Source organism: Streptomyces sp. HUAS MG56 (genome assembly GCF_058673395.1).
Genome location: NZ_CM178722.1, coordinates 8,318,802 through 8,375,730, shown reverse-complemented (window position 1 = coordinate 8,375,730; position 56,929 = coordinate 8,318,802). Strand labels below are relative to the sequence as shown.

At 69.2% G+C, this 56,929-nt stretch carries 50 protein-coding genes and 8 pseudogenes (1 of these 58 running past the window's edge); 18 read left to right on the top strand and 40 right to left on the bottom strand.

Annotated features, from left to right (window positions below; translation table 11 throughout):
- Nucleotides 1-376, bottom strand: a pseudogene (locus AC4OXY_RS38815) (transposase) (its annotated part extends 110 nt beyond the left edge of the window); the annotation flags it as partial.
- Between the two features lie 266 nt (nt 377-642).
- Here AC4OXY_RS38815 and AC4OXY_RS38810 point away from each other — a divergent pair.
- The 3 genes and pseudogenes from AC4OXY_RS38810 (at nt 643) to AC4OXY_RS38800 (ending at nt 3,498) form a co-directional block, all read left to right on the top strand.
- Nucleotides 643-1,650, top strand: coding sequence for a glycosyltransferase family 2 protein (locus AC4OXY_RS38810; protein ID WP_491992026.1), 1,008 nt, complete (start codon nt 643-645; stop codon nt 1,648-1,650).
- A gap of 8 nt (nt 1,651-1,658) precedes the next feature.
- A pseudogene (locus tag AC4OXY_RS38805) lies at nt 1,659-2,345 on the top strand (glycosyltransferase family 4 protein); the annotation flags it as partial.
- Between the two features lie 109 nt (nt 2,346-2,454).
- Nucleotides 2,455-3,498 (top strand): serine hydrolase domain-containing protein, encoded by a 1,044-nt coding sequence (locus AC4OXY_RS38800; RefSeq protein ID WP_491992025.1) that lies wholly within the window; start codon nt 2,455-2,457, stop codon nt 3,496-3,498.
- Nucleotides 3,499-3,757: 259 nt separating this feature from the next.
- Here AC4OXY_RS38800 and AC4OXY_RS38795 read toward each other — a convergent pair whose 3' ends face one another.
- From AC4OXY_RS38795 to AC4OXY_RS38775, 5 genes are all read right to left on the bottom strand, one after another.
- Entirely contained in the window at nt 3,758-4,033 is a 276-nt protein-coding gene (locus tag AC4OXY_RS38795) for a hypothetical protein (protein ID WP_491992024.1), read from the bottom strand.
- Between the two features lie 588 nt (nt 4,034-4,621).
- Nucleotides 4,622-5,839, bottom strand: a complete 1,218-nt coding sequence (locus AC4OXY_RS38790; protein WP_491992023.1) for an arylsulfotransferase family protein — start codon at nt 5,837-5,839, stop codon at nt 4,622-4,624.
- A 786-nt stretch (nt 5,840-6,625) separates the two neighbouring features.
- Nucleotides 6,626-7,228 (bottom strand): DUF742 domain-containing protein, encoded by a 603-nt coding sequence (locus AC4OXY_RS38785; protein WP_491992022.1) that lies wholly within the window; start codon nt 7,226-7,228, stop codon nt 6,626-6,628.
- Between the two features lie 16 nt (nt 7,229-7,244).
- On the bottom strand, nt 7,245-7,679 hold the full coding sequence (locus tag AC4OXY_RS38780; protein ID WP_356035192.1) for a roadblock/LC7 domain-containing protein: 435 nt from the start codon (nt 7,677-7,679) through the stop codon (nt 7,245-7,247).
- Entirely contained in the window at nt 7,676-10,273 is a 2,598-nt protein-coding gene (locus AC4OXY_RS38775) for a sensor histidine kinase (RefSeq protein ID WP_491992021.1), read from the bottom strand. Before AC4OXY_RS38775 ends, AC4OXY_RS38780 begins: the two co-directional genes overlap by 4 nt.
- A gap of 747 nt (nt 10,274-11,020) precedes the next feature.
- Here AC4OXY_RS38775 and AC4OXY_RS38770 point away from each other — a divergent pair.
- On the top strand, nt 11,021-11,413 hold the full coding sequence (locus AC4OXY_RS38770) for a DUF485 domain-containing protein (RefSeq protein WP_362822745.1): 393 nt from the start codon (nt 11,021-11,023) through the stop codon (nt 11,411-11,413).
- Nucleotides 11,410-13,005, top strand: coding sequence for a monocarboxylic acid transporter (locus tag AC4OXY_RS38765; protein ID WP_491992020.1), 1,596 nt, complete (start codon nt 11,410-11,412; stop codon nt 13,003-13,005). Before AC4OXY_RS38770 ends, AC4OXY_RS38765 begins: the two co-directional genes overlap by 4 nt.
- Here AC4OXY_RS38765 and AC4OXY_RS38760 read toward each other — a convergent pair.
- The 3 genes and pseudogenes from AC4OXY_RS38760 to AC4OXY_RS38750 all read right to left on the bottom strand — a co-directional run bounded on the left by AC4OXY_RS38760 (nt 12,926) and on the right by AC4OXY_RS38750 (nt 14,197).
- The gene (locus AC4OXY_RS38760) at nt 12,926-13,411 is read right to left on the bottom strand and encodes an SDR family oxidoreductase (protein ID WP_491992019.1); all 486 of its coding nucleotides are present in this window, start codon (nt 13,409-13,411) and stop codon (nt 12,926-12,928) included. The genes AC4OXY_RS38765 and AC4OXY_RS38760 overlap by 80 nt on opposite strands.
- A gap of 8 nt (nt 13,412-13,419) precedes the next feature.
- Nucleotides 13,420-13,722 (bottom strand): annotated as a pseudogene (locus tag AC4OXY_RS38755) (transposase); the annotation flags it as partial.
- Between the two features lie 94 nt (nt 13,723-13,816).
- Nucleotides 13,817-14,197 carry an ester cyclase gene (locus AC4OXY_RS38750; protein WP_491992018.1) on the bottom strand — a complete coding sequence of 127 codons (381 nt, stop codon included), beginning with the start codon at nt 14,195-14,197 and terminating at the stop codon, nt 13,817-13,819.
- Between the two features lie 1,144 nt (nt 14,198-15,341).
- On the opposite strand from AC4OXY_RS38750, the gene AC4OXY_RS38745 reads away from it, so the two are divergent.
- Nucleotides 15,342-16,946 carry a hypothetical protein gene (locus AC4OXY_RS38745; RefSeq protein WP_402069241.1) on the top strand — a complete coding sequence of 535 codons (1,605 nt, stop codon included), beginning with the start codon at nt 15,342-15,344 and terminating at the stop codon, nt 16,944-16,946.
- 757 nt (nt 16,947-17,703) lie between these two features.
- Here AC4OXY_RS38745 and AC4OXY_RS38740 read toward each other — a convergent pair.
- Nucleotides 17,704-19,080, bottom strand: a complete 1,377-nt coding sequence (locus tag AC4OXY_RS38740) for a cryptochrome/photolyase family protein (RefSeq protein WP_491994708.1) — start codon at nt 19,078-19,080, stop codon at nt 17,704-17,706.
- Between the two features lie 73 nt (nt 19,081-19,153).
- Nucleotides 19,154-19,968 (bottom strand): annotated as a pseudogene (locus AC4OXY_RS38735) (DUF2867 domain-containing protein); the annotation flags it as partial.
- 51 nt (nt 19,969-20,019) lie between these two features.
- Here AC4OXY_RS38735 and AC4OXY_RS38730 point away from each other — a divergent pair.
- The 4 genes and pseudogenes from AC4OXY_RS38730 to AC4OXY_RS38715 form a co-directional block, all read left to right on the top strand.
- Entirely contained in the window at nt 20,020-20,331 is a 312-nt protein-coding gene (locus tag AC4OXY_RS38730) for a hypothetical protein (protein WP_356035212.1), read from the top strand.
- Nucleotides 20,332-20,382: 51 nt separating this feature from the next.
- The gene (locus AC4OXY_RS38725; RefSeq protein ID WP_491992017.1) at nt 20,383-21,609 is read left to right on the top strand and encodes a hypothetical protein; all 1,227 of its coding nucleotides are present in this window, start codon (nt 20,383-20,385) and stop codon (nt 21,607-21,609) included.
- Nucleotides 21,610-21,823: 214 nt separating this feature from the next.
- Entirely contained in the window at nt 21,824-22,234 is a 411-nt protein-coding gene (locus AC4OXY_RS38720; RefSeq protein ID WP_491992016.1) for a GNAT family N-acetyltransferase, read from the top strand.
- A 94-nt stretch (nt 22,235-22,328) separates the two neighbouring features.
- Nucleotides 22,329-22,576 (top strand): annotated as a pseudogene (locus AC4OXY_RS38715) (helix-turn-helix domain-containing protein); the annotation flags it as partial.
- Here AC4OXY_RS38715 and AC4OXY_RS38710 read toward each other — a convergent pair.
- The 22 genes and pseudogenes from AC4OXY_RS38710 to AC4OXY_RS38605 all read right to left on the bottom strand — a co-directional run.
- A pseudogene (locus tag AC4OXY_RS38710) lies at nt 22,543-22,623 on the bottom strand (NUDIX domain-containing protein); the annotation flags it as partial. The pseudogenes AC4OXY_RS38715 and AC4OXY_RS38710 overlap by 34 nt on opposite strands.
- A gap of 69 nt (nt 22,624-22,692) precedes the next feature.
- Nucleotides 22,693-22,902, bottom strand: a pseudogene (locus tag AC4OXY_RS38705) (pyridine nucleotide-disulfide oxidoreductase); the annotation flags it as partial.
- A gap of 140 nt (nt 22,903-23,042) precedes the next feature.
- Nucleotides 23,043-23,672 carry a hypothetical protein gene (locus tag AC4OXY_RS38700; RefSeq protein WP_491992015.1) on the bottom strand — a complete coding sequence of 210 codons (630 nt, stop codon included), beginning with the start codon at nt 23,670-23,672 and terminating at the stop codon, nt 23,043-23,045.
- Between the two features lie 37 nt (nt 23,673-23,709).
- Nucleotides 23,710-25,143 carry an alkaline phosphatase family protein gene (locus AC4OXY_RS38695; RefSeq protein ID WP_491992014.1) on the bottom strand — a complete coding sequence of 478 codons (1,434 nt, stop codon included), beginning with the start codon at nt 25,141-25,143 and terminating at the stop codon, nt 23,710-23,712.
- Nucleotides 25,144-25,356: 213 nt separating this feature from the next.
- The gene (locus AC4OXY_RS38690; protein WP_491994707.1) at nt 25,357-26,631 is read right to left on the bottom strand and encodes an APC family permease; all 1,275 of its coding nucleotides are present in this window, start codon (nt 26,629-26,631) and stop codon (nt 25,357-25,359) included.
- Between the two features lie 474 nt (nt 26,632-27,105).
- A pseudogene (locus AC4OXY_RS38685) lies at nt 27,106-27,504 on the bottom strand (polysaccharide deacetylase family protein); the annotation flags it as partial.
- 175 nt (nt 27,505-27,679) lie between these two features.
- A complete protein-coding gene (locus AC4OXY_RS38680) occupies nt 27,680-28,138 on the bottom strand; it encodes a Fur family transcriptional regulator (protein ID WP_491992013.1) in 459 nt (152 codons plus the stop codon).
- 14 nt (nt 28,139-28,152) lie between these two features.
- Nucleotides 28,153-29,022: a metal ABC transporter permease gene (locus AC4OXY_RS38675; protein ID WP_491992012.1), complete on the bottom strand. Its 870-nt coding sequence runs from the start codon at nt 29,020-29,022 to the stop codon at nt 28,153-28,155.
- Nucleotides 29,019-29,930 (bottom strand): metal ABC transporter permease, encoded by a 912-nt coding sequence (locus AC4OXY_RS38670; protein WP_491992011.1) that lies wholly within the window; start codon nt 29,928-29,930, stop codon nt 29,019-29,021. The genes AC4OXY_RS38675 and AC4OXY_RS38670 overlap by 4 nt, the downstream gene beginning before the upstream one ends.
- Entirely contained in the window at nt 29,917-30,858 is a 942-nt protein-coding gene (locus AC4OXY_RS38665) for a metal ABC transporter ATP-binding protein (protein ID WP_491992010.1), read from the bottom strand. The genes AC4OXY_RS38670 and AC4OXY_RS38665 overlap by 14 nt, the downstream gene beginning before the upstream one ends.
- Nucleotides 30,859-30,867: 9 nt before the next feature.
- Nucleotides 30,868-31,845 carry a metal ABC transporter solute-binding protein, Zn/Mn family gene (locus tag AC4OXY_RS38660; RefSeq protein ID WP_491992009.1) on the bottom strand — a complete coding sequence of 326 codons (978 nt, stop codon included), beginning with the start codon at nt 31,843-31,845 and terminating at the stop codon, nt 30,868-30,870.
- Between the two features lie 211 nt (nt 31,846-32,056).
- Complete coding sequence (locus AC4OXY_RS38655; RefSeq protein ID WP_491992008.1) at nt 32,057-32,449, bottom strand: SCO5389 family protein; 393 nt, start codon at nt 32,447-32,449, stop codon at nt 32,057-32,059.
- Nucleotides 32,450-32,495: 46 nt separating this feature from the next.
- Nucleotides 32,496-33,464 (bottom strand): ATP-binding protein, encoded by a 969-nt coding sequence (locus tag AC4OXY_RS38650; protein WP_491992007.1) that lies wholly within the window; start codon nt 33,462-33,464, stop codon nt 32,496-32,498.
- A 550-nt stretch (nt 33,465-34,014) separates the two neighbouring features.
- On the bottom strand, nt 34,015-34,398 hold the full coding sequence (locus AC4OXY_RS38645) for an ArsR/SmtB family transcription factor (RefSeq protein WP_491992006.1): 384 nt from the start codon (nt 34,396-34,398) through the stop codon (nt 34,015-34,017).
- Nucleotides 34,385-34,786, bottom strand: a complete 402-nt coding sequence (locus AC4OXY_RS38640) for a (2Fe-2S) ferredoxin domain-containing protein (protein WP_491992005.1) — start codon at nt 34,784-34,786, stop codon at nt 34,385-34,387. Before AC4OXY_RS38640 ends, AC4OXY_RS38645 begins: the two co-directional genes overlap by 14 nt.
- Complete coding sequence (locus AC4OXY_RS38635; protein WP_491992004.1) at nt 34,783-35,808, bottom strand: WD40 repeat domain-containing protein; 1,026 nt, start codon at nt 35,806-35,808, stop codon at nt 34,783-34,785. Before AC4OXY_RS38635 ends, AC4OXY_RS38640 begins: the two co-directional genes overlap by 4 nt.
- Complete coding sequence (locus AC4OXY_RS38630; RefSeq protein WP_491992003.1) at nt 35,805-36,827, bottom strand: CobW family GTP-binding protein; 1,023 nt, start codon at nt 36,825-36,827, stop codon at nt 35,805-35,807. The genes AC4OXY_RS38635 and AC4OXY_RS38630 overlap by 4 nt, the downstream gene beginning before the upstream one ends.
- Before the next feature lie 9 nt (nt 36,828-36,836).
- Complete coding sequence (locus AC4OXY_RS38625) at nt 36,837-37,046, bottom strand: hypothetical protein (RefSeq protein ID WP_491992002.1); 210 nt, start codon at nt 37,044-37,046, stop codon at nt 36,837-36,839.
- Between the two features lie 8 nt (nt 37,047-37,054).
- Nucleotides 37,055-37,522, bottom strand: coding sequence for a Fur family transcriptional regulator (locus tag AC4OXY_RS38620; RefSeq protein WP_491992001.1), 468 nt, complete (start codon nt 37,520-37,522; stop codon nt 37,055-37,057).
- A gap of 639 nt (nt 37,523-38,161) precedes the next feature.
- On the bottom strand, nt 38,162-38,623 hold the full coding sequence (locus tag AC4OXY_RS38615; RefSeq protein WP_491992000.1) for a hypothetical protein: 462 nt from the start codon (nt 38,621-38,623) through the stop codon (nt 38,162-38,164).
- Nucleotides 38,624-38,699: 76 nt separating this feature from the next.
- Complete coding sequence (locus AC4OXY_RS38610; protein ID WP_491991999.1) at nt 38,700-40,064, bottom strand: S53 family peptidase; 1,365 nt, start codon at nt 40,062-40,064, stop codon at nt 38,700-38,702.
- Between the two features lie 415 nt (nt 40,065-40,479).
- Nucleotides 40,480-40,632, bottom strand: coding sequence for a hypothetical protein (locus AC4OXY_RS38605; protein ID WP_491991998.1), 153 nt, complete (start codon nt 40,630-40,632; stop codon nt 40,480-40,482).
- 118 nt (nt 40,633-40,750) lie between these two features.
- Here AC4OXY_RS38605 and AC4OXY_RS38600 point away from each other — a divergent pair, with 118 nt between their 5' ends.
- The 3 genes from AC4OXY_RS38600 (at nt 40,751) to AC4OXY_RS38590 (ending at nt 43,506) form a co-directional block, all read left to right on the top strand.
- On the top strand, nt 40,751-41,605 hold the full coding sequence (locus AC4OXY_RS38600; protein WP_491991997.1) for a trypsin-like serine peptidase: 855 nt from the start codon (nt 40,751-40,753) through the stop codon (nt 41,603-41,605).
- 410 nt (nt 41,606-42,015) lie between these two features.
- Nucleotides 42,016-42,993: a hypothetical protein gene (locus AC4OXY_RS38595; protein ID WP_491991996.1), complete on the top strand. Its 978-nt coding sequence runs from the start codon at nt 42,016-42,018 to the stop codon at nt 42,991-42,993.
- 81 nt (nt 42,994-43,074) lie between these two features.
- A complete protein-coding gene (locus AC4OXY_RS38590) occupies nt 43,075-43,506 on the top strand; it encodes a hypothetical protein (protein WP_491991995.1) in 432 nt (143 codons plus the stop codon).
- A 36-nt stretch (nt 43,507-43,542) separates the two neighbouring features.
- Here AC4OXY_RS38590 and AC4OXY_RS38585 read toward each other — a convergent pair whose 3' ends face one another.
- Nucleotides 43,543-43,965: a winged helix-turn-helix transcriptional regulator gene (locus tag AC4OXY_RS38585; protein WP_328981116.1), complete on the bottom strand. Its 423-nt coding sequence runs from the start codon at nt 43,963-43,965 to the stop codon at nt 43,543-43,545.
- 87 nt (nt 43,966-44,052) lie between these two features.
- On the opposite strand from AC4OXY_RS38585, the gene AC4OXY_RS38580 reads away from it, so the two are divergent.
- The 3 genes from AC4OXY_RS38580 to AC4OXY_RS38570 all read left to right on the top strand — a co-directional run bounded on the left by AC4OXY_RS38580 (nt 44,053) and on the right by AC4OXY_RS38570 (nt 46,431).
- Nucleotides 44,053-44,868, top strand: coding sequence for an NAD(P)H-binding protein (locus AC4OXY_RS38580; RefSeq protein WP_491991994.1), 816 nt, complete (start codon nt 44,053-44,055; stop codon nt 44,866-44,868).
- Nucleotides 44,869-45,199: 331 nt separating this feature from the next.
- Entirely contained in the window at nt 45,200-45,715 is a 516-nt protein-coding gene (locus AC4OXY_RS38575; protein WP_491991993.1) for a hypothetical protein, read from the top strand.
- 461 nt (nt 45,716-46,176) lie between these two features.
- Nucleotides 46,177-46,431 carry a hypothetical protein gene (locus AC4OXY_RS38570; RefSeq protein WP_491991992.1) on the top strand — a complete coding sequence of 85 codons (255 nt, stop codon included), beginning with the start codon at nt 46,177-46,179 and terminating at the stop codon, nt 46,429-46,431.
- A gap of 562 nt (nt 46,432-46,993) precedes the next feature.
- On the opposite strand, the gene AC4OXY_RS38565 is transcribed toward AC4OXY_RS38570, so the two are convergent.
- The gene (locus AC4OXY_RS38565) at nt 46,994-48,088 is read right to left on the bottom strand and encodes an FUSC family protein (RefSeq protein ID WP_491991991.1); all 1,095 of its coding nucleotides are present in this window, start codon (nt 48,086-48,088) and stop codon (nt 46,994-46,996) included.
- Nucleotides 48,089-48,479: 391 nt separating this feature from the next.
- Here AC4OXY_RS38565 and AC4OXY_RS38560 point away from each other — a divergent pair, with 391 nt between their 5' ends.
- Nucleotides 48,480-49,001: an SDR family NAD(P)-dependent oxidoreductase gene (locus tag AC4OXY_RS38560; RefSeq protein WP_491991990.1), complete on the top strand. Its 522-nt coding sequence runs from the start codon at nt 48,480-48,482 to the stop codon at nt 48,999-49,001.
- Nucleotides 49,002-49,228: 227 nt separating this feature from the next.
- The gene (locus AC4OXY_RS38555; protein WP_356035231.1) at nt 49,229-50,098 is read left to right on the top strand and encodes a helix-turn-helix domain-containing protein; all 870 of its coding nucleotides are present in this window, start codon (nt 49,229-49,231) and stop codon (nt 50,096-50,098) included.
- A gap of 38 nt (nt 50,099-50,136) precedes the next feature.
- Here the strand turns inward: AC4OXY_RS38555 and AC4OXY_RS38550 are convergent, their stop codons facing one another.
- From AC4OXY_RS38550 to AC4OXY_RS38530, 5 genes are read right to left on the bottom strand one after another with little or no spacing between them, the layout of a single operon-like run.
- Nucleotides 50,137-51,327, bottom strand: coding sequence for a thiolase family protein (locus AC4OXY_RS38550; protein WP_356035233.1), 1,191 nt, complete (start codon nt 51,325-51,327; stop codon nt 50,137-50,139).
- On the bottom strand, nt 51,327-51,974 hold the full coding sequence (locus AC4OXY_RS38545) for a CoA transferase subunit B (RefSeq protein WP_491991989.1): 648 nt from the start codon (nt 51,972-51,974) through the stop codon (nt 51,327-51,329). The genes AC4OXY_RS38550 and AC4OXY_RS38545 overlap by 1 nt, the downstream gene beginning before the upstream one ends.
- On the bottom strand, nt 51,971-52,729 hold the full coding sequence (locus AC4OXY_RS38540) for a CoA transferase subunit A (protein WP_491991988.1): 759 nt from the start codon (nt 52,727-52,729) through the stop codon (nt 51,971-51,973). Before AC4OXY_RS38540 ends, AC4OXY_RS38545 begins: the two co-directional genes overlap by 4 nt.
- An 11-nt stretch (nt 52,730-52,740) precedes the next feature.
- Nucleotides 52,741-54,513 carry an FAD-dependent oxidoreductase gene (locus AC4OXY_RS38535; RefSeq protein WP_491991987.1) on the bottom strand — a complete coding sequence of 591 codons (1,773 nt, stop codon included), beginning with the start codon at nt 54,511-54,513 and terminating at the stop codon, nt 52,741-52,743.
- Between the two features lie 17 nt (nt 54,514-54,530).
- On the bottom strand, nt 54,531-56,447 hold the full coding sequence (locus AC4OXY_RS38530) for a maleylacetate reductase and hydroxyquinol 1,2-dioxygenase domain-containing protein (protein ID WP_491991986.1): 1,917 nt from the start codon (nt 56,445-56,447) through the stop codon (nt 54,531-54,533).
- Nucleotides 56,448-56,929: the final 482 nt, after the last annotated feature.

Here is a 56,929-nt window from a genome sequence, read left to right as displayed (position 1 = left end):
TCATGAGGTGGTCAGGGTCGGTGAAGGCGGTGTTGACCTGGCTGCTGCGCCGCAGCAGTGACCAGATGCCCTCGACGGGGTTGAGGTCCGGTGCATAGGACGGCAGGAAGTAGCAGGTGATCCAGTCGTGGGTGCCGATGAAGTGCCGTAGTCGGCGGTCCTTGTGGACGTTGAGGTTGTCCCATACCAGCACGATGGGGGCGCCGAGCTGCTGGTGTGCGGCGATGAGCAGGTCGCGGTAGTCGGTCCAGGTGAAACTGCGTCTGCCGCCGCGCTTGTGATCGAGATGCCGCTTGAGCCGGTAGATCAGCCGTGAGAGCTCGCCGTGCTTGTAGCAGGCCAGAGCGCGCGACGTCACCCCGGCACAGCGACGCACCATCCGACCGGAACCGGCCATGGCAGCACGCGCCATTACAGCAGCAGGAGATCGAGCACAAGCTTGGAAAGCTTGAAACGATGGGCCGCCACCTGTGACACGCAGGACGTGGGACGCGCTGAACACAGTGACCCCGTCGGGGTCACGCCGCCTGCTCTCCGGGGAGAGGTACGTGGGCGGCATCAAGACAGGGGCGGGCACGTTTACCCCCCGTGGCGGGTCCGCCCCCTGTTCATCTCGCAGCGTTTCGAGTGGAGTTCACGCCGATGATCAGTGTCATAGTCGCCGCGTACGACCTTCAGGGACAGCTGGGGGTCTGCCTGAATTCGATACTGAACCAATCCTTCCGGGACGTGGAGGTCATCGCGGTCCTGGACCAGTCTGCTGAATGCCCTGCGGGTTTGGTGGATGACTATGCTCGGCGGGATGGGCGGGTCTCGGTCGTGCGGCTGACGGGCGTCGCCGGCATCGGCCGGATACGCAACGCGGGGGCGGAGCACGCCGCCGGTGACTACCTGCTGTTCCTGGACAGCGATCACCTCATCGGGGGTGAAACGCTTCAGGCGATGGTCGATCAGCTGCAATCGGCAGATGAGCCGGATGTTCTTCTCTTCGGGCACACTCGCCTCCATCGCGGCCGCTCATGGGCCGGTGCCGCCGCCGACCTGCTCGCCCGGCAAGGACGTGAGCCCTTCGCCTCGATGGACCAGCCCGAGTTGTTCGGTGCTCCCGCCTACTCATGGGACCGCTTGATCCGCCGCGACCTGTGGATCCGGCAGGAACTGGCGTTCCCCGACGGCCTCCACGAGGAGGTCACAGTCGTCCACCGCGCCATGCTCGCCGCCGACCGGATCGCCGTCCTGAAATGGAACTGCGTCCAGATCCGCCGCCGGCACACTCAGCACCCCGCAGGCTCACCGGACGGCACCCACTTCGACGTCTTCGACCGGTACGAAGAGAGCTTCGACTTGCTCGAGGCGCGCGACGCCCTGGACATCGTGGCTCCCTTTCTCTTCACTCGTATGATCCGTCACTACCTCTTCCTCCTCAATCTCGAGGGATGTCTCTCCCGTTCCGAGCGCCCGCAGTTCTTCCAGCGCGCCAGCGAGCACTACCGGCGGTTCCTCCCCGATGGCTACGAGCACCCCGAAGGCCGGGAGGGTGTCAAGTTCCAACTCGTGGCGAGCGGGAGATACACTGCGCTGGAGGCCGCCAGTCTCCCTCAGCGCGCGCGGAGTTTCGTCTCCCAGGGCGCCGCCGCCCGCGGACGGTAGCCCCAGGCGAGACGGCGAGGGCCGCCGACGCCATCGTGGTCCCCACCGGCGCGATGGCCGACCGCCTTCTCAAGCTCGCCCCGCAGGCCGACCGCCGCAAGGTCGTCCACATCCCCTGGGGCATCCCCGACCATCTGCTCACCGATCCCCCGTCCCGACCCGCTCGCACCTCCGCCAGCCATCTGCGGCTGCTCTACGCAGGGAGGCTGACTGCCGAGAAGGGTGCCGAGCACCTGGTCACAAGTCTGTCCCCCATTCCAGGTGTCGAGCTGAGCATCGCCGCCCCCAGAGCGCAGTTCCACGCCTTGGCCCCGCTGCTCAAGCGGACCGGGGTGCGGGCCCGGTATCTCGGCTGGCTCCGCCGTCCACGGCTGTGGAAAGCCTTCGCCGAGCACGACGTCCTCGTCATACCCTCCACCTCTCTGGAAGCCATGGGCCTGGTCGCGCTGGAAGCCCAAGCCTGCGGCCTGCCCGTCCTGCACCAACCCGTGCCCGGCCTCAACGAAGTCCTCGCCGCGTCCGGAGTAGCCACCGACTTCACCCACTCCGCCGCGCTCGCCCGCGACCTCGACCGTCTACGGACAGCCCCCGGCCTGCTGCCCGCCCTGCGACAGGCGGGCTACGCGAACGCCGCCCGCTACCCACTCACAACTACCGCCCAGGCTCTGGCCGATGTCGGCCACCAACTCACCTAAGACGCAACGGCCACGCCCCGCAACCGACGTCCGACACGCCAATCCCCCACCGGTGCTGCCCGCGTCACTACGCTTATGCGGCAGGTTGCCCACAGCGAACAGGGAGACCATGACGTACGGCATCAACCACATCGAAGCCCTCCTGGACGAAGGTGTTCGCGACAAGGTCTACCCCGGCGCTGTATGGGCAGTCGGTGACGCCACCAGCACCCGCGCCCACGGTGCCACCGGGGTCCTCGACCCCAAAGAGCCGGACGTGCCGATGCGGCCCGACACTGTCTTCGACGCCGCCAGCCTCACCAAGATCCTCGCCGTGTGGTCCTCCATCGGCGCCCTCTGGGAGGAAGGCAAGCTCGACCTCGACGCTCCGCTCGGTACCTTCTGGCCCGAGGTCGACGGGCACCCGCTCGATGCAGTGACCGCCCGTCAACTGCTGGCCCACACCGCTGGTGTACCGCTCCGCGCCCAGCTCAAGAACCTCTACGGCACCGATCCCCAGGACGTCCGCGACGGGGTCCTTCACGAGGCCCTGCACCGCCCGCCCGGCGAGGCCGTCGAGTACACCGACCGGGCCGCCCTCATCCTCGGATACCTCGCTGAGCACCTTTCCGGCCAGCACCTCGACCATCTCGCCACAGAGCGGACCTGGCAGCCACTGGGCATGGACTCCACCCGATTCGGACCACTGCCCGCCGAGATCGCCGCACGGTGCGCACCGACCGAACTCGACCAGGACACCGACACTCACCTCAAGGGCACCGCCCACGACTTCTCCGCCCGGCTCCTGGGTGGAGTGTGTGGCATCGCCGGCGCCTTCACCACCCTCGACGACCTCGCCGTCTTCCTGCGCTACATGCTGGACACCTCGACCGGCCTGGGGCGAGCCGGATTCGGCCCGGCCTGGACAAGGCAGTCGCTGAGCGTCCAGACCGGCACCCTGGATCCTGTACGCGGCCTGTTCTGGCACCCCGCCCCTGGCACGCACCTCGCCGACGGCATCTGGGTCCACTACGGCTTCACCGGCACCGGCATGTGGATCTCGCCTCAGCAAGGACGGTGGGCAGTACTGCTGACCAACAAGCTCTACTACACCCGCGACCGCCAGCCCCTGACCGACGTCCGCAACGCCTTCCGCGCTCTTGCGTTCGCCTGAAGCAACCAGTGGCCGTCCTAGGTACGCCTCGATAAGCCCCAGCCGACATGGTGAAGGCTTCGGCCCCCGAGGGGGGCCACGGTTCGGCCGGAGGCCGCCTATGCGGTGGACCTCTTGGCTGCGGCTCGGGCCGTCTTCGCGTTTGCCGCTGCATGCAGCCGTGCGAGGTGGGCGCGTCGTGAGAGGGCGGTACGTAACGTGATGCCCGTTTCGGGCTTTCGGGTGGGGCTGTCGGGCTGGTCGTGGCCTGACCAGGCGGCTACGACTGCGGCTTGGCGAACAAGCCCTGCTCGGACTCGATCAGGATTCCGCGTTCGGCCAGCCGCTTGAGTCTGAGCCGGACGTTGTTGACGTTGTTGGGTGCGATCTCCAGGTCCATCGCCTCGCAGACCGCCCGCGCCCGCAGCGGGGCGTCGGCTGCGGCGAACACCGCCATGATCTGCTGGTAGGCCGGATGGTCCGGCAGCTTCACGGGCGGCGGTGTCGGCGAGGCCGACTCGGGCAGCGCCGGCAGCGTCTTGCCGGTGATGCGCACCTCTTCGGCAATTCGGCCGAACTCCTCCAGATGCGCGGTGAGTTCCGTGATGCGCGCTCACGTCGCTTCGGCCAGCGTGGCGATCTCACGTTCTTGTTCCTCCAGGCCGGCGAGAACCGCCCCGAGGGTGAGCTCGTCGTTGTTCATGCGCCGCGCCAGGTGGGGGTGTGATGAGGCTCCTTGAATCTGGCTCTGGCCGCAAGTCCGCGGAACTGCGGCCAGAGCCGTTTTTGAAGTTTCATCAGGTGAAGGTGGCGGTGAGCATCCTGGACATCCGGTCGCTTATGGCTCGTCGCCTTCGCGCGCACCGTCGTCGCGCAACAGCCAGCCGGCGCACGATGCCATCGGAGAACCGGTCGGTGAGCGCCCACGGGTTGGATGCGGCGGAGTGCTGGTTGATGTGCATCGTGGCGTCACCGTCGTGCCCTGCCGGGCGAGCATGTCGACGAGGCCGGACTCGCAGGCCGGCTGTACGGCCCGTGCGGGGCGGGTCAGCGGGACGACGATCTCCGGGCCTCACCGATCAAGGCGTGCGTGGCGACCCCGACCACGATCTACAGCCGACTGCTGCGCCCCCTCGAAACCGGCCTACTTCCAGGGGAAGCGGTACGCGCGATAGCTGTTCACGCCCGTGGGGAACTGGGCCTTGAACACGACCTTCCCCGAGGGGTTGAACTCGGAGATGTACGGAAGCGATCCCCATCCGACGAACGCCCCTCCCCGGCGGAGCGGCTGCGCGTTGCCCTGCGAGGACGCGCTGAGGTAGTCCGGCTGGTTCACAGACTTCACCAGCGTCGCCGTGCGCGCCTTCTCGTCCACGCGGACGGTGACGACACGGCTGAACGGAAGCTCCTCCACCGCCCCGGCCCCGGTGTTCGCGGCCCCCGCGGACTCGTTGTCGAACCAGCTGTACAGGCCGCCGCCGAGCGGTTCGGGATCGTGCTGCCACGAGAAGATCGTCCCGGCCGTGTTCAGGTAGTGGCCGGGCGCGGCCTGCTCCTTGAACGTGCCGGCCTTGCCGCCGAGCTGCCACAGCACGGTGCCGGCGTGCCGGTCGACCTTGTACGTGGTCCACGTGTTCCGGGCATCGATGAGCAGGTCACCATCGGTGTCGGGCTTCACCGCGTTGATGTGGAACCAGTCCCACGGCTTGTTCGGCGACGACGGCAGCGGCTGCTGGCTCTGCGCGTACGGCACGTGATCGGCCGCCTTCCACTGGAACAGGACCCGGCCCGTGCGGATGTCTATCTCCTGCACCACCCCGTCGATGACCGCCTGGTGCGCGGAGCCGCCGATGCCCGTCAGATCTGCGGTCTCCTGCTTGTACGCCAGGATGAGTGCCGTGCCACGACCCGTGATCAGGAACTCGTGCCCGTCGGCGGTGTACCCGTTCCCGGCACGGACCTCGGCGACCTTCTGATACCGGTTGTCGTAGATGTAGTTCACCCCGCTCGCCAGGGAGCCGAGCCCGGTGCCCTGCCACCAGGTCAGAACCGGCTTGCCCCGATAGGTCTGGGCACGGAAATCCGCCGCCTGGAGTCCGGCCGGCGTCTTGTGAGACCACACGACACGCTTACCGTCGCCGCTCAGGATCTCCACTCCGTTGGAGTAGGCGCTGTTCGCCGAGTTCGGCGAGACGAAGATGTCCCCGTGGCTCGCTGTGCCCCTGTCGGCAAGGACCGTCAGTGGCGGCAGCGGCTTGCTGTCCGGGGATGCGGATGCGGTGCCGGCCAGCGGCAGCAGGCCGGTGACGACAGTGGTGGCCGCAGCGATCAGGACCCGCGCGGGTATGGAGTGGTGACGCATCAGGTATCCGTTTCTGGCAGCCCGTATCCGAACCGGTCGGCTCGGTCGGGCGTGCCAAGAAGGCGCACACCCGACCGGGCATGCGCAGTGAGAGATGGCAACTACAGGAAGGTGCTACCGCGCACAGCCCGCGAGGCTGTCAGGCACGGAGGGAGGCCACTGGAGGCGGAACGGCTCTCAACAGGGGCGACACGCAGCAGAACACACCCGCATGTGGTCGATGTGACCGCGAGTCGTGAGGATCTTCCACCGCTGCATGCAGCAGAACGTAGCCGCGCACGGACCGGAGCGTCAATCGACGTCCACGCAGCGAACAGCATGACCAGCCTGGACTGTGACCCCACCTCCACCGGTGGTTCTCCCTGACTGGGAGCGAGGATTGCGGTGGCTCGGCATCGGCGTTCTACTCGGCATCTTTATATCTGTCCTGTCCGCGGCCTACTCGTAGCCGTCGGCACCGTCAAGATCCGGTCAGCGCCCCGACGCTCCAGAGTCGGGAGAAATCTGGGAGAAGATCTCCTTCCATAGGCCCACAGTCGCCCTGCAGTGCCCAGGAGGCTTCGGCGCCTCCGCCGGGTCAGCTCAGCCGCTACGGCTTCCGAGCCCAGCCCACGGGCGAGCGCCCCAGGGCACATCCAGGGCACATGAGTCTGGGAAACGGCGTTGACCCGTGAGAACTACCGAGAGGACTTTCCCCAGGTCAACGCACATTTCATCGCGAAACCGCAGGTCAGCGCCCCGCCACCCCCAATCGCTGCACAAGCGACACCACACGATGAGAAAGGGTTAGAGTCGGCGCAGTCCGATCAGCACCCTCTCCAGCAGCGCGTGGGCGGGGGCATCGCCGAGACCGGTCGTCGCCCCGTGAACGACGATCAGTCCGCGCTCCGCCATGTCACCGAGAAGCACCTTGGCCACGCCCAGCGGCACCGCCGCCAGTGCCGCCACCTCGGCCACCGACCTCGGCTCCCGGCACAGGTCGAGCACCGCACGATCCCACTGCGTGGCAGCACCCGGGACGCCGGTCGGGTCGGCGGCGCTGACCAGGGTCTCGACCTCGAACTGCCAGTGCGACTCGGTTCGGCCACCCGTCCATACGTAGGCGCGCACGAAAGCGGCTGGTGCTTCCTGCCCCGCGTTCCCCGGTTCCCAGGCGGCCGGCCGGTCTTCCAACCGGGGCGTCTGCCCGTACGACTCGGCGGCAGGCGGCAGCGAGGCTTCGCCGCTCTCGTCGTGTGTCCTGTCCTGCGGCGTGCCCCGCGAGCCAGAGGGCTTCCGCTTGCGTCGTCCGCTGCCGAGACTGAACGCGTTGAGCACATCGGCGAAGGTCTGTTCGTCCTCCGCTTCCTGATCTCTTCGAGGGCCGGACGGGCCTCCACCGGTGCTCATGTTCACCTCGTGCGGGCTATCGGGCGGCAGCCTGCTGGAACTGCTGCAACTCGGTGCGGAGTTCCGGAGTCAGCATCTCGCCGACCTGGTCGACGAGCACGGTCATCTCATAGGCGATCTGGCCGATTTCGCAGTCCGGAGCTGCCAGAGCCACCAGACACGAGCCGTCTTGAATCGACATCATCAGCACGTTGCCCAGCTCCATCTGGATCACCGTGCGCAACACGTTCCCCGTGTCGAGACAATGGGCAGCACCCTGGACCAGGCTGACGGCACCGGCCGCGATGGTGGCGAGCTGCTCGGCCCGATCGGCTGCCAGCTGATCGGAAGCGGTGAGCAGCAGCCCGTCGGCTGAGATCACCACGGCGTGCGCCACATTGGGAACTCGCCGCGTGAAGTTGGTGACCAGCCATCCGAACTGGTTCACCTCCGGGGAGTGGGTTGATGTCATGGGTTCTTCCTGCCCGTGGCCGATGGATTGTGCGTGTGATCGGGCTGCGCCCGACGGATACCGGACTGGTAGCTGCTGAGGAAGCTCTGGGCTCGGCCGGCGTTCGAACTCACAGCTGCCCCGTTGCCGGTGGCAGGGCGCTCGGCCTGGGCCGGAGCGGGTCGCGTACGCGGAACCCTTCTGGGCAATCCGGCCTGTGTGAGGTCGGCTGACTGCTCGGGCTCCTGGATACCGTGCCCGGCCGGGTGTCCCGCAGCAGCCGCGGGCGCCGGGCGGCCTGTCGGCTCCGGACCGCCGGGGGCCGTGGGCGAGGACGACGGGACCGGCACGGGCCCCTCGGCCGCGGCGCGCGGCACCGGTGTCTCCACGCTGCCGTCGGGGTCGGCACCGGGTGCGGCCGGTACCGACGCCGATGCGGCAAGGGTGAACCACGACGATCCGGTGGACTTGCGAGGCACGTCCTTGTCGGGGGGGACAGGCCTTGTGGTGACGGCGGCCTTGCGGACCGGCCGCTGCGGCAGGCGTGCTGCCGTGTCACGGGTGTCCGTACGGTGGCCGCGCGCCCGCGTCGGAAGCGCGGTGGCGGGCCGTCCGGCCGTGGTCGGCGGCCGGCCTGCTCGGGGCGGAGTCTGGGCCGTGACCAGCTTGGCCGGTACCAGCACGCGGGCGCGCAGTCCCCTGACGCCCGGCTGCGAGCTCAGGTGGACGGAGATATCGTGCCGACTGGCCAACCGACCGACCACGAACAGGCCCAGCTGCCGGGACGCGGCCGTACCCATGGCGGTGTCCGTCGTCACACGCCGGTTGGCCGCGGCCAGTTCGTTCTCGCCCATCCCGATGCCCTCGTCCTGGATCTCGACCAGTACCGAGCCGTCGGGCTGCCGGGTGCTGCCGATGACCACCTGGGTGTGCGGAGGGGAGAACGCGGTGGCGTTGTCGAGCAGTTCGGCGAGTAGCCGTCCCAGGTCACCGGCCGCGTACCCGATCAGGTCGACGGGCGGACTGGGCTGGACGAGCACGCGCTGATAGTGCTCGATCTCGGAGACAGCACCCCTCAGCACGGTGTCCATCGCCGCACTCTGGGAGGAGCGCACCAGAGTGCTGCCGCACAGGACCATCATGTTCTCGTTGTTGCGCCGCATACGCGTCGCCAGGTGATCGAGCGTGAAAAGACTGGCCAGTTGCTCCGGGTCCTCCTCGTGCCGTTCGAGCTGTTCCATCAGCAGCAGCAGACGGTCCACGAGGCTCTGGCTGCGCCGGGAGAGGTTGACGAGGGTGTCCCGGAGGTCGGTGCGCAACGCGGCCTGCTCCGCCGCCAGGCGCACGGCCTGGGAGTGCACCGTGTCGAACGCCCTGGCGAGCTGGCCGAACTCCTCGGTGGTGTGGACCGGCACGGCGTCGACCACGACGTTCGCCTGCCGCCCCTCGCGCATGCGCGCGACGGCGGCGGGCAGCCGGTGCTCGGCCACATCGAGTGCCGTGGAGCGCAGCACGGCCAGCGACCGCAACAGATGCCGGCCGATCCCGAGACCGATGGCCAGGGCGAGCAGCAGCACGGCGAAGAGGATGACGGACGCCAGGCCCGCCTGATTGCTCGTCTGGTCCTGAAGCCGGGCCGACGTGGTGCGCAAGGTGCGGAGGAAGCCGTCCGACACCTTGTCGACGAGCGCTCCGGTGCTCTCCGAGTCGCTGTTCCAGCTGTCGACCGACACGGGCAGTGAGCTGGTGGTGGTCTGCTGTGCGCCCGCGCCGCGGGGCGCGGCCAGCATGACGCTCACCACGTGCGCCCGTCGGCTGACGGCCGGTCCGGTCACCGTCCGCTGGTAGTCGCTCAGTTCCGTGGGGGTCGTCACGGTGCGGAAGTCGGCAAGCCTGTCCCGCAGGCGTACGTCGGCCTCGTGCAGCGCCATGCGGAGCCGCGGGTTCATCGGATGGCCTCGGCCGGCCGTCTGGAGCAGGATCGCGTGCTCGCGGTGGATCTGCTCCTCGGCCGCCTCCAGGTCGTACAACGCGGTCGCCGGTCGGGAGAGTTGAGGAGCAGTGAACCCGCTGAGGAGCGCTTGGTCCAGATCGAGCAGCCCTGTGATGATCGCGCCGTAGTCGTTGAGCGCGGTCCAGGAACCGATTCTGTCGGATGCCACCTGCGCGCGAACGGTGGGCAGGCCTGCAAGAAGGCCGACGGCGTCGCGATAACGATGCGCCGCGACGCCGGTAAGGGGCACGTCCTGCTTCCTGGTGCCGGCGACGGCGGCCTGTGCGCTGTCGACGCTTTGCTTCTGCTGCCGCAGACCGGCCGGGTCGCCGGCAGTGTCGCCACTCAGTCGTTCGACGGACATCGTGCGTTCCATCTGCAGGGCTTCCAGCAGAGTCCGCAGCTCACCCCGCATCTTGACCAGGCGTTGTATGCCCCCGTAGGAGTTGGCGCGAGTGACGTCGCCGTGGATCTGCACGACGCCCAGGCCGACAGCGAGCAGGGCGGGCACGACAAGCACCGCCGCCAGCTTCACCAGCAGCCGCCAGTTGCGCCACTGCACGAGCGGAGCCCACCACGACCGCCGGACAGGACGCTCGGCCGCACGCCTGACCGCGGTCACGATATGAGCTCCGTACTCGGCACAGCTTGCTGGGGTGGACCTATCACGATGCCGCTTTCTCCTGGGTTTTCACCTGAGCAGGATAGGGATGCCCGGCAGCACGGGGTGGTGCCGGAGGAGGGACCGACTGCCTGCGGTCACGCCGCGGTGGGCGAACGCAGGGGCGGGCATACGCCCTGACTGGTGGAGGAGCGCATCCCAAGGGCTAAGGAATGGGTCAACCAACGACTCCCGACCGGCCGGGCGACATCGCGGGCGCGCCGAAGAAAACCCATCGGCTGTTCCACCTCCCACTGTCGAGTGCGTAGCACCACACACCAAGTGGCCACCTGTCAAGTACATTGCATCTCGGGCGAGTTTAGGGCAGCCGGGTGAACGACAACAAACGGCCCCCGTACCGGCGCCGACGAGGCAATCCAGTAACTCACACGTCCTTCACATTCGGCGTTACCGTCTGCCGTAGCACACCCACTCATGGTTCGGTTCGGTAAATGCCGAGTGACGAAAGAATCAAGTCGACGTCGACTTGCGGCTGTTCGTGGCATCGAATGGTCAAGCCGTCCCCAGGGGAGCTTCAAAACGCCCCTGCAGTATCTGCACTCACCGTGCGAGTCGGGGGGTGTTGTTTGACGGGAGGCCACGCCTCACTACACTCCACCGCTCAGGGGGCCACGGCTCGCTCCTTCGCTTCGTCCGTCGCAGGAGCACCCGTGCGTCCTCCTGCCCGAAATCCCAGGAATGAGGAACGTGACCAGACCGGTGAGGTCGCCCGCCCTCAAGGTGTCCGAGCGGCCTGCCGTACGGGAGTTCGCCGGTCCTCGTCACGACGGCGAACCCGATTACCGTGCGATTCAGCAGAGCCAGGAGTTCGTCAGGCTGCGCAGGCGGCTCCGGTTGTTCGTCTTCCCGATGAGCGCGCTCTTCTTCTTCTGGTACGTGACGTTCGCTCTGCTTTCTGCCTACGCCCACGGATTCATGAGTCACAAGGTGACAGGAGAAATCAACACGGGCACCATCCTCGGTCTGGCGCAGTTCACGACCACGGTCGCGATCGTCCAAGCATACCGGCGCTTTGCCCGGAAAAGGCTTGACCCGGAGGTGGACAGGATCCATGAACTGGCAGGAGTCGAAAAGGAATGACACGGCAGATCGCGGCCGGTGAAACTGGTAGCCCCACGCTCAATCTGAGCGTGTTCCTGATATTCGTCGCCATCACTCTGTTCATCGTCTACAAGGCCACCAACCGAAACCAGACGGCGTCCGACTACTATGCCGCCGGCAGTGCGTTCACCGGCATGCAGAACGGCATCGCGATGTCCGGTGACTTCCTCTCCGCGGCTTCCTTCCTGGGAATTTCCGGGGCGATCGCCGTCAACGGATACGACGGATTCCTCTACTCCGTCGGATGGCTCGTCGCCTGGCTGGTCGCCCTCCTGCTCATCGGCGAGAGACTGCGCAACACCGGGCGGTTCACCGTCGGTGACGTGATGGCCTTCCGTATGAAACAGCGCCCGGTGCGGGCCGCGGCGGCCAACGCCACCCTGGTGATCACGTTCTTCTACATGCTCGCGCAGATGGCCGGCGCCGGCGGACTGGTCGCCCTGCTGCTGAACGTGCACACCAGGGGCGGACAGGCACTCCTCATCACCGGCGTGGGCGTCGTCATGCTCCTCTACGTGCTGGTCGGCGGGATGAAGGGGACGACCTGGGTCCAGATCATCAAGGCCGGGCTGCTCCTGGTCTGCGTGACCTTCATCAGCGTCTTCATCATCGGCAAGTTCGGATTCAGCTTCTCCGCGCTCCTTCAACAGGCCACCCAGCACAGTCCGTTGGGTGAGCGGCTGCTCGACCCGGGCAACGCGTACGGCCGGAGCGCGGCGAGCCAACTCGACTTCGTCTCGCTGGCGCTGTCGCTGGTCCTCGGCATCTCCAGCCTGCCGCACGTGCTGATGCGCTTCTACACCGTGCCCAACGCCAAGGAGGCGCGCAGGTCGGTGGTGTGGTGCTCCTGGTCCATGTTCACGTTCTACCTGGGAATCCTGGTCGTCGGTTACGGCGCCACCGCCCTGGTGGGCTCCGACGCGATCATTCGCGCCCCGGGTGGGCAGAACTCCGCAGCTCCCCTGCTCGCCTTCCATATCGGTGGAGTCGTGCTCCTGGGAATCGTCTCGGCAGTGGCCTTCGCGACGATCCTCGCGGTCGTGGCCGGTCTGACCCTGGCCGCTTCGGCTTCCTTCGCCCACGACGTCTACGCCAACGTGATACGCCGCGGGAAGGCCGACCCCCGGTCCGAGATACGAGTGGCCCGCATGACGGCGGTCGTGGTCGGTTTCCTGGCCATCGTCGGCGGCATCGTGGCCGACGGTCAGAACGTCGCCTTCCTCGTGTCCCTGGCGCTGGCGCTGGCAGCGTCCGCCAATCTGCCGACGATGCTGTACACGCTGTACTGGAAGCGCTTCAACACTTCAGGCACGCTGTGGAGCATCTACGGCGGACTGGTGTCCTGCCTCGTCCTCATCGCCTTCTCGCCGGCGGTCTCGGGTACTCCCACGTCGATCATCACGAGCGCCGACTTCCACTGGTTCCCGCTCACCAATCCCGGCATCGTATCGATTCCGCTGTCGTTCGTATGCGGATTCCTCGGCACCGTGTTCAGCAGGCGGCCCGCAGATCCGGACAAGCACGCGGAGATGGAAGTCCGGGCGTTGACCGGAATCGGTGTCCAGCTGTAGTCGGCAGCGGCACGGCCGACAATTCTTTGCCGAGACGGAGCCGGCCGGGCCGGCCGGTGGCCAGGTCTCCGGGTGACATCGCCCAACGGACGCTGCGGCCGGCGCCGTCGGTCCCGCCGGTGGCCACGGCGCCGGGGCTGACCACATCGACGCGGATCGGGCTGTCGGTGGATTCGTCGGCGAGCGTGCAGGTGAACCCCAGGGCGGCGGCCCTGGCGCCGGTGCGCAGCGTGCGCCGGGACATGTGCGGGTCCGTGCCGCGCGCGCTGAACGCGCAGAGCGATGCGACGGTGACGACGGTGCCCTCCCCTGCCGCGAGCGTCCCGGGCGCCGCGGCGCGGACCGAGCGGACGGGGGCAACGGCGTCGAGGGTGACCAGGCCGTTGATTGTCAGCCGGGACGACATAGGTGAGCCGGGGCCTGGCCGGCGGCCAGGAAGCGGAACGCGACATCGTCAACGTACTTGCGCTCGATCGCCCGCGAGGAGCGCACTCCTGTGGTGTAGCCGTAGATCAGCAGCCGCACCATCAACCGGGGGTCGTAGGGCGGGTAGCCGCGCTTCTCGGTGTAGTCGGCCAGGACCGATCCGAGGTCGAGCACCTCGTCGACCAGGTCGGCGACGAACCGGGCGAGGTGACCCTCGGGCAGCCAGTCGTCCAGCGACGGAGGCAGCAACAGGACCTGGTGCGGGTCGAACGCCCGGAACCGCTTGTCCACCACCGCCGGACGACCCTGCGGCCGCTTCTTCTCCGCCGGCTCGACCTCGAGCAACCCTTCGTCGCTACCCACGCCGAGATCATCTCGCACGTGATCAACCCGAGGTCGCGCTGCTCTCCGCCGAGCGGTTGAGCGTGGATATGCCCCACAGTTCGGCGATGCGACCGTCCTTTACCCGGAAGATCTCCATCATCGAGGGCGGAGACTGGTCCTCGACGGCGCCCGCCAAGACGCCATGCAGGGTCGTACGAACGGCGACCTTGTCCGCGTCCACGACCATGTCCTCGACGATGACCTGGATGTCGGGGAACCTGGTGTGTAGCCCGCTCCACGCCTTCACGACGCTGTCGACGCCGACGGTGCCCAGCGGATGGCTCACGAAGTCGGCAGAGAAGATCGTCTCTGCCGCAGCGAAGTCACGAGCGTTGAACGCCTCGTACATGCGCTGCGCAGTGGCCCTTACGTCGTGGGTCATATCGCTCCCGAGTCGTTGGCGACCCAGCAGTCAACCACGCCCTGGCCCTTGGTCCCACGGCATCCGTATACATGTGTGATGACCACCCCACCACGCACATGGAGATCACCCCGCGCAAACGACCATGAAACGCATGCACATTGCCGCTCACTGACCCATGCTCCTAGCCGATGTGCGCATCACTCCCGGCGCTCATACAGTTCCTCGTCCGTCATCGCGTCGATGTCGGGCACCTGGCCCGGGGCGTCCTGCTCCTGCCTCGGGCAGCGTCTTTGGTCTCGGCCGCCTCGAAGGCCATCGAGGCGGGGCTGCGCCCCGATGCGCAGAATCTGCGAGATGACTCCATCGTCGGCGCATCCTTGGCAGACGTTCCGGCCCGGTCGTCGGGCATACCCCGCAGGACCGGCCGCTACCGCCGTACGGTATCCGTAAGGCTGGTTGGCCCCGGCACGGCGACCGGGCGGGGGCCAACCGCTTACTGCCGGGTACGGCACTGTGCGTGGCCCGCCCGATCAACGACCCGACCGACGATGACACCGAACGGTCGGCGATTCCCACGGGGCCCTGGCAACGGCCGCACCAGTCGCGCCATGCCGACCCAGGAAACTCTGCATTCCCGAACCTGCCCCGGGTTCACGGGAGTTCCGGCTGGCGAACGGTTCATGCCACAGACGGCCTCACCCTGGACGGGTACCCCCACGTGCGTCCAACGGATGCGGGGAGTTCCGGAACAGGCTCATGCACTCCAGCTCGGCCTCCTTCCCGGACAGCGAGCTCGCTCCGGCTCGCGATGTGCTCCGTTACCCACTGGGCGGCATCACCGCACGATCTTTCTCCCCTGCACCCGGCGGAGTGGTGACGACGGCTCACCGGCACGATGACCCCTTGGCGGTCCGCCCCGAGCCGATCCGGCTGACCTCTCGTCAGCGTGCGCCCACCATGGATTGAGCCTCCCGCTCGTTCAAGGTTCGGCAATGACTGGCGCGGCCGTTGAACCGACCGCGAGCGCGGCACGTATCGCGATGGGATCCGTCGTGCGGGGCGATCCGGTTGCTCGTTCTCCGCCACGCCCGGAAGGGTCCCCACCGTCATGACCGTCGTGCGCCCGCGCGACCGTGGGCCACTCCCCACGGAAGGACGCACAGTGAGGAGCACTGCAGTGGCCCGCAAGGACCTGGCACAGTCGTCGCGTACTGCGCGGCGGGAGCACGCCCGGCGCCGCAAGCTGTCGAAGGTGTCAGTCGCGCTGATAGGCGGCCCCGTGATTCTTGCCGTCGTCGCGGGGTCGGTGTTCGCGGCGGATGTCCGTGCCCAGCACCGCCCGCAAAAGAGCCAGGCAGCCCCCGTGCACCCCGACGCGGCGGCCCGCAAACCCGATCCGAACTGCACGCTGTTGGTGCCGGACAATCCGCTCACCGCCCGTGGCCTGGCCACGCCGTACAGACTCGTCGCGACCGATCCGGCACAGGGACCCTGTCACGAGGCCAACCCCGACCAGTCCGCGTTCGTGGAAGCCGCCATCGTCACCCCGAACGGCAAGCTGACCCTCTACAACCCGTTGGTGATCGACAAGGGAACGAGGCCGGCCGCGCCCACCGCCCGGCCCTCGGTGCCGCGCGGCTCGACTGTGGGTATCTGGTTCGGTTACAACAGCGCCGAGCTGACCTTGCGGGCAAGCGGCCGTCGGGACGGTCCAGCCCGGGGCCAGTGTGTGAACGGCCTGCCGGGATCGGTCTTCGGTCAGTTCGCGTACTGCAATGCGCCGGCCTTCTTCCGGGCCGCCAACGCCCAGATCGCCAAGGGGCACCTCAGGATTCCGGCGCTCGGGAGAGCCAAGGACGGCCTGCCCTGTCCGACCACACGGGACTTCTCCGTCGTGGACCAGGACGGCAGCGACAACGTGGTGACCCACTACCTCGCCGACGCGCACGGCCGGATCGCCCAGAACAACGCCGCGAGCAGGGCCGCACTCAAGAAGGCCGCCCGGCTGACCAACCGCGGCGACCGCCACCACCGGCACAACGGCAGGACCAGGTCAGAGACCACCCGCGCTCCCAAGGACCTGGCCAATGGCAGCGACAACCTCCTGCTGACCCAGTTCATGGACCCTGCCCTCGGCTGCAAGCCCTTCACCGCGCCCGACCAGTCCGGCGACGGCCGGGCCACGTCCGCCCTCGCGCTGGACGAACTGTCCGCCGCGGCACACCAGAAAGCGCCGATCGCGCTGGTCCCGCGGAACGACCCGATGACGCTCGTCGACGGCCGTGGCAGCGTCGCGAAGACCGACGCGTACCGCACCGGAGTCGACATGCCCGCGGTCGGTGCCGGCGCCGACGGTGACGGAGCGGCCTTCTGCACCACCCTCTTCCGCGATCCGGCCGGCATCCAGCGCGTCTTCAAGGACAAGGCGCTCTTCGAGAAGGCGCCCTCGCCGGACCCGGCCATGGCGCCGAACCTCTTCGGTTTCCTCGCGGCACGGGCCAACCAGACGTTCACGAACCTGGGCTGCGATCGTCTGCTCGGCGCCGCCGACCCTGTCGTCCTCACCATGAACGCGGGCGGAGTGGTCACCGACGCGGTGCTGACAGCGCTCGGCCGGACGTCGGCCTCGGCCGCTCCCTCGACCGGCACCTCCCCGTCCACGTCGCCGAGCACCCCGTCGGCCGGCAGGGGCGCAGGTACGACCGCCACCACCCAGGCCACCTCACCGACCAGCGCCTCCGCCTCCCCGTCCCCGACAACACCGTAGCCCCAAGGCCACCGCTACGGCTCCCCGACAGCCACGCCGACCCTCGCGTCGCCCGGCCGCACAGCTCTTGGCGGTGCTTCCCTGCACCCGGCACTCCGGTACACCCAGCACCCTCTACACCCGGCGGAGTAGTCACAACGGTCACGACAGCTCCCCAGCACGATGACCCCAGATGTGCCATGGACGAAGCCGTTCGCTGTGACAGCTGATCTTCGCCGAGCCGAGACGGAGAGCGAGACGCAGGCGGGGCCGCCCCTCCGGCGTCCGCTCCGCCGTCAGCTCCTGCCGAGCACACGTACCGGCCACGCCCTCCCGGCTGCGCCGCGCCGCCGCAGGGGCCCAGGTACGTGCGGGCCACCGACATCCTCGCGCACGCAGAGACCTGAGGCACGGCGCGCCCACCAGTCGTCCTCATGCAGGCGCCTTCCCCCCCTGCGATGGAAACACCCGTCGCCGGGAATCGGCTGACGCCGCCCGACCGCCAACCGTAATGCGCCGAGGAGAGTGCCAGGGAAAAGCCGGACAGCACCAGAAGGAAGACGGTTGCGAGGCGCCCGAACATCAGGCCGTCCAGCCACGGAGGCGCCGAGGTCATCGTCGACGACGCCGGAGCGATCCAGCTCGTAGATGCCCCGACCGCCGTACGCGACGTCAGCGAACGCAAAGGCGCCGCTTCCAGGCCCCGTCCGCAACGGCTCACCGCCGTCCCCCTCTTGACCGAGCTGGTCTCCGAGCCGCCAGTGCCGGTCGGCGAGGGTCACTCCTGCAGGTGGCGGGCCAGGCGAAACCGGTCCAGGCCCTCGGAGAGGTCCACGATCGGGTCGGGGTAGTCGAGCGTGGCTCGGTCCGCTCCGAGGAGCTTCCACGGCTCGTGCACTGCAGGCGCGTCGATGTTCCTCAGTTCGGGCACCCAGCGGTGGACGTAGGTGCCGTCGGGGTCGTACCGCTTGGCCTGGATGACGGGGTTGAGGACTCGGTTGGGCCGTGTGTCGGTTCCGGTACCGGCCACCCACTGCCAGTTGAGCTGGTTGTTGGCGATGTCACCGTCGACCAGCCAGTACAGGAAGTGGGCGGCGCCGATGCGCCAGTCGACGTAGAGCGTCTTGGTCAGGAAGCTCGCGGTCAGCAGGCGGGCCCGGTTGTGCATCCAGCCCTCGTGGCGCAGTTGCCGCATCGCGGCGTCGATCACCGGGTAGCCGGTACGGCCTTCCCGCCACGCATCGATGTCGGCCTTCGCCGTGCGCTCGGTGCGCCAACGGTCGCCTTTGGCGCGGTAGTCGGCCCGGGCGGCGCTCGGTCGGGCGGCGAGCACCTGACGGTGGAAGTCGCGCCAGGCGAGCTGTCGTACCAGCGCCTCGGCGCCCGGTCCGCCGCGGCGGCGGGCCCGGTGCACCAGCTCTACCGGGGAAAGGGTACCGAAATGCAGGTGCGCGGAGAGCCGGGAGGTGGCGTCGGCAGCCAGGTCGTCCCGGGTGCCGTCGTAGGTGTGCAGGCCGTGCCGCCAGTAGGCGGCCACCCGCTTGCGGCCCTCTGTCTCTCCGCCGGGCGGCAGAGCGGGCGAGACCCCGGTGACCTCGCTTCGGGCGGGCACCGGCTCGCCGTTCACCTGATCAGGAACCCGAACATGACGCGGGGCGGCCGCAGCCGGGCGCAGACGGGCCTGCGCCCACCGCCGGTAGTACGGCGTGAAGACGGCGAAGTGGTCCGACGAGGAGGGGGTCACCTCTCCGGGCGGCACAGCCACGTTGACCGCGTCGTGGACGGACAGGCGGCGGCCGCCGGACTCCAGTGCCCGCCGGAGCCGGTCCTCCCGGCGGGTGGCGAAGGCGCTGTGCGCCGCCGCCATGTACACCTCGTCGGCGTCCGCCTCCCGCACCGCACGGCACACCTCCTCCACCAGGTCGCCGGAGCGCACCACGAGGCGTCCGCCGCGCTCGCGCAGGGAGGCGTCCAGGTCGGCCAGGCAGTCGGCGAGGAAGGCGCTGCGGTTCGGCGTGGCGAACCCGGCAGCTTCGACGGCGAGGTCACGCACGAAGAGCGGGACGACCGCGTCGGCGGACTTCAGCGCCGCGTGCAGCGGCGGGTGGTCGTGCAGGCGCAGGTCGGAGGTGAACAGGACGACCGAGACGCGCATGGGCTTCAACTTCTCTCCACTGATCTGCGGCGGCGCGGCGTTCCCGGACGCGGTGCGGCCGGTCGTGAGGGGCTCAGCTGTGCGGGGCATGGTCGTGCTGGGTGCGAGCGGCGGTGCCGACGATGTTATGCGCCATGCCTTCGAAGACGACCGCGTGGAAGGGAGAGACACTCCACCTGTCCAGGTGACCCAGCAGTCCGCGCGGGTGGAACAGCGCTCGCTGCCGGTATCGGACAGGTCCGCGGCCGTTGCCGTCCACGCGCATCTCCAGCCACGCCAGACCCGGCAGCCGCATCTCGGCGCGCAGCCGCAGCAGCCGGCCGCGCTCGATCTCCTCCACCCGCCAGAAGTCCAGAGAGTCGCCCACTCGCAGCCGCCGGGCGTCCCGCCGGCCCCGGCACAGGCCGACGCCGCCGACGAGGCGGTCGAGCCAGCCACGCACGACCCAGGCCAGGGGAAAGGAGTACCAGCCGTTCTCACCGCGATGCCCTCGATGACCTGCCACAGCGCCTCCGGCGCCACATCGTCTCGCGTTCACGGACGTCGGCGTACAGGCTGCCGCCTGCTCGGTCAGGGTCGGTCGGCAGCGGGTCGCTGGGGGTGTCCGGCACGGAATCCGCGGACCAGCACGTGGCCACCTGGGCTTCCCGGACGCGCTGCAACGCGAAGGCGACTGCCTGGTCGAAGCCGAGCGGATGGCCGGGCGGACTGGGCAGGTACCGCTCGATGTCCCGCTCCCGGCAGATCACTTCGTGGCGCAGGGACTCCGTGAGCGGGCGGACTCGAGGCCGGCACCGGGGTCACCAGGCCGACCCACCGACTTGACAGTCCAGGTGCCAGCACGGGCACGGGCACGATGAGCTGCCGGGGCAGCCCGGCGGCAGCAGCAGCGGAGTCAGGGCGGCCCGGTGTCAACCCGAGGGTCGTTAGTGTTTACCCATGAGCGCGTTGGACACGGCCCAGCTTGAGGCCATGATCGAAGAGGCGACTGTCGACGCCTACAACGAGGACGAGCAGCTGACCGGACTGTTCACCATGCTTGGGGAGCACCTCGCCCTGCCCTTCACCACCGCGGTTCTCGGCGTCGAGGTGACCGTGCGCGGCATCGACGTCACGCCGGACGGCAGGATCGTCGCTCGGTGCTCTCGCGGAAGCATGCGGCAGTCGATCGGAATCCTGGATCTGCCTGTGCCCAGCCCGGCGCCCGAGGGCGCGGAGTGGATCGAGGCATACCGTCACTGGGCCGGTTGAGGCCGGGCACCTCACACCCACGCGGAACCGGTCTGTGTGAAAGGGCTGAACATGGCTGACGCCGTACAGGGCACGCATCGGCGCGTCGGCGAACCGTCGCTGACCGACCTCATCGAGCGCAGTGCCGAGTTGAAAGGGCAGCTGGTCGCCTTCGGGCAGAGCGCCCGCTTCGACCGGTGGTTGACGCCACTCCTGCTGGAGGCCGCAGGGCCTGAGCGCCAGCTGGACGAGGGCGAGGCGATCCGGATCATCGACCACTTCATCCTGCGGTACCGCCTGCCGGACGGTTCGACCGTGGTGGACCGGTTCGTCGCCGGGCGCAAGGACCTGACCGCGGCCGACCGGGAGATGTTGCTCGGCTGGCGCGACCCGGTCGAGGGCATCTTCGAGATCCAGCGGAAGGAAGGGGGTGCCGTCGTCCTTCTGAACCTGGTCGACGACCTGGAGTACCGCACGTACTCGAATGTGGGCCGGGCGGCGTTCCGCGGAGTGTCCAAGGGGAGCTTCCTCCACACCTGTCTGGTACCGGTCCACTCGGCCGGCGAGGCCTGGCTGGTGTCCGGGGCGATGTCGGGCTACCCCAGGTCCAGCGCCACCGAGATCGCCCAGGTCGCCCTGCAACTGGCCACCAGCCGACCCGAACTGGTCTTCCGCAACCCCCGGAAGGTCGAGCAGGGGTGGCAGGCGATGCGGGAGGACCGGGCCGCGTTCATCGAGGTCTGCGGCGGCGACGAACTGGTCCTTTCGCCTGCCGAAGCCGAGGACCTCCTCAACGCGTACTACCGACACCGCCAGGACTCCGCCCTCGCCGGACATCCCGACCGTGTCCAGGGCAGACGGCTCCCCGGCCGGGACCTGCCCTTTTTCGAGTTGCCGCCGGAACTGGCAGGCTCGGACACCATCGGTGTCATCTACGATCAGGTCGACGGGCTCAACTTCTATGCGGACTACGGGGTGCTACGAGACCTGTTCGCAGACCCGGCGCTCGCGGGCCGCAGGCAGTACCAGGATCTGCTGCGCATCTACCTGCGCGAGGAGTCAATCGGGCCACTGCCGATCCGCCGACTCGCTGCCGCACACCCGGAGACAGTCGACGCCGTGTTCCGAAAGCTGCTGCGGAAGCCCGGATTCACCTGGAGAGAGCACGGCGAGGCGCTGCTGCGCCGTCGCAAGCCCTGGTACTACGCGAACGAGCCCCGCCCTGGTGTCTCTGTCATCGGCGACCGCCTCAGCGCGCTTGCCGCCGACCGTCGACCGTCACGGTTCACACGGCCGTGATGCTGCCCAACACCGACCGTCCTCCTTCCCTACCGCGTATCCGAAAGTCAGTGCGTGAAAGGTGGCAGAGGCTTGACTGGCTGGATCTACATCCTTAGGGCTCGTAAAGAATCAACACGGTGGTTTGGTGTCTGCCGTGAGGGCGATGCCGTGTGCGGTTACGTAAGGGCTGTCTCGATATTGGGTAGGCCGCCGCAGGAGGACAATCGCGCTCATGGCTGACGTCGTCCCCTTCGATCCCGCTCACCTCGCTGGAGTCCTCGACCTGTGTCGTAGTGAGGGATGGTTCACCTTCTCTGCCAGCCCCGAGCGGGCCGAGGCCAGCCTGACTGCACCGGGCGTGGTGGCGCTCGTCGCGGTTGAAGGCACGCGAGTTGTCGGCTTTGCGCAAGCTCTGACCGATGGTGTCGTACAGGCGCACCTGTCACTGCTTGCCACGGCCCACGACCGCCGTCGCGCAGGTATCGGCCGCAGTCTGGTTCAGGAGACTCTTCGCCGCTGCGGAGCCATGCGCATGGACCTGGTCACTGATACCGCAGAAGAGTTCTACGCCGCACTCCCACACCGCAGGTTTCACGGCTTTCGCATCTACGGAGATGTTCAACCGTCCGGTGGGAGTTCGTGAGCGGTAGGCCATGGGAAGGCGGTGGAGAGGCTTCGGCCGGTAGATCTGCCTGAGAGGGGCTCCATAGTCGCCATGCTGCGGGATGATCTCGATCGTGACAGGTGTGATCACGGCGTCGGAGCCGTCTGGATAGCCCCGTTCACTGGGCTGAACCCGCGCTGCTTCGACAAGTTGGTGAGGATGGTGCGCCGTGAAGGGGCGGACGCGGTCCGAAGAGGACGGCCGTGGAGTCTACCGTTGGAGGACCGGGTGCTGCTGGTCGCGGCCTACTGGCGGACCAGCTTGACGCTGCGCCAGCTCGCCCCGCTGTTCGGTATCTCGAAGTCGGCCGCGGACAGGATGTGGGCGACCTTCAGGGACTCCGGCTTCACCGTCAGGCCGGTCTCCTCACCGCCCCAGTCGACCGGCCCGGTGGGGCTGCGGATCGCTGCCGCCCTGGAGGTCCTCGGGGGCGGGTCCTACGCAAGCAGGCCCGTGATCTCTCTGGCCACCTCGCGAGCGGGGCGGCCGACGCCGATCAACGTGGCGGAGGCGGGTCCGGTCCAGTCGCCGTAGCCGAGCAGGTGGAGGCGCGGCTCGTCGACCGCACCCGTGCCCTCGGTCGCGATGTACCGGCGCTGGCCTCGGAGTTGGAGCGGGACCAGGTGAGACTGGGCCGGGCGGAAGCCCCTGCCTTCCGGTCCCTGTCAGCGGCCGGACGCCCGGTGGTTATCGGAGGGCAGGGTGAAGTCGTGACGGGCACGTGCGGTCCCTCGCGGGCCGCCGCGTAGGAGGCTGTTGGCGAGGACGGTGCGCGCTGGTGCACTCATCAGTCGAGTTCGATGTTGAAGTCCCAGACGGCGATGGTCTTTCCGTCATGGCGCCAGGTGAGTTCGGCGGCGCCGGCCTCGTAGGTGCCGGACAGTGTCAGGGCTGCCGTCTGTCCGGGGCGAGCCGTGATGGTCGCCGGGCCGTGGGCGGACAGGGGGACGGGCTTTCCGTTCTCGTCGCGGGAGGTGAAGTCGGCGGCGTGGAGGGTGAGCGGGCCGGTGGCTTCGTGGACGGTCACGGTGATCGTGCCGGTGGCGTGGTCGGGAACGCCGCCTCGCTTGGCGATCGGGTTCTCGGTCGGGCCGCCGGCGGTCACCACCGCGTTCACGCCAGGGAGTTGGGCGTGGACAGAGTAGCCCATGGCCAGCAGTTGCAGGCGTTTCTCACCGGCAATGGGGGTGGCCTGTGCGGTCGGCGGGCTGGGGATGGGGACGGCGCCCAGGCTCTTGACGGTCTTCGCCGCATCGTCGGTCGCCTTCGGCGTGGAGTGGCCGCCGCATCCGGCCAGGGCGGCCAGCGTGAGGGCGGTGCAGGCGAGGGTGGCCAGGGCGGTCTTGGGGTTGGTGCGCCACGTGCCGGGCCGGCGGAGGCCGGCCCGGCGTCGTGCCGCAATGCGCGCAGTGGTCATCGGCGGCAGGTCTTTCCCTTCCGGTCGGGTGCCCGGGTCAGGGCTTCTTGGTGACGGGGTGCTCGGGGTCGTCGATGCGAGCCACGGCCGGGTAGACGGTGCTGCCCGAGGGCGCCGGGGCCAGGGCCTTGCCGGAGGGGTTGTTGTAGACGTCGGCGCCGAACGGGCGCAGGCCGTCGGCAGCCGCGTAGCCCAGGTGTCCGTGACCGTCGGTGCCGCCGCTGCGGACGCCGAACAGGTCCTCCATGCTGCGCAGCCACGAGTAGTGGTTGTAGGGCTGCTCGGAGACGGAGCCCGGCTTGATGTAGCGGGAGAGGAACACGGCGCCGGTGATGCCTCCGCCCGGGGTGGTGTCCTGGCCGAACGCCTGGAAGCCGGGCTGGGTGGTGTTCGGGCCGGGCAGCTCGTTGCAGCACGCGACGACCGACTGAGCGGTGTCGGTCGGGGTGTTCAGCGTCTTGTCCGTGTTGCCGCTGTAGTCGGCGATGGAGTTGCCGTACATCTTGTAGGGCGGGAACGCCTCGTCGAAGATGATCTGGATCATGCCGTCGTGCTGGTACGCCGGGGAGGCCATGATCTGGGGGACGACCTTCTCCAGGAACTTGTCCGAGGCGTACAGGCCGCCCTGGTGGTTGTTCGGGTCACCGGAGAGGTTGTCGCCCTTGCAGGTGGCGTCGTGCGCGTCGGAGCAGTTGTTCGGGCTGATCCAGTTGAAGCGCGGCGTGGTCTTCTCGCTCTTCAGGTCCTGCGCCAGGCCGGTCACGGCCGGGTGCCCTGCCGTGGCGGCGAGCCCGTTGAGCGGGGCGACCCTGGCGCAGTCCCTGGGGTTGTCGATCAGCGAGTGGAACCAGGGCGCCGGGTTGTGCTTGGCCACGTACTGGTCGGCCGGGGTCGCGCCGCCGGGGAGCGGGACACCGTTGCCGGCCGGGCTGCCGGGGATACCGCACTGGTAGGCGTCCTCGCGGGCGGGGGTGTTGCCCATGTCCTGGGCATACACCTTCCACGGGATCTTCTTCGTGTCGAGCTGGTTGAAGAGCGTCTTCACCGAGGACGGGTACACGCAGCCCGTGCCGGCGTTGACCTGGCCGTCGGCGGCCGGGGTGCCCGGGGAGACGTTCTTGTACTGCGGACAGTCGTCCTGGTTGTCAGGCGCCGGGGCCTGCCCGGACACCAGGCTGATGTAGTTGTCCAGGCTGTAGTGGCCGGTGCCGTAGTACTGGGTGAGCAGCTCGCCGTAGGACGGGAGCGTCTTCCACAGGTAGCTGTTCTGGTTGAGGCCTGTGAAGGTGGCCTCGTACGACTTGTTCTCCAGGATGATCGTCCAGACGTGGCCGATCTTGTGCGCCTTGGGGTGGTGCTCCTCATGGGCCGATGCCGAGGCTGGCGCCAGCGTGACCGCGGCGATCGCGCCCACGACGGCCGCCCCCGCTGCAAAGCGCCACTGTCTGCGCCCGCGTATGAACCCTGCCATGTCGCTCCCTCACAGAAGGCAACGCGCGGCGAAGACCTCCCCCGCCGCCCGGGGCACTGTCCACCCACAGGCAACACACATCTCGACTCCACTCCCAACTCCCGTCGGCGCACTGGCGAACAATGGCGGTACGGAGAGCTATCAGACCGTCAAGAAATGTCTGGATGCGGCAAAGAAGGCGGAACCCCTCGCGCAGCGTTCATGAGCCGGGCCCTACGACGCCCGGTGTGCCGTGAGGCTTCGCCGTATCCCGTACGTGGCCGCTCCGAGGGCGAGCACCGCCCCTCCCCACGCCACCGACGTCGCGGGCAGGGTGAAGGCCAGGATCAGGCAGCCGGCCAGGCCGACCACGGGGATGAGGCGCGGCGGCCGGTTCTCCTCCTCGGTCAGGGTCCAGGCGGAGGCGTTCGCGACGGCGTAGTACGCGAGTACGCCGAAGGACGAGAAGCCGATCGCGCCACGCACGTCCGTGGTCGCGGCCAGGATCACCACTACGGCGCCCACCAGCAGCTCCGCGCGATGCGGCGCCTTGAACCGGGGGTGCACGGCGGAAAGGGCATGGGGCAGGTGGTGGTCCCGGGACATGGCCAGCGTGGTCCGCGAGACGCCCAGGATCAGCGCGAGCAACGACCCGAGCGCCGCCACCGCCGCCCCGGCCCGGACCACCGGGACCAGCCCTGGCACCCCGGCCTGCCGTACCGCCTCGGCCAGCGGCGCGCTCTCCCGTGCCAGCCCGTCCGGGCCGAGGACGGCCAGCGCGGACACGGCGACCGCCGCGTACACGGCCAGCGTGATCCCCAGGGCCAGGGGAATGGCCCGGGGAATCGTGCGGGCCGGGTCCCGTACCTCCTCGCCCAGGGTCGCGATCCGCGCGTACCCGGCGAAGGCGAAGAACAGAAGGCCGGCCGCCTGCAACACCCCGGTGACGGAGGCGTCCGATCCGATGTCCAGCCGACCGGCCTGAGCGTTGCCGGAGGTCAGGCAGGCCACCGCCGCGGCGGCCAGCACGGCCAGGACCACGGCGACGATCGCCCGCGTCAGCCAGGCTGCCTTCTGCACGCCCACATAGTTGATGGCGGTCAGCGCCACCACGGCAGCGACCGCGACAGCGTGCGCCTGGCCCGGCCACACATACGACCCCACGGTGAGCGCCATCGCCGCGCACGAGGCGGTCTTGCCCACCACGAAGCCCCACCCGGCGAGGTAGCCCCAGAACTCGCCCAGCCGCTCACGGCCGTACACATAGGTTCCACCGGACTGCGGATAGCGTGCCGCCAGACGTGCCGAGGACGTGGCGTTGCAGTACGCCACCACAGCCGCAACGGCGAGCCCCACCAGAAGGCCCGATCCCGCCGCCCGCGCAGCCGCCGCCAGAGCGGCGAAGACTCCCGCACCGATCATCGAGCCCAGCCCGATGACAACGGCATCGAAAACGCCAAGCCTCCGCTCCAGTACAGCGGCTCCGCCGCCCTTCGACGCCTGGCTCACTGCGCACCACCATCTGTCGACATCCGGGGAGCGAGACGATACCTGTCGGGGATGAACAGCAGGTCGCGCGCGTTGTGATCCTCGGCTTCCGAAGGTCCGGTCGTGCCGAAGTTGGGGGGTGGATCGGGTCCCGGCAGGCTGATCCGGCAAGCGACCTTGATGACATGAAGAGGTCGATCGAGCCCTCCGAGTCGTGGTGTGGGTGACGCGTACCGCCTCATGAGCCGGTCCCGGTGAGCCCAGTCCGTGATGCTGCAACGACTGGCCCAGCCCAGGCATCAGCCGGAGGAGAACCGGCTTCGCAATCCCCGTCCTACGCCGGAGCAGGTGTCCGGAGTTTTGCGGCACGCGCTGCGGACTCCCCTGTTCTCCGCCGTGGCCCGCATGGGCGACGTGTACGGCCACGGTTGCCACAGCCCGCCGCCGACGACAGGGAGCCGCAGAGCATGGGTGGAAAGTCGTGTCACTGGTGCGTTCCAGCTGGGAGCGGACGGTCGCATCGGATGCCCGGGCCAGATCGGCGTGGGTCCAGGTGTGGTTGGCGATCAGGTGGCCTTCGGCGGCCACCGCCCGCACCAGGTTGGGGTACGCGCTGACGCGGGCACCGACCTGGCAGAACGTGGCGGTCACGGCGTAGCGGCGCAGGAGGTCCAGCACCTGCGGAGTCCATTCCGGGTTCGGACCGTCGTCGATGGTCAGCGCGATCGCCCGCGGGCCCTGGTGAACGTAGAACTCCGGCCGACCCGGCAGCTCGACGTAGGCCGGCTCGCTGGCGTGAGAGTCGCCCGGATGAGCGGGCTTCACGGTGTCAGGTGCCGGCCTCCCTTCGTGTTCAGGCGTGCCGCCAGGGGCTGTGCAGGCGCCGAGAAGCATCAATCCGCCGACTGACAGCAGGGCCCGCCGGGTGACATGCGTACTGCCTGCGTTCTCCATGCCTTTGGTAACTGCGCTGCTCCGGAGGGTGGTTGCGCTCTTTGGAGTAAGAACACTGAGGGCCTGGTCCACTCGACGGAACGGACTCCTGGCCGACATCGGACGGCGCTCGCGTTCAGTGTCGTTCGGCCGTCGCATGCCGTCGCGCGCAGTCCGGGCACACCCCGGACAGCTCCACCGTGTGCCGGACGTTGGCGAAGCCGGAGGTCCGTGCGATGGTGTCCGCCCAGTCCTCCACCGGGCCGGAGTCGACGGGGAGGCTCAGGCCGCATTCGGTGCAGAGGAGGTAGTGGCGGTGGTCGGGGCCGGGGCGGTAGCGGAAGAGGCGTTCGCCGCTCGTGTCGCGGACCGTGTCGGCACGGCCAGCGCCGGCCAGGGCGGTCAGGGTGCGGTAGACCGTGGAGAGGCCGACCGGTGAGCCGTCGGCGGCGAGCCGGTTGTGGAGGGCCTGGGCGCCGACGAAGCCCTCGGCCCGGATGAGCGCCTCGACCACGACGGTGCGTTGCTGGGTGTGGCGGCCGATCAGCGTGACGTCGGCTGACAGTGTGCGGGCGGGCTGTCGGTCGCGTTCCATCAACGTGCCTTCGCTCATGTGCCGGTGGGGACGGCGGTTCTGGTGCGAGGGTTGGAGGCGGGCCGTCCTATCAGGAACGTTGCGGCGTAGACGGCCGTGGCGACGGCCATGATGGCGAAGCTCGGGGGCATCCTCGGAACCGCGTACGAGGCGAACAGCCCGGCCCACATCTCCAGTACCGCCAGGGCGGCGGAGAGGGCGAGTGCCCGGTAGGGGCGGTCGGTGAGGCGGATCGCGGCGCCCGCGGGGGCGGCGAGCAGGCCGAGCAGGAGCAGAGAGCCGACCGCCTGGGTGGCCTCTGCGGCACTGATCCCGGCCAGGGCCAGGAAGCCGTAGCCGAGCAGGCGGACCGGTACCCCGCGGGCGGCGGCCACGGCCTCATCCAGCGTGGCGAACAGCAGCGGCCGGGCGATGAGGACCACGAACAGTCCGACCCCGGCGGCCACCAGGGCGGCGATGACCGCGCTGGCAGAGGAGATGCCGAAGACGGAGCCGAACAGCACGCTGACGCCGGCGGTTCCGTTCGCGGTGCTGCGGGAGGTCGTGTAGAGGGTGATGAAGAAGGCGCCCAGGCCCAGGATCCAGGAGAAGACGCTGCCGATGACCACGTCGTCGGGGCGTGCGCGGCGGCCGAGGGTGCCGAAGAGCAGCGCCATGGCGATGGTCGCGGCGAACAGGCCCAGGCGCAGGTCGGCGCCGAAGGCGAGGGCGGCCATCGCGCCGGTGAAGGCGACGTGGCTGAGCGCGTCGCCGGTGAAGACCTGGGCGCGCAGGACGAGGAAGTAGCCGACCAGTCCGGAGGCGGCGGCGATGGCGGTCCCGGCGAGGAGGGCGTGCTGGAAGAACGGCTGGGACAGCGGGGAGGCGGCGAGGAGGATGGTCATGCCCCCACCTCCGCGGAGGCGAGCCGGGCGCTGGTCCGGCTGCCGAGCAGTGTGTGCAGTGAGCGCCAGCCCAGGGCGAGTACGTATCCGGCGAAGGCGATGGTCGTCACGAAGAAGCCCAGGGGGTAGGGCGAGTAGTAGGCGGCGGTCAGGCCGAGCCAGGTGGCGGCGAACGCCAGCAGGACGGCCAGGACCAGGCTCAGCGCCGGGCGGGCGGTGAGGATCTGAGCGGTGGCGGCCGGGATCACCATGAGGGCGAAGACCAGAAGGGTGCCCGTGATCTGGCTCGCCTCGGCGGTGGCGGCGCCGAGCAGGACGAGGAAGACCACCGACAGTGCCCGGACCGGCACCCCGCGCCCGCCGGCGACCTGCGGGTCGACGGATGCGAACAGCAGCGGCCGCCCGATCACCGCCAGCACCGCGAGCACCACAGCGCCGACCACCGTCAGCGCGGTCACCTGAGACGAGGTGATGCCCAGGAAGGTGCCGAAGAGGATGGTCTGCGGCCCCTCCAGCAGACCCCTGTACAGGGCGATGAACAGGAAACCGGAGGCCATCAGGAATGCCTGCACGGTTCCGGTGAGCGCGGACTCGTGGTGGTCTCCGCCGCCGCGCAGGGCGGCGATGACCAGTGCGGCGGCCACGCACAGCGTGAAGTACCCGTAGACCGCGCTGACCCCGAGCAGCACCGCTCCGGCGGCGCCGGGGAAGGCGACCAGGGAGACGGTGTGCGCGGCGAACGTCTGCCTCCGCAGCACCACGAACCACCCCACGAGCGCCGAGACCACGGCCACGACCGCGCCTGCGCGGAAGGCGTTGACCATGAACGGGTACGACCACATCTCCTGGAAGTGTGTGAGGAGGTTCCACGACCACGCTGGTGTGGTCCCCACGTCAGCCAGCAGCATGACCGCTCCCCGGGGTGTCGTGCCGGTCGGTGTGCACCGCGGGTGCCTCCGGCTGGCCCACCACGACCAAGCGGCCGTCCGAGGCTCGCAGTACCTCGACCGGTGTGCCGTACAGCCGGGTCAGTGTCTCGGAGGTGATGACCTCGGTCGGCGTGCCGGTGGCGGCTCCGCCCTCGGCCAGGTACACCACGCGGTCCAGGTGGTGGAGTATCGGGTTCACGTCGTGGGCGACCATGACCACGGAGACGCCCTCCTGGTGGCAGATGCGCCCGATGAGTGCTGCGACGGCGCCCTGGTTGGGCAGGTCGAGGCTGTCCAACGGCTCGTCCAGCAGGAGCAGTTCGGGCCTGCGGACCAGTGCCTGGGCGATCAGCAGCCGCTGCTGCTCGCCGCCGGAACACTGCCCGATCGGCCGGTGCGCGTACGCCGACGCCCCGACCAGCTCGATGACTTCGTCCACCCGTGCACGGTCGGCCCGCCGCCGTGCGCTCGGGAACGGTAGCGGTACGCCCCACCGGTCCCCGTCCAGACCCATGCGCACGACATCGACACCGCGGATCTGCAGGGTGGCGTCGAAGCTGCGGCGCTGCGGCAGGTAGCCGATGCGGTCGTTGGCCTGTCCGGGCCGGGCTCCGAGCACCCGTACGTCACCGGCTGCCGCGGGCAGGGTGCCGAGCAGGACCTTGATCATGGTGGACTTGCCGACGCCGTTGGGGCCGAGTACGGCGGTGAACTCGCCGGCTCCGATACGAAGGTCCACCTCCGACCAGAGTGTCCGGCCGCCGACCCGCACGGCGGCGCCGCGCAGCGCGACCACCGGGGCGTTCGCGAAGTCGGTGGTGGTGTCGTGATGTGCGGTTCGGTGCTTGGGGATGGTCGGGGTGCTGTGGCTGGTGACGGCCTCGCGGGCCTTGGCTATCGGGTTCACGGCGTCAGTTCACTTCCCGGTGGCCTTGGCCAGGGCCTGCTGGATGCCCTGGAGTTCGGTGGTCTGCCACTGCTGGAAGGTGTCCCCGGCGGGGGCGAGGGTCTCGGTCACGGTGGCAACCGGGATGCCCTGCGCCTTGGCCGCCTTGACCTGCGCCTGCACGTCGGGCGTGGAGTTCTGGGAGTTGTAGACGTAGATCTTGATCTGCTTGGTCTTGATCTGCTGGTCGATGGTGGCCTTGTCCTTGGCCGTGGGGTCGGAGCCCTCGCTCATCGCGTCCAGGAACGTCTCCGGGGTGAGCATCTTCAGCCCCAGGCCCTCGGAGAGCGGCGTGACGATGGACTCCGAGGCGCCGATCGGGGTGCCCGCGTACTTCGCCTTGATGTCGGCTATGAGCTGGTTGTATCCGGCGAGCGTCTTCGTCTCGAAGGTCGTCTTCTGCTGGTCGAAGTAGGAGGCGTCGGCCGGGTCGGTCTTCTTGTAGTCGGCGGTGATCTTCTCGATGACCTGGTGGACGTTGTCCGGGGAGTACCAGCGGTGCGGGTTGCCGCCCGGCTTGATCCCGACCAGGTCACCGACCTTCAGCTCGGTGCGCCCGCTGCCGGGGTTGGAGGCGAGGAGCTTGTCGGCCCAGGCGTCGTAGCCGATGCCGTTGACGATGGCGTACTGGGCGCCGGCCACGGTGCGGGCGTCGGCTGCGGTCGGCTCGTAGGCGTGCGGGTCGGTGTCCGGGTTGGTGATGATGCTGGTCACCTTCACGTGGCTGCCGCCGAGCTGGGAGGCGATGCTGCCCCAGAAGTTCTCCGCTGCCACCACCTGGATCGTCTTGCCCGAGCCGCTGCCGCCGCCGGTCGCGGCGGTGTCGGTGGTGTGCGAGGAGGAGGTCGAGCAGGCGCTCGCTGTGATGGCCGTCAAGGCGGCCGTCGCGGTGACCAGCGCGATCCTCGCGGACGGGCGGGCGTGACGGGAGGTGGGGACGGCGGACATGCGGAGCTCCTTCGGGCGATGCGCGGCGCGCGGCGGACACGTGCCGGGCCGTGTGGCGACACCCTCGACGCTAGATGGGAATGATTTTCAGATCAACGTCAGATGAAAACCGTTGCCATCTTTTGACCGGGTGTGCGACCGCTTAGGCCGCCGCAGTCGCTCACGGGGACCGGGCGTCCCTGTGGGCGACTGCTGCCGAGGAGTCCGTGGTTCAGCAGTCGCGGAACTCCGGCGACTGGTTGAGGATCTGCGAGCGCAGGGAGGTGAAGCGGGTGTGGGTCTCGCCGCCGCGCGCCTCGGGGTGGAAGGCGGCGACCCGGTGGCAGTTCTGGAAGGCGAGGGCGATGCCGAAGTGGCGTTCCAGGCTGCCCCGGATCGCATCGCTGGACAGCGCCCGCAGCAACTGGCCGCGCTCCTTCTCGGAGGGCGGCGGAGTCTGGTTGTCGGCGAACTCCGCTGCGCCGGAACGCAGTTCGACGGCCAGGCGGGCGATGAGGTCGTAGGCGTACGGCAGGGAGGTGCGGACCGTTTCCATGAAGTCCTGCTCCCGCACCTCGCCGATCTCGGCTTCGGCGAGCAGCTGCGGGGAGACGTCGAGTGACATGAAGGGCTGTCCTGTTCTGTGGTTCTGTTCTTGTAAGGGTGGGGGGTCAGGCGAGTGCGGCGGCGGTCAGTGCTGCGGGGCCGTGCCGGAAGTCCGGGTCGACCTGGGTGGCGAGATCCTGGCCGGTGGCCTCGTTGGCCCAGGCGGCGGCGTTGCGCAGATGGAACTCGACGGTGTGCTTCTGGAAGCTCGCCCAGTCCTTGGTGCGGGCGTCCACGGCCGCGCGCAGCCGGTCCAGCGTGCGGGTGTTGTGGGGCTCCAGTTCGCCGTGTCCGCCGCGGCCTTGCTCCTGGGCGCGCACATAGGAGGACTGCTCGCAGTGGGCGATCAGATCTCCGCCGACGTGGCCGTGCAGGAAGTCGAGGTCGTCCTCTCCGGTGATCTTGTTGCCGACGACGGCGACCGGGATGCCGAACTCGGCTGCGTGGTCGCGGTACTGGCGGTACACGGAAACGCTCTTGCGGGTCGGTTCGACGACCAGGAACGTCATGTCGAAGCGGGTGAACAGACCAGAGGCGAAGGCGTCCGCGCCGGCGGTCATGTCGACCACGACGTACTCGCCGGGGCCGTCGACCAGGTGGTTGAGGTACAACTCGACCGCGCCGAGCTTGGAGTGGTAGCAAGCCACACCGAGGTCGCTCTCGTCGAAGGCGCCGGTCACCATCAGTGAGACGCCGCCGACCTCCTGGACGTGGTGGCCGTGGATCTCGTCCTCGCCGAGCAGGCGCAACAGCCGGGAGCCGCGTCCGGGCGGGGTCGTCTTGACCATGGCCTCGCGGGACGGGATCCGCGGGTTGGCGCCCCGCAGGTAGTCCTTGATCTCGCCGGTGCGTGCGCTGAGCGGTGGCGCGGTGAAGAACTCCTCCTCGTCCAGGCCGAGGGCGTAGGCGAGGTGCTGGTTGATGTCGCCGTCGATCGCGACGACCGGCGCGCCTGAGTGCGCCAGGTGGCGGGAGAAGAGGGCTGACAGGGTCGTCTTGCCGCTGCCGCCCTTGCCGACGAAGGCAACGCGCATGGCTAACCACTCCTATTGAAAATGGGTGTCATGAGCATAGGGTGGGGGGTGTGGCAGGTGGCGTCAAATCGCTCACTTCCCAACTCGCTGGTTTGCCACGCGAGTTGGACTGCATCTGGCGCGAACAGAGACCCGTTTGACCCATGCGGATGTGACCCATACGGAGGAGACGTGGAGATGAGCGATGCCGCAGGCGGCCGTGGGGGCGGCCCTTTCACTCTTGTCGTCTGTGGCTCATGTCATGCCGCCGAGGCAGGGCGGCTGATCGACAGGCTGCGGCGCGCGGTCCGGCGCTGCCCGCACGGGGTCATGATCTCCACTGGCTGCCTGGGGAAGGTGCTGCACTGCCGGAGCGGCCGCGGGCTGCATGCTGCGGTGCAGCCGTGTGGGGGCGACCGCAGGCCCAGCGGGAGCGTTGTACGCCTCGGCCCGCTAGGGACGGCAGCCGACGCCGAGGCGGTCGGGGCGTGGCTGCGAGCCGGGATGCCCGACGACGGCTCGCTGCCCGATCGGCTCCACGCCGCTCCGGCGCCGCGGCAGGTCGGCCACCTCAACTGATGAGCTCCTCTTGGACGCCGAGGCCGCGTTCGCCGAGGCGCAGGTGCTCGATGTGGTGGACGGCCTGATCGAGGAGCTGGGCGACGTGGTCGTCGTAGAGGCTGTAGACGATGCGGCGGCCTTCACGGCGGCCGGTGACGAGGCCGAGGGCACGCAGCAGGCGCAGTTGGTGAGAGACGGCGGACTGTTCCATGCCGACAGCGGAGGCGAGTTTGCCCACCGGGTACGGGTGCTCCCGTAGGGCGGTGAGGATCAGCAGGCGGGACGGTGTGGCGAGGGCCCGGAGCGTCGTGGCGACGGAGGCGGCGGTGGCTTCGTCGAGCCGGGCGGCCGCGAGGACGTCGCGACCGCCGGCGGCGACGTCATCGGCGTGCACGGGCGCGGGCCTCGCGCGGCGGGCGGATGAACTGGAGCTCCAGGGTGGCGGGCGGTCCAGCGACGCCCGGTCCGCCCTGCGCCGCCCACCGCACCAGGTCGTCGGTGCAGTCGTCGTCCATCGCGAAGCCCACCCAGACTGCGCGCCCCCCGGCCCGGCGCCCAGCGGTCGACGGCTGGACGACGATGACGTTGGCCTGGTCACAGGGGCCGAGGCAGTCCGTCGTCCGGACCTGGAAACCGTGCTCGGCCGCGCCGGCGCGCAGCCGGTCCAACTGCCAGGCGTGGTCCGTGCCGGGGTGCTTGCGCGGGTTGCCGCAGCAGCAGCCCCGGCACACGACGAGGGTGCAGGGGCGGGGAGCCGCCGCGCGGATGATGGACCGGTTCACAGGGCGGTCCGGGACGGTACGCCGTACGTCCGGATCCGGCCGTCCCGCCAGGCCACGGCCAGCAGGTGCGGGCCTGCCCAGGCCAGCGCCCCGACCGCCGCGCCGGTGCCGTCCAGTTCGCGCACCGGTCGCAGGCGCGCCTGCGACCGTCCGGCGGTGGCGTGCCACAGGGCTACGGTCCCGTCGTCTCCGCCGCTGGCGAGATGCCCGCCGGCGCCCGGCCGCCAGGCGAGCGCGGTGACCGTCTCGTGGCAACGCAGCGAGCGCGGTGCCGTGCCCTGCGGGCCCTTGCCGGAGAAGTCCCACACGGTCACGTCGGGGGCGCCGTCGGCGGCCAGCCAGAAGCCGGAGTCGTCGAAGGCGAGGCGGGAGACCTTCTCCGGGTAGCCGGACATGGTTAGCTCGCCGCCGTCGCGAGTCCTCCAGATGTGGATGGAGGCGTCCTGGTTGCCGCTGCAGATCCACCTTCCGGTGGGGGCGACGGCGAGCGCGAGGTGCGAACCGACGTAGGGGTAGGTGGCGACCGGCTTCTCGGTGTGCCGTTCGTGGCAGCGCACGGCCCCGTACGCGGCCACGGCCAGGCGCCGGCCCTGCCGCATCCAGGCGAGGTCGGTGACGGTGGACGCGGCAGGCTCCGTACGCCACAACTCCCCGCCGTCCGCGTCCAGGACGAGCGCGCGGCGGCCGGAGGCGACCGCGACGCGGGTGCCGTCGGCCCAGGCGGTGGCGGCCGACCAGGCGTCGGCCTCCCGCACCGTCGTACGCCCGTCGGAGCGACGCCACAACGCATAACCCATGGGGCCGGTCGCCACCGCGTGCCCGGCATTCGGGGACAGCGCGACGGTGAGTGCGCCTCCGGGGAGGTCGAAGGCACCGATCTCGGCGCCCGTCGCCGCGTCGAGGACCTTCACGGTCCCCTCGGCGCCCGCGACGGCGACCAGATCGCCTCGCGCGCTGAGGGCGACGGGTGCGTCGTCGACGCCGATGTCCCAGGCGAGCGGGGACTGGACAGTCGTACTCACGCGGCGGCTCCCGCCGTGGCCAGGCAGTCGGCGAAGCCGCGCTGCAATGCCTCGCGGTCGAGGTCACGGCCGATGAACACCAGCTTGTTCGTGCGGGGTTCGCCCTCCCGCCAGTCGCGTCCGAAAGTGCCGTCCAGCAGCATGTGCACGCCCTGGAAGACGTACTGCTGGGGCGCTCCGGCGAGGGCGAGGATGCCCTTGGAACGGAAGAGGTCGACGCCCTTGGTGCGCAGCAGGGTGCGGAGCCAGGTGTTGAGCCGGTCCTCGTCGAGCTCGCCGTCCAGTTCGATGCCGACCGAGGTGACGGTGGTGTCGTGCTGGTGCTCGGCCTCGGTGAGGAAGGCGGGATCGTCGGCGAGCACCCGCTCCAAGTCGAACGCGCCGACGTCCATCACCTCGTGCAGGCCGATGCGGGCATGCTCGGCGGGAATGATCCGGACGCCCGCGTTGACGGCCCGGATGCGACGGACCACCTGCACGATGGTCTCGTCGTCGACCAGGTCGGTCTTGTTGAGGACGACCCGGTCGGCGAAGGCGATCTGCTCGACGGCCTCGTTCTCCACACCCTCCGGCTTGACCTCGTCCAGGTGCTGGAGCACGTGTGCGGCGTCGACGAGGGTGACGATGGCGTCCAGTCGCAGCTGGGAGGCGATCTCGTCGTCCATGAAGAAGGTCTGGGCGACGGGCGCCGGGTCGGCGAGGCCGGTGGTCTCGATGAGGATGTGGTCGAACTTCTCGCGCCGGCGCATCAGGGCGCCCAGGATGCGGATGAGATCTCCGCGCACGGTGCAGCAGATGCAGCCGTTGTTCATCTCGAAGATCTCTTCCTCGGCGTCGAGGACGAGCGCGTCGTCGATGCCGACCTCGCCGAACTCGTTCTCGATCACGGCGATCCTCAGGCCGTGGTTCTCGGTGAGGATGCGGTTGAGGAGGGTGGTCTTGCCGGAGCCGAGGAAGCCGGTCAGGACGGTGACGGGCACCCGCTCATCGCGGGGGTCGGCGGGTTCCGGGGAGGTCAATTCAGTCTCCTAGTCGTGCTGTTCAGGGGCGAGCAATGCGGTGCGCAGGTCGTCCTCGGTGATTTGGTCGGCGGGGCGGTGCAGGGTCCAGCGGCGGGCCTCGCCTTCCATCGGCAGCACGGCGACGACCGTTTCCAGCGGCGGGCAGCCCGGTTCGGTACAGGCGAGCTGGCGGATCATGACGGCGGTGTCGTCGTCGAGCCCGAGCAGGGCGCGCACGCTCTCCTTCAGCTCGCGCAGCTCCGGACACGGCCCTGCGGGCCCACGGCGGGATCCCAGTGGCATGGCGTTTCCTCTCCTTCGTCCTCGGAGGGCCGGCAGTCGGCGCAGACGCCGGTGAGTTCGACCGTGTGCTCCACAGCGGCGAACCCCGTGTCCGCGGCGATCCGGCCCACCCATTGCTCGACGACCTCGGGATTCACCGGGCGGCTGCGGCCGCAGCCACGGCACATCAGGTAATGGCGGTGCCCGTCGGCAGGGCGCAGCCGGTAGAGCCGCCCGCCGGCTTCGTCGCGTACGACGTCCACGGCGCCGTCCGTCTCCAGCTCGCGCAGGGCGCGGTAGACGGTGGTCAGGCCGATCGCGTGGTCTCCGGCCAGGAGCAGGGTGTGCAGCTGCTGGGCCGACACGAAGTCCTGGCAGCCAGCGAGCATCTGCCGAACCGCCCTCTGCTGCCGGGTCGTCCGGCCGCTCACGGCACCTCACCTCCTGTAGCTGGCGCCGAGTGGGTAGGACTCCACCGTAGATGGAAATGAAATCCATGTCCATATGAATGGTGAGTCATGCGTAAGCTTCTAGCCGCAGCGCCTCTTAAAGGGGTGACGCGCGACGGTCCGCAGCACCAGGCCGGGCGCTGGGCACCGCTGGGGGTGACGGTTTACTGGCGGTCTTCGGTGCGGGCCTGTGTCCGGGCCGCCCACGGAATCGAGCACCTCCGCCTCGGATTGGGCGTTGCTGCCGAGGCGGATCGCCCAACGGAGGCCATGCCCGGTGCCGTTTGCTGAGCAGTGAGCCGCTCAGGTCGGAGCCATGTCGTCGGCTAAGTGGCAGCGCGGCCGGTCAGGCGCAGCAGTCGCACCGGAGCGGCAGCCGGAGGCGTCCGTGCCGGACAAGGCGCTTCGAAGGAGCCCGGTGCCCCTGTCTCGCCGCGGAGCGTCAACCATCGACCACGTTGACTACGCCCACGACGGCCACCGCCCTGTTCAGCACGACGGTCACTCAGATGACCACTGACGGTGGAGGAACAGCGATCGAGTGCCTCAGCTACGGGCGGGGCCGTAGCGAGGAGCGGCCCGGCGGGTCAGGAGCGGAGCCGAGGCGTACGGCGGTAGCGGTCACGGTGTGTGAAAGAGGTACGCCCTCCTGCCGAAGAGCGTGGTCATGACCCGGTAGATCTTCAGCCCGTTGATCAGCCGTTCGATCTCGCTTTCGCGGGCGTGATGTGCTGGGTCAAAGCCTGCGGGCCTGCTGACGTAGCTGATGTCACGGGACATGCCCGGCGTGCTGTTGACCTCCAACGCGTACGGCTCACCGTCGTCGGTGAGGAAGAAGTCGATACGCGCTGAACCGCGCAGCCCCGATCCCGTCCCACTGCGTCCGGGCAGCGTCGGTGATCTTGTCCAGTGCATCGGGCGCCAGCTCGGCAGCGCGCACCGTGACAGTGCCCGGGCGTCCACGTCGAGCTTCATGTCGGCGTCGTAGAACTCGGCTTCGGTGGGCAGCGGCGGGAAGACGGTGACGGAGCCGATGGGAGAGCGGGTCACGGCCGGTTTGCCGTGACCCGCTCTCCCGTCCATGCCGCCGAGGGAACCCCACGTCCCCCTTGCGGCGGCGGCTCCCCGTGAGCCCGACGGGGAGGTCATACGGTGTAGATCAGCCGGCGCTGAAGGCGCTGACGCCCTCGGGGGTGCCCCAGCCGGTCGGGCCGTCGTAGCCGGTGCCGGCGGTGCAGAAGTACGACGGGGAGCAGGAGCCGTTGCTGCCGCTGGTCACGTCGTTCAGCGCCGATGTGCCGGCCTTGTTGTAGGGGTACTGGGCCGGGTAGTCGCTGGAGCCCGGGGTGCCGGCGAGGGCGTAGACGCCGGCGATGATGGGCGAGGAGGCGCTGGTGCCGCCATAGGTGTTCCAGCTGCTGCTGGTGCCGTAGGAGTCGTAGACCGAGACGCCAGTGGCCGGGTCGGCGACCGCGGAGACGTCGGATTCCATGCGGTTGGAGCAGCCGGTGTCGGTCTGCCAGCTCGGCTTGGGGTCGTAGGCGGAGCAGCCGGAGCCGGTGCCCTCGGTGCTGCTGGTGCTCCAGACCTTCTCGGTCCAGCCGCGGGTGTTGGAGGCGCTGGACAGCGAGGTGCCGCCAACGGCGGTCACGTACTGGGAGGTTGCCGGGTACTCGGCACCGTAGGCGCTGTCACCGGCGGAGACCGTGACAGCGATGCCCGGGTGGTTGTAGTACTCGGAGTCGTACGTCGTGTCGGAAGGGTCCTCCGAGCCGCCGTAGCTGTTGGAGATGGCCGTGGCACCCAGGCTGGCGGCCTCGTTCACAGCTGTCCCGAGGTCGTCCATCGAGGCGGAGTTGGCCTCGACGAGCGTGATGTTGCAGTTGGGGCAGATCGCGGAGGCCATGTCGAGGTCGAGCGAGATCTCGCCGGCCCAGCCGCTGTCGGCGGTGGGGAGGTTGGAGGAACCGTCCTGGGCGACCTTCGAGAAGCAGCCGTTGGACGACGTGCAGTCGGACAAGCCGTAGTTCGAGCGGTACGCGGCCAGGTCCGACTCGGCGTTCGGGTCGTCGTAGGCATCGACGATGGCGATGGTCTCGCCGGAGCCGCTGGAGGAGGCGGCAGAGGTCAGGCCGTAGGCCGACTGGAGGTCGCTCGGGCCGTAACCGGTGGGGGAGTCCGCGGCGGCGTTCGGCCGGACGGTCTGCGGTGCGATGCCCTTCTTCACCGCCTGCTCCTCCTGGAAGGCGGTGGTGCCGCCGGTGACGCGGAGGGCGTTGCAGGACGCGTACCCCTTCTTCGGGGTGCCGGCGCATTGCTGGGTGTACTGCACATGGGCCTTGGCGACCGCGGCGGCGACCGCCTTCGGGCTGACCGTCTTGGCCGTGAGGGCGGGGGTGGCCGCGCTCGCGTGGGCCGCGGTGCCGAGTCCGGCGAAGACGAGGGCGGCCGTTGCCGCGGCGGCGGAGCCGACACGGCGCCATCTTCCGTGTCTGTGGGGGGAGTTGGAGAACGACGTACGCAAGGTACAGCCTCCTGTTAGTGGGTGACAGAGGCGTGCGGGTGTGGGGGTCCACCGGTGCGGTTCCCGGTGGGGGCGGCGGCCCGCGACGACCCTCACTTGTTGAGTACGTGACAAACAAGGCGCGTTCCGGATTCCTGACCCCGGCGTTACCGAAGGGAGCGACGGGCTTGCCGGCCAATGGCGGCCCAATGGCCAAGCGATGGCGCGGACTTGACCTTGGGTGCAGGGGGAAGCGCGGCATTACGTGTGCGAAGGAGGCCGTGTTCGGTCACCCGGCGGGGTGCTGCCCGCGCCTAAACAGCTGGCAGAGACGTCCGCTCAAACACGGCTACACCAACCGCACCGCCGGCAACGGCGCCGTAGCGAACGTCTGTGAAGGGCCGGTGCCGGCCTCAGGATCCACCGCACGCACTGCTCACGCGACCCCGGTGTCGGTCTCCTGTTCCACCTCGCGCACGGCGATCGCCACCACCCCGACGCCCGGCTCCGTGGCCGGCGCGGCCGCCGGGAACGCCTCGGCACGAGTCAGCCTCGGGAGGTCCTGGCCAGCGGCGGGAAGCTGTTGCACCGCATCCACAGGACCGTGCCGAGCGTGCTGCTGGTAGGTGCGGGACTGCCTGCTCCTGTCGGCGTCTGCCCCGTCCCCGGCTGATCACCATGCCCGGACTGGGCTACTGTTTCGCTTCATGAAGGCTGGCATAGCACTGACGCTGGTCATCGTGTGGGCAGCCGCAGTGGTGGGGTGTGCGGCGGGGGAGATCCGTCCGGACGGAAGCAGCGGTCGCAGCAGCTACGGCAAGTCCGGCGAGCCGGGCCAGGCCCCGCGGGACCAGGACCCGTCGGCGACCGTCCCCGCCCATGACGGCACCGCGTACACCCCGCTCCGGACCGAGGAGAATGCCCGGATCGGGGCGGTCTTCGAGAAGGACGACCAGGGCACCCACTTCTGCACGGCGAGCGTGGTGCAGAGTCCGAGCCGGAACATGCTGATCACCGCGGCCCACTGCGCCTTCGACGCCGACTCCGGACAGCCGCTGAACGACCTGGTCTTCGCCCCCGGCTACCGCAAAGGCGACGGACCCACCGGCCTGTGGAAGGTCAGCAAGGTCGTCGTCGACGACCGCTGGGCCAAATCCCAGGACGAGGACCTCGACGTCGCTTTCCTCGTCCTCGACCCGAAGGACGGCAAGAACATCCAGGACGTCCTGGGCGGCAACAGCCTCGGCACAGATCGCGGCTTCACCAACGAAGTCGAGATCACCGGCTACCCCACCAGCCGTGACACCCCGATCTCCTGCCGGAACCGCACCACGAAATTCAACGACACCCAACTGCGCATCCAGTGCACCGACTTCGAGGGCGGCACGAGCGGCAGCCCCTGGCTCGCCGACTACGACCCCAAGAGCCACACCGGCACCGTCATCGGCGTCCTGGGCGGTCATGAAGGCGGCGGCGACGAGGACGACGTCTCCTACGCCGCCTACTTCGACGACGACATCGCCAAGCTCTACCAACGCGCCCAGGACGAGGACGGAAACTGACCCCGGCCTCCCGCGCCTTGCGTCACCCAGAAAGCAGCCCGCCGGGTGCAGTAGCGCCGTCACGCCTCAGCCATGCCCGCCAACACCACCGTCCAGCACACGCCCCCGAGCAACCGAATAGCCCTGCCACCAGGACATACACCCAGCGGCAGAGGAATCCAGCGCTGGGACCCGAGGCCGACCCCGGGGGTTGCGGCGGAGCGGGTGCCGGCTCCCTTGCGAGACAGCCGTGTTTCCCGATGCTCTGAGTTCGCTCTGAGGGTGTTGATGCAGTCTTGAACAGCGACCGAGAGATCATCTAGCGTCTCGCGGCGCAAGACACGTTCCAAAGTGGTGACACCAACGTGCCGCCTGGCCAGCGGCGTTGCACAGCCCTCCCGCACGTCTCCCGGACAGAGAAGGGCACCACCGTGCTTCGTTCTGCATTCGCCGTCGGCTGCGCCACCGCGCTCGCCGTCGCCGGTCTCGCTGCCGCCGCACCCGCAGGGGCCAGCGAACTCGCTCCGCACCACCACCAGATGAAGCCCCACGGCACGCAGGCCGCGGCGGCCGCGGGCAACAACCTCTCCTACAGCGGCGGCAACGTCGTCACCAACCCGCAGATCTACATCGTCTACTGGGGCAACCAGTGGGGCACCGGCCCCACGGTCACCAACGACCCCTCGGGCGAGGCCGCACTGCAGCTGAACTTCTTCCAGCACGCCTACGGCAGCGGCGACAGCTGGTCCAACTCGCAGACCCAGTACTGCCAGGGCGTGGCCGTCGGCACCACCCAGTGCAACGGGGCCGGCACGGCGGTGGGCCACCCCGCCTCCAACCCCGTGGGCGGCACCTGGCTCGACAGCTCGGCCAAGGTCGCCAGCAGACCGAGTGACGCCTCGATCGCCGCGGAGGCGGTCAAGGCCGCCGCTCACTTCGGGGTCTCCGGCGACAACGCCGAGGTCATCGTGGACCTGCCGCACGGCGTCGTGCCCAACGGCTTCAAGACGCAGTACTGCGCCTGGCACGACCACACCACCACCGGCTCTGGCGCAGACCTGCCCTACACCAACATGCCGTACATCACGGACGCGGGTACGGGGTGCGGCGCGAACTTCGTCACGACGGGCTCGTCCGGGGTCAACGGCAGCACCGAGGGCATCACCATCGTGGGTGGCCACGAGTACGCCGAGACCCTCACCGACCCCGCCCCGAGCAGCGGCTGGGTGGACAGCACCGGCTATGAGACCGGCGACAAGTGCGCCTGGATATCCAGCGGGCAGGGCGCGTCGACGATCGTCGGCCTGAACGGAACGAACTTCGCCGTGCAGTCGCTGTGGAGCAACAACTTCAACAGCGGAGCGGGCGGCTGCGTGGTCTCCTACTCCAGCGCGAGCAATCAGCACTGACACCGCATCCGGTTCCGGAGGCCGAGTCCGCTCCCTCACCGGGTTGGGCTCGGCCTCCGGCCTCATCCGAGGAGGGTGATCGTGAACCGAACCCTGCCCGTCCTGGCGCTCGTGACCGCCGCCCTGCTGTCCGCCTGCAGCGCCAAGGCGTCCACTGTGGCGGCGGCCCCCGCGCCCACCTCGTCAGCGCGGACGCCTTCTGCCTGCGCGAAGTTGCCCGGCGGGGTGCTGCCGCACTCGGCCGGGCAACTGACGCAGGCACACAGGGGTGTGTACTGCCTGCCGCGTGGTCAGCGGGTGGACGTATTTTTGACTGCGGGGAAGAGCGGCCGGTGGCAGCCGGTCCACGCAGACGGGAACGGCGTGCTGGCGCCCGCCAACACAGGCGTGGTGACCGCGCCGGTCGGCGTCACCCCGGCGATGTTCGTGGGTGCGACGGATGGCACGGCGGTGCTGACCAGTGCGACCCCGTCAGGAGGCAGGTGGAGGGTCACGATCGAGGTCGAAGGCTAGTTGTTGCGGGTCAGGAGGTTGATGACGTTTCGCTGATCAGCGGATCTCGTTGTCGGGGTGCTCGCTGTCGTAGGTCTCGCGGGCGCGGGCGATGTGGGCCCGGTGTTCGAGTGACCAGTCGGCAAGTGCCTTGACGAGGTGTGTCAGGCTCGCGCCCGTCTCGGTGAGCCGGTAGTCGACCTGGGCCGGCACGGTCGGATACACGGTCCGAAGGACCAGGCCGTCTCGCTCCAGCCGGCGCACCGTAAGGGTCAGCATGCGCTGGGAGATCCCATCGATGGCGCGCTGAAGTTGCCGGAAGCGCCGCGGGCCGTTGGCGAGCTCGACGATGACGAGGACCGACCACTTGTCACCGACCCGGTCGAGGACGTCGCGGATCCCGCAGTCGGGATGGTCCTGCTGTCCGCAGGGTTCGAGTTCAGCGGGTTCAGCGGTTACCTCGGTGTGCGTCACTGACACGAAACTGCCTCCTTGTGGGTCGATCTGGGCCGGTTGAAGATCTCACCGTAGTTACTGAAGAGAACCACGGTAGGAGACAGAACCACAATGATCATGGTGACCGGCGCGAACGGACAGCTCGCCTCTCTCACGCTCCAGGAGTTGGCTCAGCGCCACGTGCCCGCCCTGGGCGGCACTCGATCGCCCGCAGAAGGGCAGCGGCGACTCGACTTCGACGACCCCACGAGCCTCGACCTCACCGGCGTTTCTACGCTGGTCCTCGTCTCGGCGGGGTACGCCGAGGACGACCAGGTCATCACCCGGCACCAGGCAGCTGTAGACGCTGCGGTGCGCAATGGCGTGAGCCACGTGGTGTACACCAGCCTGGCCGGCGACGGTGACCACCTTGGCTTCGCCCTCGCCCATCGGGCCACCGAGCAGCTGATCAAGTCCAGTGGACTTGGGTGGACGGTCCTGCGCAACGGGCTCTACGCCGAACTCTTCGGGGCGCTCCTGACCTGGACCGCTGACGGCGTGGAATCGGCGTTCGGCGACGGAGCGCTCGCCGCTGTGGCGCGGGCGGACCTGGCCGCGGCCGCAGCCGTCGTGGCCGGCAATCCGACCGCGCACGCCGGCAAGACCTATGACCTGGTCGGCGAACCGATCACCGCCGTCGGCATCGCCGAATCCCTCGGAGTCGCGCACCGGACCATCGGGCTCGGGGAGTACCGGGCCCAACTCCTCGCTGACGACACGCTACTGCCGTTCCAGCCGCCGATGCTCGCCTCGATCGCGACCAGCGTCCGCCACGGGTTCCTCAGCACCACCAGCCCCGACCTCGCCCAACTACTCGGCCGACCGCTCACCGACCCGCTCACCGTCGCCGCGGACACCGCCGCCGCGTTGCGCCCCGACGCCGGCTGACGCGGCTGGTTCACCGCAATGCGCCTTCACGCTCCTCCAGGTTCTGCCTCAGAGCGGCCACATCTCCGGCATCCATGTGATCCGTAGCCGTGGCGGCGATCACCTTCGAGGACCGCATTAGCCACGGCGAACAGTCACATACCGCCTTCTTGCAGCGACCAACTTGGCGCCAAACGACCCGTCTAAGGGCCTCGCTTAGATATTCCACATAACGGACATTTAAGTGGATGGCATACCTCACACTTTTATAGTTCATCATTCAACTAAATGGGGAGTAGTGTCACGAGTGCCTGATCCAAGGCGGCCACTGCCACTCGCTTCGGCGGGTTGCATGGTGTTCGAGGAGGAAAAAATCATGGGTTACAGGATTGTGCGCCGCGTAGCTGTCGCAGCCGCCTCTGTGGCGGTCGGGGCAGCGGGACTCTTCGCCGCAGGGGGACCAGCCTCGGCAGCGACCGTCACGAGTAGCGAACCGGCGGCTGCCCTCGCGTCTCAGTCGGCGCAGTACACCAACACCCTTGAAAACAGGGACGGACACCGGAACGAAGGCCGAGGTTGGCACGACGACCACGGCCGCGACTCCTGGGTCCGCCGGGTCGATGAGGATCGTAGCCCGGCCCGCCGCTATGACGGCGACGGCCAGCGCGCCGACCGCGAGATCCTCCGCTGGTACAACGACCAGATCTCGTGGTTCCGTGACAACGACGGAAACCGCTACCAGGTGCGGCGGCATGAGGAGCATGCCTACCGTTGGGACAGCCGCCGTTGGCCCGTGTGGACCACCGGGGACACCGGATTCCGTGATGTCCGCGAGCACCGCAACGAAGGCTACGCCCACCACGGGTAGGCAGCCGACGAGCACAGGCCCGACGTCGGCACCGACGGCCGCCGCAGTCCGTCACTCCCGGATTCCTGACGCCTCTCGGGATACCTGGCCCATGCGGGCAGCGGAAAGCAGGACCGCCACAAGAGCCGCCCTCACCAGTGCGGATCGATGACACCTGCGCCGGATCAGGGGAACCGGCACAGGAACCACCGGTTTTGGTGGAGCCGGTGACGCGCAGGGGACGTCAACGACGCCGTACCCTGCGGTGGGGGCGCCTCGCCAGTCGCCATGAGCGGCGGCGGCTGACACAGCGACAGCGCCCCCACACAGCCCAGCGGGTGCTGCGCAACAAGGCACCGCACACTGGTCACAAAGCGGCAACCGACGGTTTGTCGCTGACGCGGTCTTGAGTAACTGGCCGATCTCCGCTGGGACCGGGCCGTCAGCATCGGCGGCCTCCTGGCACCTGCCCAGCAGCTTCTATGAACGCCGTCGTCGGCTGGGTCGGCGTCGAGGAAGCGGGACGCTCACACCCCATGAGCGGGCGGCACTCGCTCTCGCGGAAGCGGTCAACAGCCCTGCGGGCGCCTTCGCGCAAGTCAGCTCTCGCGCACTCGCCGCAGGCGCTGAGCAAGGGCGAGATCTTGGCGGCGACCTCGCCCGTCGGCACCCTGTCGGTCTTCGACTTCCAGACGCTCATTCCGTACCGTTCGGGACGGAGCGCACCGGATGGCTGATGACGAACATGGACTCCGGGGTCGAGCAGCCTCGGGCCAGCGGAGCCAATGTGATCGTCTCGTCCTTCCCCGCCCCGGTGGGCCGAGACGCGGTCATCCAGTTCCCGGTGGGGTCAACACTCAGTTGTACTGGCACACCACATCACCGGCCTGCAAGCCGCTGCAGACCGTCCCAGAAAACCGCGTGCCCCTGCCGCCGGATGCGGTCAGCGCCTTTCTGCGCTCCTACCTGAAGTTCACCAGCGGCGTGGTCGGGTCCGATGCTCCAAAGGCGAATGCGAGCGAGATCGGGCTGCCCTCGCAGACGTTCCACAGGATCCGCCTCACCTCTCCCTTCGGTAGGACCGTCATCTCGGTGCCCAACGGACACCTGCCCTACCCGTACGGGCATGAGACCACGGGGTACAAGGTGGCGAACCTCTCGACGACACTGAGCAAGGCCAAGGCCGCCGGCCGCCACGGTGTTGTCCGGCCCCCACCTCTCGGGCGGCCGCCACAGCGCCATCGCCAAGTTTCCCGGTGGTTACGCCGCCGAGATCCACGACAACAGCTTCGGCTGACCTCAGTTCAGCGCCACGTAGTCCAGGTCGGACAACAGCCGCTCCACATCCGTCATGAGCGAGCCGTAGACGTGCCATGCGCCTGGTTTGGTGAGGGTTCCCCTGCCGATCAGCTCGGTCATCGTCTCATGCCAGACCAGGGCGCCCTCGATAGCCTTTCGTAGCCGTTCGTGAGGGTACGAGGAAGCGGCCTCCGTGCGCGGGCCGACCAGTTCCTTTACCGCCGCACCCGCCAGTCGCAGGGTCTCGGCATACCGGTCCAGGAACTGGAGCCCCAGATGGTGGTCGGGACGGTGGTCGTGGGCGCTGTCGGCGAGGGTCCGCGCGATACCCCGCACCTGGAGTGACACCCCGCGCAGGGCGGCGAACAATTCCCCGTACGTCACGTCACCGCGTCGCCCACGCGTAATGCAGCGCGCGTTCCAGCGCAGACTCTCGTCGGCCTGTCGCACCTGCTCTTGAGCGTACGCCAGGTGCTTTTCGAGCCGGCGCCCCCGGTGCAACCAGACCTGCGCCCTGGAGAGCAGTTCCCCCTGGGCCAGACCTACGCCCATGTCATGCAGCAACTCCCCCACGGCGTGGGCGAGGTCTCTCACGGCCGACTCCGACTCGTCCACGTGCAGCGGGGGCAGCACCAGCGCGTTGACCGCGATGCCGACGGCCGCGCCGGCCAGCGTCTGGAGCACAGGTGAGACCAGGCCGCCCATCGGATTGCCCGCCATCGCAGCCAGCGCGACGACCGCAGTGGAAGCGACCTGGAGCCGCCCCTCGGCGGTGCGGCGGGGACCCAGCAGGACCGTGAGCAGAGCGATGACCGCGATGGCACCCGCGGTCGGCCCCAGCAGCCGGGCGGTCGTCAGGGCGAGGACCAGAGCAACGACCTTCGCTGTGACGCTGTGCAGGGCGTTGGCGACGGAGCGGTACACCGTGTAAGCGTTGACCATGAGCAGGGCCGTCGCGACCGCCACGTAGGGGCGTCCGTCGGGGGCCACCGGGCCCGCCACGGTCCAGGCGAGCAACGCCGCTGTCAGCGCCTTGATCCCATAGACCAACTGGCCGGGACGCCAGCGACGGAGCCTGCCGGTGAGGTGGCGCACCCGTCCGATCGCGCGTATCGGCAGACGACCGAGCCAGATAGTTGAATCTTGCACAAGAAGATGATTGCACGCTATGTTCGGTTTGCGTCGAATAGCGGTCGGGTGACATCCCTCACCACAGGCGATGACACGGCGCCAGTCCAACGCCTGCGACTCCGCCCGCGCCGTCTCCCCCCGGCCCATGGGACCTCAAGGCCGAGGGAAGCTCGTCCCCGATCATCCCGCCCCGCGCTCCGCTCGGAGCATGTACCCGGGCGAGCAGGGGGACGGCGGAAAGGACCGCCGTCACCTGCGGACAGGAACAGCGGGGCCTCCGCCCGGCGCTCTCGCCCCGGAACAGCCCACGCACATTCCACCCTCGTACTCATTCCAAATAGACGGAGTTCGTCCCATGCCGAAGATTTTCCTGGTCACTGGTTCCTCCCGGGGCCCGGGCCGTGAGATCGTCACTGCCGCTCTCGCCGCTGGACACCGGGTGATGGCCACCGGCCGCGACCCGCGGGCCCTGGAAGACCTGGTCGCCGCCCACGGCGACCAGGTCCGCACCGCCCGGCTCGACGTGACCGACGCCGAGGCCGCCGACCATGTCGTCAGCGAGACCATCGACGCCTTCGGGCGGCTGGACGTCGTGGTCAACAACGCCGGCCAGGGCGATCGCGCCTCCTTGGAGGACACGAGTCTGGAGGCGTTCCGCCGGCAGATCGACACCAACTTCTACGGCACCGTTTACCTCAGTCGGGCCGCCGTGCCCGTGCTGCGCCGCCAGGGCGGCGGCCGCGAGCGCGGATACGAACAGGTCGACATCCCGCGAAATCGAGCCGACCGTGCCCTGAGGCCGGAGACAGCGAGCAGGGGCGGGCGGCCGCTGATTCAGCGCTCCACAGTCCCAACCCTGGATGCGAGGCAGTGGTGATCAGGAGCCGCCGCGGCACTTTCTACGGCAACCAGTTCCGCAACACTCATAGTGATGGGTGCCCTGCGATCACATTCGCAGGTCCGTGAGATCACCGGGCCCCGCAGACCGACCCTTTTTCCAGGCAACGGAAGCGGGAGCCGGGCGCGCGGAATCATGCCTGCCCTCGACACAGCAATATGGTTTACAATTCAATTTCTGGCGAGGTGCTGCAAGGAGGTCGCACCGTGGCAGAGCTCGGACTCGCCGACACGCTGGGTATCCTGCGGCAGCCCGGCGTAGAGCCGCAGCACAGCAGCGCAGGGCTCGGTTGGGATCACCTCTACCTCTCCTGCCAGAAGGAACAGCCCTACCGCGCTCGCTTCGAACCGGCCTCCACCCACCTGCTGATCCTGCATCTCAGCGGACCGGTGACCGTCAGCAGGGGCCAGGGGCCGAAGGCGCGGTCGCGAGCGGTCCCACGCGGCGGGCTGTTCGTGCAGCCAGCTGGCCAAACGCTGTCCGTGGAACTCGCCGGCCGGCTCGACACCGTGCACGTCTATCTGACCGACGAGGCGTTGCGCGAGGCCAACGACGGGCGGCCGGTCCAGCTGTCCGAGGACCTGGGTGCCGTCGATCCGTTGGCCGAACAGCTCGTCCTGGCCTTGGCGGGGGTTGCACGGGATTGGCAGCCGTCAGCGCGCACCTACGTCGACCACCTCGCCGGCATGCTAGCCGCGCAGCTCGTACGGCGGCACGCTGCCGCGCCCGCGGAGCCGCCTCCCGGCCCGTCCGGACTGAGCGACCGGCAGCTTGTAGCGGTCAGGGAGCTCATGGAGGAGCGGCTCGCCGAGGCACTGCCGATCGCGGATCTGGCCGCCGCCGCCTCACTGAGCCGCAGCCAGTTCACCCGGCAGTTCAGGGCGAGCACCGGACAGTCGCCGCACCAGTACCTGCTCGCGCTGCGCCTGGAGCAGGCATGCCGAATGCTGCGCACGGGTTCCGCCCCCATCGGGCAGGTGGCGGTCGAATGCGGTTTCTCGCACCAGGAACACCTGACACGAGCGATGCGCGCCAGACTGGGGACCACCCCGGCCGCCCTGCGCCGCGCGGGTTGAGAGGCGAAGGGGGCACCCCCGCACCCGTGGCAGCGGCGTCAGCGTTCCAGGACCAGCGCCACTGCCTGGCCCACCCCGATGCACAGAGCCGCCAGCCCAGTCCCGGATCCCGCCGCGGCCAGCTGATGCGCGACCGCGCCAGTGATGCGGGCGCCCGAGGCTCCCAGCGGATGGCCGATGGCGATGGCGCCACCGCGCGGGTTGACGACCTCCGGGTCTAGTTCGGGCAGCGCGACCAGGCAGGCCAGAGCCTGTGCGGCGTACGCCTCGTTGAGTTCGATCGTGTGCAGTTCGTCGGGAGCGACCGACGCCTTCCCGAGCACCTTGCGGATCGCGTCCACCGGGCCGAGTCCGAAGTACTGCGGCTCGATGCCCGTCACCGCCGCCGCCCGCACCCGCGCCAGTGGTTCGCGGCCGGTCGCCGCGAGCCCCTCCTCGTCGGCGAGCAGCAGCGCGGCCGCCCCGTCGTTGAGCGGCGAGGCGTTGCCCGCTGTGATCGTGCCGTCCTCGATGAAGGCCGGCCTGAGCCGGGCGAGGGCCTCCAGGGAGGTGTCGTCCCGGATGCCCTCGTCACGGGGCAGGTCCACCCCCTCGACGGGGACGACCTCTCCCGCATACCTGCCCTCACGCCAGGCACGGGCGGCATTGCGGTGACTGGCCAGGGCGAACGCGTCCTGTGCCTCTCGCGTGACGGCGTACTTGGCGCCGACGAGTTCCGCGCTCTCGCCGAGGGGGATGGTCCACTCCGCCGGCATCCGCGGGTTCACCATCCGCCAGCCGAGCGTCGTCGAGTACAGCTGCTGGTCCGTCGCCGGAAAAGCACGCTCCGGCTTCGGCAACACCCACGGCGCGCGGCTCATGGACTCGACGCCGCCGGCCACCGCAATGGACGCGTCACCGAGCGCGATCGCCCGGGCCGCCTGGACGACTGCCTCCATACCGGATCCGCACAGCCGGTTGACCGTGGCACCCGGCACGGTGACCGGGAGTCCTGCGAGCAGCGCGGCCATCCGGGCCACGTCGCGGTTCTCCTCGCCTGCTCCGTTGGCGTTTCCGAGAAGCACGTCGTCGATGCGCCCCGGGTCCAGGTCGGGACTGCGGTCCAGGAGGGCGCGCAGCGCACCGGCGGCGAGATCGTCGGGGCGTATGCCCGCCAGGGCGCCGCCATAGCGGCCGAAGGGGGTGCGCACGGCGTCGACGACGTACACGTCACGCGGTCTCTCGATCATCAGTGGCTCCCTGGAGGACCGGGGTGGAAGTTCAGCGGTGTCAGGTCGGCGATCTCGTCGGCCGTCACACCTGGGGCGGTTTCGACGATCCGGAGTCCGGTCGGCGTGATGTCGAGGACGCACAGGTCGGTGATGATCCGGTCCACGCAGGCCCGGCCCGTCAGCGGCAGGGTGCAGTTCTCGACGATCTTGGGGCTGCCGTCCCTGGCGGTGTGTTCCATCAGTACGACGACCCGGCGGGCGCCGTGGACGAGGTCCATCGCACCGCCCATGCCCTTGATCATCTTTCCGGGGACCGCCCAGTTGGCCAGGTCGCCGCGGACCGAGACCTGCAGCGCGCCCAGGACGGCGGTGTCGATGTGACCACCGCGAATCATCCCGAAGGACAGCGAGGAGTCGAAGAAGGACGCCCCCGGCCGCACGGTCACCGTCTCCTTGCCCGCGTTGATGAGGTCGGCGTCGACCTCGTCGGGTGACGGGTACGGTCCGACGCCGAGCAGGCCGTTCTCCGAGTGCAGGACGACGTCGATGTCTGTCGGCAGGTGGTCGGCCACGCGGGTGGGCAGGCCGATGCCGAGGTTGACGTAGTCGCCGTCCCGCAGCTCGCGCGCAGCGCGCGCTGCCATCTCGTCCCTGGTCCAGCTCATCGCTCGCGCACCGTCCTCTTCTCGATTCCCTTGTCGGCCGCCTGCTCGGGGGTCAGCGCCACGACACGCTGGACAAACACCCCGGGCAGATGGATCTCGTGGGGGTCGAGTGCTCCCGGCTCGACCAGTTCCTCCACCTCGGCCACGGTGATGCGCCCGGCCATCGCGGCCAGCGGATTGAAGTTGCGTGCCGCGCGGTGGAAGACGAGGTTGCCGTGCCGGTCTCCGCGCGCGGCCCTGACCAGCGCGAAGTCGGTGGTGATGGCGTGCTCCAAGATGTGATCGACGCCATGAAAGGTCCGTACCTCCTTGGGCGGCGATGCCATGGCGACGGATCCGTCCGGCGCGTACCGCCACGGCAGCCCGCCCTCCGCGACCTGCGTGCCGACGCCGGCCGGGGTGTAGAAGGCCGGGATTCCGCAGCCGCCCGCCCTGAGCCGCTCTGCGAGCGTGCCCTGCGGCGTCAGTTCGACCTCCAGCTCGCCCGCGAGGTACTGGCGGGCGAACTCCTTGTTCTCGCCGATGTACGAGCCCGTGACCCGGGCAATGCGGCCCGCGGCCAGCAGGATGCCGAGGCCACGGCCGTCCACGCCGCAGTTGTTCGACACCACGGTCAGACCGCTCGCCCCGCTCTCGTACAGGGCGCCGATGAGCACCTCGGGGACACCGCTCAGTCCGAAGCCGCCGACGGCGAACGACCGTCCGTCGGTCACGTCCGCCAGGGCCTCTTCGGCCGTGGCCATCACCTTGTCCATACCGCTCTCTCCTACCGGTCCAGCACCCGGCGCAGTGCGCCGAGCAGTTCGTCCCGGGCCGACTGCGCGCTCTCGGATGCGGTGGCGCGGCGCCAGGCGACGTAGCCGTCGGGGCGCACCAGCAGCACGCCGTCCTCGGCGATCTCGCTGACCCGGCTCCATTCGCCGTACGCGTCATGGCAGTTTTCGTGGCCGATGCGCACCACCCGCAGCGGAATGCCGAGCTCTGTCTGGCAGGCGGTCGCGGCAGTGTCCCAGACGCCGCCCGACAGGCCGGTCAGCACGGTGAAGGCACCGTCACCGATGACGTCCAGCGTGGACAGACGCTCTCCTCGGGCGTCGACGAGCCACGCGTGCGGCAGCTTCGCGCCGGGCCGGGTGGTCGGCCGGGCCACCAACTCGGGGTCCTGCTCCCAGACTTCGGCCGGGCCGTCGTCGGAAAGCACCGCCGAGGAGGCGTAGCGCTGGTTCATCTCCACGCCGTGCGCGTTGAACTCGTAGTTCTTGAGTTGGATCGCTTCTTCAAGAAGGCGCCGCTTCTTGCTGGCCTCGGGCGTCTGCGCCCCGAGCGCCGCGAGCCCTTCGGCGATGGCCTGCTCGTCGCTGCCGCCGCCGACGCCCAGCACTTCGAAGATCGGGCCGAACTGGTCACGGCTGAGGTTGGCCCGCTCGACGATCTGCCGCCCGACGGCAGCGCGTTCGGCCGTGTAGCTGTCGAGCAGCGCTTCTCCGGCCTCACCGCGGATCACCATGGCGAGCTTCCAGGCGAGGTTGTAGGAGTCCTGGACGGAGGTGTTGGAGCCGAGCCCGTTGGACGGCGGATGACGGTGCACGGCGTCGCCGGCGCAGAAGACACGCCCGGACGAATACACCGTGGCGTAGCTGTGGTTGACCGTCCACAGCGAGGTCGATGTGATCTCGACCGGCAGGTCGGGGTCACCGACGAGATCACGCACGATCTGCCGCGCCGCCTTCTCGTCCACCTCCGGCGGCGGTTGCTCGATGTCGTAACCCCACACCAGCAGCCACTCGTTCCACGGACGGACCATACGGACCAGGCCCATGCCGATGCCGCCGGTCTCCGCCCCGGGCCGCAGCACCCAGTACAGAACACTGGGCCGGTGGGCGCAGTAGCGGGTGAGGTCGGCCTTGAAGACGATGTTCATGCTTCCGGCCTTGGCCATGCGCCCGTCGAAGGGCAGGCCGAGCTGCTCGGCGACCGCGCTGCGCCCGCCGTCCGCGCCGATCAGGTAACGGGCCCGCACGGTGAACTCGTCGCCGCGGACCCGGTCACGCAGGAAGGCGGTGACGCCGTCGGCGTCCTGGGCGAAGCCGATGAACTCGGTGTCGAGGCGGACCTTGGCGCCGCGGGCCGCCGCGTTGCTCACCAGGATCGGCTCCAGGTAGGTCTGCGGCAGGTCGATCATCCCGCAGGGGCTCTTCGAGGCGTATTCGGTGGCCGAGGCGGGCCCCGTGCCCCAGCTGCGGATGCGGCCGATCTCCTGCCCGGTCAGCGAGGTGCACAGCACCGTGTCGCCCATGAGGTGGGACGGGCTGCCGAACGTCAGCGCCTCGGATTCGACGCCGAGGTCGCGCAGCACTTCCATGGTGCGCTGGTTGGTGATGTGGGCCCGCGGCGTGTTGGCAAGCCAGCCGTATTTCGTCACCAGCAGGGTGCGGATGCCGTAGGTGGCCAGCGCCAGGGCGGCCGAGCCGCCAGCGGGGCCGCTGCCGACGACGAGGACATCGGTGTCGTACGCGCGTCGCGCATCGGTGATGGTCATGAGTGGGCGCTCCTCGGTCATCCGGCCAGGGGGGCGATGCGGAAGGTGTAGTGGAGGCGGCGCCACTCCCCCTCGACATGGCGGCCGTCGGGGGTGGGGCCGATCTGCGGCGCGATGTCGACGACGAGCTCGTCCTTGACGCCGAAGACGGTGTCGCTGTCCAGATAGGCGCCGCCTGACACGAACAGCTGTGTGACGAGCCGGCGGTGGCCGGGTGCGTCGATCATGAAGTGGAGATGTGGTGCCCGGTAGGGGTGACGCTCCACCGCGCCGAGCATGTGCCCGACCGGTCCGTCGTCGGGGATCGGGTACTCCGAGGGCAGGATGGACCAGAACGTGATCCGCCCGTCGGCGTGGGTGCGCAACCGGGCTCGCAGCACCGGTCCGTCCAGATCGGGGAGTTGGACGTCGTAGAAGCCCTCTTTGTTGGACTGCCACACGTCCACGACCGCGTCTTTGACTGGCTCGCCGTCGGTGCCGGTGATCCGCACGTCCGCCCAGAGCGGGATGCCGGGCAGCCCGGCGGAGATGTCGCTTCCGTGCGCGGCCTCGGGCGGCCCCTCCACGTAGAAGGGGCCGAGCACCGCGGACGGTGTGGTGGTGGGAGTACGGGAGTTGGTGAGCAAATCGACGGCGCTGGAGACACCGAGGGTGTCCGACAGCAGGACGAACTCCTGGCGGGTCGGGCTGCACAGCTGTCCGGTCCGGGTGAGGAAGTCGATGGCGTACTGCCATTCGGCATCGGTGACGTCGTTGGTGGCAACGAAGGTGTGCAGGTGCCGGACGAGGTCGCTGAGCAGGGTACGGACGCGGGGCTCGGGGGCCCTCGCGAAGCTGGCCACCACCTGTTCGGTGAGGCGGGCGAGCCCCGCTTCCGTGGACGGAGGGCCTTCGGGGCGGCGCCCGTACCAGGCGTCGGTCAGCAACTCCGCCATGTCCTCGGCGGTGAGCTCCCGCGGGTTCGGGTAGGGCGTCGAGACGGCCAGTTCGGCCGCGTGGGCGAGGCTCGACTCCGGCAGGCCGAGGTCGCGCAGCGAGGTGGGCCCGCCCAGGGAGGCGACCAGGTCGTACACGCCGCTCGGGGCGTCCGGCACACCCAGGGCGTCTGCGATGCGACGCATCACACCGGGGACGGCGGGCGCGTTGTAGGCCATGGCGTGCGGCAGGACGACGGTGTGGGTCTCGGCATGCGGCAGGTCGAAACTGCCGCCGAGGGTGTGGCACAGCTTGTGGTGCAGGCCCATACCGACGGTGGCGAGGCAGGTCCCGGCGAGCCAGGCCGCATGCAGGAGATCGGCGCGCGCTTCCGGGTCGGCAGGGTCGGCGGTCAGGAGGGGCAGCGCCCGCGCGATGCGGGAGATCGCGTCGAGGGCCTGCTGGTCGGTGACCGGGTTGGCGTCGGAGGAGTACAGGGCCTCGACGGCGTGCGCGAGTGCGTTGACACCGCTGGTGACCGTCATGGGCAGCGGCAGAGTGAGCGTGAAGTCCACGTCATAGACGACGGTTTCGGGCAGGATCGACGGGGAGGACTGCGTGACCTTGCGCCCGTCCCGTGTCTCGCCGAGCACGGGGGTCACCTCGGAGCCCGCGTACGTGGTCGGCAGGACCACCTGCGGGAGGTCCGTGCGCAGGGCGAGCGCCTTTGACAGGCCTGTCGTCGAACCGCCCCCGATGGCCACGATGCCGTCAGCGGACGCCTGCGTGAGCACGTCGAGCGCCTGCTCTGTCACCTCGACCGGGGTGTGCATGGCCGCGCCGTCGAATTCCGCCACCAGCATGTCGCCGAGAGCCCGGCGGACTCGCGCAGAGGCCTCCGGCAGGGCTGGGCTGGACAGCAGCAGCACCCGGGAGCAGCCCAGCCGCTCGGCCTCGTCGCGGACCCGGCGCACCGTGCCGGCACCGAAGACGACCCGCGAGGGACGGGATGTGTACACGAATGTTCGCACTGAGCTCGGCCTCCGCGTCATCGGGGATTGTGTCGGTAGCTCGGGCACCGAGTATGCGAAGGGCGTCCGGGTGAGTTCCTGCACGATCAGCGCGTTGCACTGCACAAAGCACGCGTGTGTCCCAGGGTCTCCGGCGGACCTGGGGCGTGCGTCGGAACGCTGATGAGTGCCGGGCGGAGATCGCCGGATCGACCGGGCAGCTGGAAGCTGCGCGGGAGACGCTCTCCCGGCAGGTGATCACTCGTGAACGGTGGCCGAGGGCGTGGCCGAGCCCTCCCGCGAGACAGCCTGGGTGAGATCGAGGATTGGCTCCTTCGTCCGATGGCCCGGAGTGCGGCTGCTGTTCGGCCACGGCCTCCTCACCGCATCCGCGGGCATTGCCAGGGCCGGGAACGGGTGCTGTCCTGCAGCGTGTGTGCCTCGCTGCTGCTGTCCGGCCGGGCGGCGCCTGGCCCGGCATGCCGATGAAG

Coding starts and splice junctions, on each gene's coding strand:
- AC4OXY_RS38810 (WP_491992026.1), top strand. CDS start 643: ATGATCAGTGTCATAGTCGCCGCGTACGACCTTCAGGGACAGCTGGGG.
- AC4OXY_RS38800 (WP_491992025.1), top strand. CDS start 2,455: ATGACGTACGGCATCAACCACATCGAAGCCCTCCTGGACGAAGGTGTT.
- AC4OXY_RS38790 (WP_491992023.1), bottom strand. CDS start 5,839: ATGCGTCACCACTCCATACCCGCGCGGGTCCTGATCGCTGCGGCCACC.
- AC4OXY_RS38785 (WP_491992022.1), bottom strand. CDS start 7,228: ATGAGCACCGGTGGAGGCCCGTCCGGCCCTCGAAGAGATCAGGAAGCG.
- AC4OXY_RS38780 (WP_356035192.1), bottom strand. CDS start 7,679: ATGACATCAACCCACTCCCCGGAGGTGAACCAGTTCGGATGGCTGGTC.
- AC4OXY_RS38765 (WP_491992020.1), top strand. CDS start 11,410: ATGACACGGCAGATCGCGGCCGGTGAAACTGGTAGCCCCACGCTCAAT.
- AC4OXY_RS38760 (WP_491992019.1), bottom strand. CDS start 13,411: ATGTCGTCCCGGCTGACAATCAACGGCCTGGTCACCCTCGACGCCGTT.
- AC4OXY_RS38750 (WP_491992018.1), bottom strand. CDS start 14,197: ATGACCCACGACGTAAGGGCCACTGCGCAGCGCATGTACGAGGCGTTC.
- AC4OXY_RS38740 (WP_491994708.1), bottom strand. CDS start 19,080: ATGCGCGTCTCGGTCGTCCTGTTCACCTCCGACCTGCGCCTGCACGAC.
- AC4OXY_RS38730 (WP_356035212.1), top strand. CDS start 20,020: ATGAGCGCGTTGGACACGGCCCAGCTTGAGGCCATGATCGAAGAGGCG.
- AC4OXY_RS38725 (WP_491992017.1), top strand. CDS start 20,383: ATGGCTGACGCCGTACAGGGCACGCATCGGCGCGTCGGCGAACCGTCG.
- AC4OXY_RS38720 (WP_491992016.1), top strand. CDS start 21,824: ATGGCTGACGTCGTCCCCTTCGATCCCGCTCACCTCGCTGGAGTCCTC.
- AC4OXY_RS38700 (WP_491992015.1), bottom strand. CDS start 23,672: ATGACCACTGCGCGCATTGCGGCACGACGCCGGGCCGGCCTCCGCCGG.
- AC4OXY_RS38695 (WP_491992014.1), bottom strand. CDS start 25,143: ATGGCAGGGTTCATACGCGGGCGCAGACAGTGGCGCTTTGCAGCGGGG.
- AC4OXY_RS38680 (WP_491992013.1), bottom strand. CDS start 28,138: ATGGAACGCGACCGACAGCCCGCCCGCACACTGTCAGCCGACGTCACG.
- AC4OXY_RS38675 (WP_491992012.1), bottom strand. CDS start 29,022: ATGACCATCCTCCTCGCCGCCTCCCCGCTGTCCCAGCCGTTCTTCCAG.
- AC4OXY_RS38670 (WP_491992011.1), bottom strand. CDS start 29,930: ATGCTGCTGGCTGACGTGGGGACCACACCAGCGTGGTCGTGGAACCTC.
- AC4OXY_RS38660 (WP_491992009.1), bottom strand. CDS start 31,845: ATGTCCGCCGTCCCCACCTCCCGTCACGCCCGCCCGTCCGCGAGGATC.
- AC4OXY_RS38655 (WP_491992008.1), bottom strand. CDS start 32,449: ATGTCACTCGACGTCTCCCCGCAGCTGCTCGCCGAAGCCGAGATCGGC.
- AC4OXY_RS38650 (WP_491992007.1), bottom strand. CDS start 33,464: ATGCGCGTTGCCTTCGTCGGCAAGGGCGGCAGCGGCAAGACGACCCTG.
- AC4OXY_RS38615 (WP_491992000.1), bottom strand. CDS start 38,623: ATGGACGGGAGAGCGGGTCACGGCAAACCGGCCGTGACCCGCTCTCCC.
- AC4OXY_RS38600 (WP_491991997.1), top strand. CDS start 40,751: ATGAAGGCTGGCATAGCACTGACGCTGGTCATCGTGTGGGCAGCCGCA.
- AC4OXY_RS38580 (WP_491991994.1), top strand. CDS start 44,053: ATGATCATGGTGACCGGCGCGAACGGACAGCTCGCCTCTCTCACGCTC.
- AC4OXY_RS38575 (WP_491991993.1), top strand. CDS start 45,200: ATGGTGTTCGAGGAGGAAAAAATCATGGGTTACAGGATTGTGCGCCGC.
- AC4OXY_RS38570 (WP_491991992.1), top strand. CDS start 46,177: ATGAACGCCGTCGTCGGCTGGGTCGGCGTCGAGGAAGCGGGACGCTCA.
- AC4OXY_RS38560 (WP_491991990.1), top strand. CDS start 48,480: ATGCCGAAGATTTTCCTGGTCACTGGTTCCTCCCGGGGCCCGGGCCGT.
- AC4OXY_RS38550 (WP_356035233.1), bottom strand. CDS start 51,327: ATGATCGAGAGACCGCGTGACGTGTACGTCGTCGACGCCGTGCGCACC.
- AC4OXY_RS38545 (WP_491991989.1), bottom strand. CDS start 51,974: ATGAGCTGGACCAGGGACGAGATGGCAGCGCGCGCTGCGCGCGAGCTG.
- AC4OXY_RS38540 (WP_491991988.1), bottom strand. CDS start 52,729: ATGGACAAGGTGATGGCCACGGCCGAAGAGGCCCTGGCGGACGTGACC.
- AC4OXY_RS38535 (WP_491991987.1), bottom strand. CDS start 54,513: ATGACCATCACCGATGCGCGACGCGCGTACGACACCGATGTCCTCGTC.